51 protein-coding genes and 4 pseudogenes (2 of these 55 cut by a window edge) are annotated in these 56,535 nt (G+C 72.3%); 31 read left to right on the top strand and 24 right to left on the bottom strand.

Going from position 1 to position 56,535, the window contains the following annotated elements; genetic code table 11:
• Positions 1-777 carry the final stretch of a ThuA domain-containing protein gene (locus A4E84_RS34495; protein ID WP_174569484.1) on the top strand. It extends 1,704 nt beyond the left edge of the window, so 777 of the gene's 2,481 nt are visible here — the last part of the coding sequence; its start codon lies beyond the left edge, outside the window; the stop codon is at positions 775-777.
• 44 nt (positions 778-821) lie between these two features.
• Entirely contained in the window at positions 822-2,966 is a 2,145-nt protein-coding gene (locus A4E84_RS34490; RefSeq protein WP_062931729.1) for an OmpL47-type beta-barrel domain-containing protein, read from the top strand.
• On the opposite strand, the gene ligD is transcribed toward A4E84_RS34490, so the two are convergent.
• The gene (ligD, locus tag A4E84_RS34485) at positions 2,953-3,984 is read right to left on the bottom strand and encodes a non-homologous end-joining DNA ligase (protein WP_062930297.1); all 1,032 of its coding nucleotides are present in this window, start codon (positions 3,982-3,984) and stop codon (positions 2,953-2,955) included. The genes A4E84_RS34490 and ligD overlap by 14 nt on opposite strands.
• Before the next feature lie 73 nt (positions 3,985-4,057).
• Here ligD and A4E84_RS34480 point away from each other — a divergent pair, with 73 nt between their 5' ends.
• Positions 4,058-5,122 carry an ATP-dependent DNA ligase gene (locus tag A4E84_RS34480; protein WP_062930296.1) on the top strand — a complete coding sequence of 355 codons (1,065 nt, stop codon included), beginning with the start codon at positions 4,058-4,060 and terminating at the stop codon, positions 5,120-5,122.
• An 11-nt stretch (positions 5,123-5,133) separates the two neighbouring features.
• On the opposite strand, the gene A4E84_RS34475 is transcribed toward A4E84_RS34480, so the two are convergent.
• The gene (locus tag A4E84_RS34475; protein WP_062930295.1) at positions 5,134-6,324 is read right to left on the bottom strand and encodes a zinc-dependent alcohol dehydrogenase; all 1,191 of its coding nucleotides are present in this window, start codon (positions 6,322-6,324) and stop codon (positions 5,134-5,136) included.
• Positions 6,325-6,528: 204 nt separating this feature from the next.
• Here A4E84_RS34475 and A4E84_RS34470 point away from each other — a divergent pair, with 204 nt between their 5' ends.
• A complete protein-coding gene (locus tag A4E84_RS34470; RefSeq protein ID WP_062931728.1) occupies positions 6,529-7,509 on the top strand; it encodes a DUF3048 domain-containing protein in 981 nt (326 codons plus the stop codon).
• Positions 7,510-7,531: 22 nt separating this feature from the next.
• Here the strand turns inward: A4E84_RS34470 and A4E84_RS34465 are convergent, their stop codons facing one another.
• Positions 7,532-7,996, bottom strand: coding sequence for a MarR family winged helix-turn-helix transcriptional regulator (locus tag A4E84_RS34465; protein WP_062930294.1), 465 nt, complete (start codon positions 7,994-7,996; stop codon positions 7,532-7,534).
• Positions 7,997-8,202: 206 nt separating this feature from the next.
• Between A4E84_RS34465 and A4E84_RS34460 the strand changes: the two genes are divergently transcribed.
• The 8 genes from A4E84_RS34460 (at position 8,203) to A4E84_RS34425 (ending at position 15,661) form a co-directional block, all read left to right on the top strand.
• Positions 8,203-8,958, top strand: coding sequence for a CoA transferase subunit A (locus A4E84_RS34460; RefSeq protein WP_062930293.1), 756 nt, complete (start codon positions 8,203-8,205; stop codon positions 8,956-8,958).
• Positions 8,958-9,602 (top strand): CoA transferase subunit B, encoded by a 645-nt coding sequence (locus A4E84_RS34455; RefSeq protein ID WP_062930292.1) that lies wholly within the window; start codon positions 8,958-8,960, stop codon positions 9,600-9,602. The genes A4E84_RS34460 and A4E84_RS34455 overlap by 1 nt, the downstream gene beginning before the upstream one ends.
• Positions 9,599-10,801 (top strand): thiolase family protein, encoded by a 1,203-nt coding sequence (locus A4E84_RS34450; protein ID WP_062930291.1) that lies wholly within the window; start codon positions 9,599-9,601, stop codon positions 10,799-10,801. Before A4E84_RS34455 ends, A4E84_RS34450 begins: the two co-directional genes overlap by 4 nt.
• A gap of 132 nt (positions 10,802-10,933) precedes the next feature.
• A complete protein-coding gene (pcaH, locus tag A4E84_RS34445; RefSeq protein ID WP_062930290.1) occupies positions 10,934-11,707 on the top strand; it encodes a protocatechuate 3,4-dioxygenase subunit beta in 774 nt (257 codons plus the stop codon).
• A 6-nt stretch (positions 11,708-11,713) separates the two neighbouring features.
• Positions 11,714-12,319 carry a protocatechuate 3,4-dioxygenase subunit alpha gene (gene pcaG / locus A4E84_RS34440; RefSeq protein ID WP_062930289.1) on the top strand — a complete coding sequence of 202 codons (606 nt, stop codon included), beginning with the start codon at positions 11,714-11,716 and terminating at the stop codon, positions 12,317-12,319.
• Positions 12,316-13,608 carry a 3-carboxy-cis,cis-muconate cycloisomerase gene (pcaB, locus tag A4E84_RS34435; protein WP_062930288.1) on the top strand — a complete coding sequence of 431 codons (1,293 nt, stop codon included), beginning with the start codon at positions 12,316-12,318 and terminating at the stop codon, positions 13,606-13,608. Before pcaG ends, pcaB begins: the two co-directional genes overlap by 4 nt.
• Positions 13,605-14,723 (top strand): bifunctional 3-oxoadipate enol-lactonase/4-carboxymuconolactone decarboxylase PcaDC, encoded by a 1,119-nt coding sequence (gene pcaDC, locus A4E84_RS34430; protein WP_062930287.1) that lies wholly within the window; start codon positions 13,605-13,607, stop codon positions 14,721-14,723. Before pcaB ends, pcaDC begins: the two co-directional genes overlap by 4 nt.
• A gap of 146 nt (positions 14,724-14,869) precedes the next feature.
• Complete coding sequence (locus A4E84_RS34425) at positions 14,870-15,661, top strand: SDR family NAD(P)-dependent oxidoreductase (RefSeq protein WP_062930286.1); 792 nt, start codon at positions 14,870-14,872, stop codon at positions 15,659-15,661.
• Position 15,662: 1 nt separating this feature from the next.
• Here A4E84_RS34425 and A4E84_RS34420 read toward each other — a convergent pair whose 3' ends face one another.
• Positions 15,663-18,347 (bottom strand): ATP-binding protein, encoded by a 2,685-nt coding sequence (locus tag A4E84_RS34420; RefSeq protein ID WP_062930285.1) that lies wholly within the window; start codon positions 18,345-18,347, stop codon positions 15,663-15,665.
• A 331-nt stretch (positions 18,348-18,678) separates the two neighbouring features.
• Between A4E84_RS34420 and A4E84_RS45960 the strand changes: the two are divergent.
• Positions 18,679-18,759, top strand: a pseudogene (locus A4E84_RS45960) (DUF2510 domain-containing protein); the annotation flags it as partial.
• Between the two features lie 540 nt (positions 18,760-19,299).
• Complete coding sequence (locus tag A4E84_RS45885; RefSeq protein WP_418082275.1) at positions 19,300-20,073, top strand: hypothetical protein; 774 nt, start codon at positions 19,300-19,302, stop codon at positions 20,071-20,073.
• Between the two features lie 156 nt (positions 20,074-20,229).
• Here the strand turns inward: A4E84_RS45885 and A4E84_RS34410 are convergent, their stop codons facing one another.
• A complete protein-coding gene (locus tag A4E84_RS34410; protein WP_062930284.1) occupies positions 20,230-20,838 on the bottom strand; it encodes a TetR/AcrR family transcriptional regulator in 609 nt (202 codons plus the stop codon).
• Between the two features lie 166 nt (positions 20,839-21,004).
• Between A4E84_RS34410 and A4E84_RS45880 the strand changes: the two are divergent.
• Positions 21,005-21,103, top strand: a pseudogene (locus tag A4E84_RS45880) (inositol phosphorylceramide synthase); the annotation flags it as partial.
• Between the two features lie 197 nt (positions 21,104-21,300).
• Positions 21,301-22,251 (top strand): DMT family protein, encoded by a 951-nt coding sequence (locus A4E84_RS34400; RefSeq protein WP_062930282.1) that lies wholly within the window; start codon positions 21,301-21,303, stop codon positions 22,249-22,251.
• Here A4E84_RS34400 and A4E84_RS34395 read toward each other — a convergent pair.
• Entirely contained in the window at positions 22,241-24,292 is a 2,052-nt protein-coding gene (locus A4E84_RS34395; protein ID WP_062930281.1) for a phosphocholine-specific phospholipase C, read from the bottom strand. The genes A4E84_RS34400 and A4E84_RS34395 overlap by 11 nt on opposite strands.
• Before the next feature lie 125 nt (positions 24,293-24,417).
• On the opposite strand from A4E84_RS34395, the pseudogene A4E84_RS41540 reads away from it, so the two are divergent.
• Positions 24,418-25,135, top strand: a pseudogene (locus tag A4E84_RS41540) (MFS transporter); the annotation flags it as partial.
• Here A4E84_RS41540 and A4E84_RS34385 read toward each other — a convergent pair.
• From A4E84_RS34385 to A4E84_RS34370, 4 genes are all read right to left on the bottom strand, one after another.
• On the bottom strand, positions 25,114-26,334 hold the full coding sequence (locus A4E84_RS34385) for a hypothetical protein (protein WP_237305042.1): 1,221 nt from the start codon (positions 26,332-26,334) through the stop codon (positions 25,114-25,116). The pseudogene A4E84_RS41540 and the gene A4E84_RS34385 sit on opposite strands and share 22 nt — an antisense overlap.
• Positions 26,331-26,759, bottom strand: a complete 429-nt coding sequence (locus A4E84_RS45875; RefSeq protein ID WP_079129223.1) for a peptidoglycan-binding protein — start codon at positions 26,757-26,759, stop codon at positions 26,331-26,333. Before A4E84_RS45875 ends, A4E84_RS34385 begins: the two co-directional genes overlap by 4 nt.
• A 135-nt stretch (positions 26,760-26,894) precedes the next feature.
• Entirely contained in the window at positions 26,895-27,593 is a 699-nt protein-coding gene (locus A4E84_RS34375; protein ID WP_062930278.1) for a response regulator, read from the bottom strand.
• A complete protein-coding gene (locus tag A4E84_RS34370; protein WP_062930277.1) occupies positions 27,590-28,885 on the bottom strand; it encodes a sensor histidine kinase in 1,296 nt (431 codons plus the stop codon). The genes A4E84_RS34375 and A4E84_RS34370 overlap by 4 nt, the downstream gene beginning before the upstream one ends.
• 221 nt (positions 28,886-29,106) lie before the next feature.
• On the opposite strand from A4E84_RS34370, the gene A4E84_RS34365 reads away from it, so the two are divergent.
• Both A4E84_RS34365 and A4E84_RS34360 read left to right on the top strand, forming a co-directional pair.
• Entirely contained in the window at positions 29,107-29,799 is a 693-nt protein-coding gene (locus A4E84_RS34365) for an ABC transporter ATP-binding protein (RefSeq protein WP_062930276.1), read from the top strand.
• Entirely contained in the window at positions 29,796-32,219 is a 2,424-nt protein-coding gene (locus tag A4E84_RS34360) for an ABC transporter permease (protein ID WP_062930275.1), read from the top strand. Before A4E84_RS34365 ends, A4E84_RS34360 begins: the two co-directional genes overlap by 4 nt.
• 92 nt (positions 32,220-32,311) lie before the next feature.
• On the opposite strand, the gene A4E84_RS34355 is transcribed toward A4E84_RS34360, so the two are convergent.
• On the bottom strand, positions 32,312-32,929 hold the full coding sequence (locus tag A4E84_RS34355; protein ID WP_062930274.1) for an AMP-binding enzyme: 618 nt from the start codon (positions 32,927-32,929) through the stop codon (positions 32,312-32,314).
• Between the two features lie 108 nt (positions 32,930-33,037).
• Here A4E84_RS34355 and A4E84_RS34350 point away from each other — a divergent pair, with 108 nt between their 5' ends.
• From A4E84_RS34350 to A4E84_RS34320, 8 genes are all read left to right on the top strand, one after another.
• Positions 33,038-33,331 carry a hypothetical protein gene (locus tag A4E84_RS34350; RefSeq protein ID WP_062930273.1) on the top strand — a complete coding sequence of 98 codons (294 nt, stop codon included), beginning with the start codon at positions 33,038-33,040 and terminating at the stop codon, positions 33,329-33,331.
• A gap of 105 nt (positions 33,332-33,436) precedes the next feature.
• Positions 33,437-34,507, top strand: coding sequence for an aromatic ring-hydroxylating dioxygenase subunit alpha (locus tag A4E84_RS34345; RefSeq protein ID WP_174569483.1), 1,071 nt, complete (start codon positions 33,437-33,439; stop codon positions 34,505-34,507).
• Positions 34,504-34,680, top strand: a complete 177-nt coding sequence (locus A4E84_RS43595; protein ID WP_167455425.1) for a hypothetical protein — start codon at positions 34,504-34,506, stop codon at positions 34,678-34,680. The genes A4E84_RS34345 and A4E84_RS43595 overlap by 4 nt, the downstream gene beginning before the upstream one ends.
• Entirely contained in the window at positions 34,680-35,615 is a 936-nt protein-coding gene (locus tag A4E84_RS34340) for a PDR/VanB family oxidoreductase (RefSeq protein ID WP_062930271.1), read from the top strand. Before A4E84_RS43595 ends, A4E84_RS34340 begins: the two co-directional genes overlap by 1 nt.
• A gap of 142 nt (positions 35,616-35,757) precedes the next feature.
• Positions 35,758-36,726, top strand: a complete 969-nt coding sequence (locus tag A4E84_RS34335; protein ID WP_062930270.1) for an ABC transporter substrate-binding protein — start codon at positions 35,758-35,760, stop codon at positions 36,724-36,726.
• Positions 36,723-37,496 (top strand): ABC transporter permease, encoded by a 774-nt coding sequence (locus tag A4E84_RS34330; protein WP_062930269.1) that lies wholly within the window; start codon positions 36,723-36,725, stop codon positions 37,494-37,496. The genes A4E84_RS34335 and A4E84_RS34330 overlap by 4 nt, the downstream gene beginning before the upstream one ends.
• Positions 37,496-38,311, top strand: coding sequence for an ABC transporter permease (locus A4E84_RS34325; protein WP_062930268.1), 816 nt, complete (start codon positions 37,496-37,498; stop codon positions 38,309-38,311). The genes A4E84_RS34330 and A4E84_RS34325 overlap by 1 nt, the downstream gene beginning before the upstream one ends.
• Positions 38,312-38,331: 20 nt before the next feature.
• Positions 38,332-39,102, top strand: coding sequence for an ABC transporter ATP-binding protein (locus tag A4E84_RS34320; protein ID WP_062930267.1), 771 nt, complete (start codon positions 38,332-38,334; stop codon positions 39,100-39,102).
• A 19-nt stretch (positions 39,103-39,121) separates the two neighbouring features.
• On the opposite strand, the gene A4E84_RS34315 is transcribed toward A4E84_RS34320, so the two are convergent.
• The 7 genes and pseudogenes from A4E84_RS34315 to A4E84_RS34285 form a co-directional block, all read right to left on the bottom strand.
• On the bottom strand, positions 39,122-39,793 hold the full coding sequence (locus tag A4E84_RS34315) for a GntR family transcriptional regulator (RefSeq protein ID WP_062930266.1): 672 nt from the start codon (positions 39,791-39,793) through the stop codon (positions 39,122-39,124).
• A 38-nt stretch (positions 39,794-39,831) separates the two neighbouring features.
• Positions 39,832-40,833 (bottom strand): proline racemase family protein, encoded by a 1,002-nt coding sequence (locus A4E84_RS34310; protein ID WP_062930265.1) that lies wholly within the window; start codon positions 40,831-40,833, stop codon positions 39,832-39,834.
• A gap of 5 nt (positions 40,834-40,838) precedes the next feature.
• Positions 40,839-41,729: a dihydrodipicolinate synthase family protein gene (locus A4E84_RS34305; RefSeq protein WP_062930264.1), complete on the bottom strand. Its 891-nt coding sequence runs from the start codon at positions 41,727-41,729 to the stop codon at positions 40,839-40,841.
• Positions 41,726-43,090, bottom strand: a complete 1,365-nt coding sequence (locus A4E84_RS34300) for an FAD/NAD(P)-dependent oxidoreductase (protein WP_062930263.1) — start codon at positions 43,088-43,090, stop codon at positions 41,726-41,728. Before A4E84_RS34300 ends, A4E84_RS34305 begins: the two co-directional genes overlap by 4 nt.
• 154 nt (positions 43,091-43,244) lie before the next feature.
• Positions 43,245-43,535, bottom strand: a pseudogene (locus A4E84_RS34295) ((2Fe-2S)-binding protein); the annotation flags it as partial.
• Positions 43,532-44,686, bottom strand: a complete 1,155-nt coding sequence (locus A4E84_RS34290) for an NAD(P)/FAD-dependent oxidoreductase (protein WP_062930262.1) — start codon at positions 44,684-44,686, stop codon at positions 43,532-43,534. The gene A4E84_RS34290 and the pseudogene A4E84_RS34295, both read right to left, overlap by 4 nt.
• 71 nt (positions 44,687-44,757) lie before the next feature.
• Positions 44,758-45,417: an MmyB family transcriptional regulator gene (locus tag A4E84_RS34285; RefSeq protein ID WP_062930261.1), complete on the bottom strand. Its 660-nt coding sequence runs from the start codon at positions 45,415-45,417 to the stop codon at positions 44,758-44,760.
• Positions 45,418-45,656: 239 nt separating this feature from the next.
• Here A4E84_RS34285 and A4E84_RS34280 point away from each other — a divergent pair, with 239 nt between their 5' ends.
• The 3 genes from A4E84_RS34280 (at position 45,657) to A4E84_RS34270 (ending at position 47,261) form a co-directional block, all read left to right on the top strand.
• Positions 45,657-46,316, top strand: a complete 660-nt coding sequence (locus A4E84_RS34280) for a helix-turn-helix domain-containing protein (RefSeq protein ID WP_062930260.1) — start codon at positions 45,657-45,659, stop codon at positions 46,314-46,316.
• Positions 46,317-46,348: 32 nt separating this feature from the next.
• Positions 46,349-46,879, top strand: coding sequence for a hypothetical protein (locus A4E84_RS34275; RefSeq protein WP_062930259.1), 531 nt, complete (start codon positions 46,349-46,351; stop codon positions 46,877-46,879).
• Positions 46,880-47,036: 157 nt separating this feature from the next.
• On the top strand, positions 47,037-47,261 hold the full coding sequence (locus A4E84_RS34270) for a hypothetical protein (RefSeq protein WP_062930258.1): 225 nt from the start codon (positions 47,037-47,039) through the stop codon (positions 47,259-47,261).
• Positions 47,262-47,590: 329 nt separating this feature from the next.
• On the opposite strand, the gene A4E84_RS34265 is transcribed toward A4E84_RS34270, so the two are convergent.
• Positions 47,591-48,250, bottom strand: a complete 660-nt coding sequence (locus tag A4E84_RS34265; protein WP_062930257.1) for a 4'-phosphopantetheinyl transferase family protein — start codon at positions 48,248-48,250, stop codon at positions 47,591-47,593.
• Complete coding sequence (locus tag A4E84_RS34260) at positions 48,247-49,107, bottom strand: metallophosphoesterase family protein (RefSeq protein ID WP_062930256.1); 861 nt, start codon at positions 49,105-49,107, stop codon at positions 48,247-48,249. Before A4E84_RS34260 ends, A4E84_RS34265 begins: the two co-directional genes overlap by 4 nt.
• Positions 49,108-49,363: 256 nt before the next feature.
• On the opposite strand from A4E84_RS34260, the gene A4E84_RS34255 reads away from it, so the two are divergent.
• Positions 49,364-50,500 carry an ATP-grasp domain-containing protein gene (locus A4E84_RS34255; RefSeq protein ID WP_062930255.1) on the top strand — a complete coding sequence of 379 codons (1,137 nt, stop codon included), beginning with the start codon at positions 49,364-49,366 and terminating at the stop codon, positions 50,498-50,500.
• A 4-nt stretch (positions 50,501-50,504) separates the two neighbouring features.
• Here the strand turns inward: A4E84_RS34255 and A4E84_RS34250 are convergent, their stop codons facing one another.
• From A4E84_RS34250 to A4E84_RS34235, 4 genes are all read right to left on the bottom strand, one after another.
• Positions 50,505-51,023 (bottom strand): cupin domain-containing protein, encoded by a 519-nt coding sequence (locus A4E84_RS34250; protein WP_062930254.1) that lies wholly within the window; start codon positions 51,021-51,023, stop codon positions 50,505-50,507.
• Between the two features lie 103 nt (positions 51,024-51,126).
• Positions 51,127-52,377 carry an alpha-L-fucosidase gene (locus A4E84_RS34245; RefSeq protein ID WP_062930253.1) on the bottom strand — a complete coding sequence of 417 codons (1,251 nt, stop codon included), beginning with the start codon at positions 52,375-52,377 and terminating at the stop codon, positions 51,127-51,129.
• Between the two features lie 4 nt (positions 52,378-52,381).
• A complete protein-coding gene (locus A4E84_RS34240; protein WP_062930252.1) occupies positions 52,382-55,423 on the bottom strand; it encodes an alpha-mannosidase in 3,042 nt (1,013 codons plus the stop codon).
• Positions 55,424-55,494: 71 nt separating this feature from the next.
• Positions 55,495-56,535: the 3' portion of a 6-phospho-beta-glucosidase gene (locus tag A4E84_RS34235; protein WP_062930251.1), read on the bottom strand. 300 nt of this gene lie beyond the right edge of the window; only the last 1,041 of its 1,341 coding nucleotides appear in the window; its start codon lies beyond the right edge, outside the window; the stop codon is at positions 55,495-55,497.

The following is a 56,535-nucleotide window of genomic DNA, read 5'->3' as shown; positions in this document are numbered from 1 at the left end:
AAGTCGACCGACGTGCTCTACGCGGGCTGGGTCGGGCCGGACGCGAGTGCGCCCTCGACGACCTGGGGCCCGGCCAAGTACGACACGTTCGCCGCCATCACCGAGGCGGGCAACCGCGGCTGGCCGTACTGCATGGGCAACAAGCAGCCCTACCGGGACCGCAATCTGCCGGACCCGTCCAAACCGCTGGGCTGGTACGACTGCGACCACCCGAAGAACGAGTCGCCGAACAACGACGGCCTGGTGAACCTGCCGCCGGTGACCGGCAACAACATCTGGTACTCACCGTCGGGCGGTGCGCCGGACTACCCGAGGGACGCGAACGGTGTCCCGTCGTACAAGCCGGCGGAGGCCACGTACCTGCTGCCCTGGCTGAAGGGCGGCGGGCAGGCCGCGATGAACGGGCCGGTCTACCGGTACGGCACGGCCGCGGCCGACAGCACCGTCAAGTGGCCGGCCTACTGGGACGGCAAGTGGTTCGTCGGTGACTTCTACGACGCCGACCAGCCGCGCAACGCGGTGCTGATGGACCCGAAGACGCAAGGCGACGGCGGTCTGCCGGTGCACGCGGAGTCGCTGAAGAAGATCGTGCCGGTCGGCAACGACGGCATCAAGAACCTCATGGACTGGAAGTTCGGTCCGGACGGCGCGCTGTACGTCCTCGACTACGGGCGCGGCTTCTTCACCTCGGACTCCAAGTCGGCCCTGTGGCGGGTCACCTACAAGGGCGGCGGGCCCACCCCGGCCGCCGGTCGGCTGGCGAGGGGGAGCGAGTGATCCGGCACCGAAGAGTCTGGGCCGCCCTGCTGGCCGCCCTGCTGATGCTGCTCGGCATGCAGGCGCTGCCCGCCGCCGGGCAGCCCGGGAAGGAGGCCGCCGACCAGGTGCTCACCTGGACGGCCGGCAACGACATCGACAAGTACCTCTCCGCACCGAGGACCGCGGTCGCCGGGACGGCCACGATCGTGTTCGAGAACAGCACGGCCACCGGGAACACCACGGGCATGCCGCACACGCTGACGTTCGTGACCAGCGATCCCGAGTTCAACAGCGATGTGCAGCTCAACATCCTGGCCAACCCGAACGACGCCCAGGGCGGCAAGCACACCGCCCAGGTCACGCTCACGCCCGGCCGGTACTTCTACCACTGCACGATCCCCGGCCACGGCCAGATGCAGGGCATCCTGACGGTGACCGAGGGCACCGGCGAGGACACCACGGCGCCCGAGGCGTCGGCGCACGTGAGCGGCACGCAGAACACGCAGGGCGAGTACGTCGGTTCGGCGAGCGTGGCGCTGCACGCCACCGACGAGGGCGGCTCCGGCGTCGACCGGATCGAGTACGCGATCGGCGAGGCGGGTGCCTGGCAGCCGTACACCGCACCGGTCGTCGTCGACCAGGTCGGCAGCCATCAAGTCCGTTACCGGGCGTTCGACAAGGCGGGGAACGTCTCCGCCGAGAAGAGCGCCGCGTTCACGGTCGTGGCACCCCAGTCGGACGACACCACCGCGCCGGAGACCTCGGCGACGGTGAGCGGTGAGCGCGACGCCGACGGGGCGTACATCGACATGGCGACGGTCACCGTCTCGGCCTCCGACACGGGTTCCGGGGTCAACACCATCGAGTACGCGGTCGGTTCGGGTGCCTGGCAGCCGTACACCGCACCCGTGATGGTGCACCAGGTGGGCGAGCACACCGTCCGCTACCGCGCCACCGACAAGGCGGGCAACGTGGCGGCGGAGAAGAGCGTGCGGTTCACGGTGGTCGCCGCGCCGCCGCAGGACACCACTCCGCCGGTGACGGGGGTGACCCTGGAGGGCACGAGGAACTCCGCCGGGGCGTACGTCAACAGTGCCCGGGTGACCGTCACGGCGACCGACGCGCACGGCTCGGGCGTCGAGAGGATCGAGTACTCCCTGGACGGCGGGCCCTACCTCGCCTACTCGGCACCGGTGCTGGTCGACCGGGCGGGTGCGCACACCGTGGCCTACCGGGCGACGGACAAGGCCGGGAACACCGCGGCGGCCCGCACGGTGACCTTCACGGTCGTCTCCGGGCAGGTCCCGGCGCCCGACTGCCCCGAGTACGACGAGCGGCTGACGGTGATCGTCGGCACGGTCGACTCCGGGGTCCGCAACCGGGTGACCGACAACCGGTGCCGGATCGGCGAGCTGATCGAGGACGAGAAGGAGTGGACGTCCCAGGCACTGTTCCTCAAGCACGTGACGTCCGTTCTCGACGCGCTGCTGAAGGAAGGGGTCATCGACCAGCGGGAGTCCAGGGCGATCCGGAAGGCGGCCCGCGAGTCGGGCATCGGCAGGCCGGGGCAGACCGAGGGCTACCGGGCGCTGTTCGACGGCACGGCGGACTCCCTTGCCAAGTGGCAGCACGTGGGCGGCGGTTCGTTCGGGCTGAACCCGGACGGGACGATCACCTCCAGCACCACGACGCCCGGCATGGGCATGCTGTGGTTCCCGCAGCGCAAGTACGGAGACTTCTCGCTGAAGCTCCAGTGGCGTGACGACGCACCCGGCGCCGGCAACGCCAACTCGGGTGTCTTCGTGCGCTTCCCGTGGGTCCACGACCACCCCGAGGAGTCCCGCCCGGAGTGGGTCGCCATCAAGTACGGGCACGAGGTGCAGGTGCTCGACCGGCCCGACGGCGACATGTACAAGACGGGGTCGGTCTACGGCTTCGACCGTGTCGGGCTCGCCGGCGCGGGCGTGACGCAGAAGAGCACCTGGAACGACTACGAGATCCGGGTGGAGGGCCAGCACTACTCGGTGCTCCGCAACGGTGTGCTGATCAACGAGTTCGACAACACCGGCGGTCAGGAGTTCAGCCCGCCACGCTCGGACGACCCGGGCACGGACGGGCGGCGGTTCGCCTCCGGCTACATCGGGCTCCAGGTGCACGGCACGACGGATGTGGTCTCCTACCGGGACATCCGGATCAAGGAGCTGTAGGAGGCTCCTTCTCCTTGCGGGCCCTGCTCGGCTGTACCCGCCTGGGCTCCCCCGGCATCTTCGGATACTCGGGCGGGTACGGCAGATCGCCAAGACCGTGGTCGTGCTCGTCGCGGCGGGCGAGGTCGAGCAGGGCTTCCAGGGAGTAGCGCTTGTCGTCCATGTCCGCGTGCACGTCGCCGAGTTCGGCGAAGCGCGCGGGCATGGTCGCGAGGTCGAAGTCCTGGGGGTGCGCGATGCCGACCTCGTCCCAGCGCAGGGGTGCGGAGACGGGGGCGTGCGGGCGGGGGCGTACGGAGTAGGCGGAGGCGATCGTGCGGTCGCGTGCCGTCTGGTTGTAGTCGATGAAGATGCGTCTGCCCCGCTCCTCCTTCCACCACTTGATGGTCACGTGCTCGGGCATCCGCCGTTCCATCTCCCGGCCGACGGCGATGGCGGCGCGCCGGACCTGGGTGAAGGTCCAGCGCGGTTCGATGGGCACGAAGACGTGCAGACCCCGGCCGCCGGAGGTCTTGGGGAAGCCGCGCAGCCCGCCGAACTCGTCGAGGACCGCGCGCAGTTCGTGGGCGGCTCGGGCGGCGTCGTCGTAGTCGGTGCCGGGCTGCGGGTCGAGGTCGATGCGCAGTTCGTCCGGGTGGTCGACGTCGTCGCGGCGTACCGGCCAGGGGTGGAAGGTGAGGGTGCCGAACTGGGCGGCCCACACCACGGCACCGGCCTCGGTGGGGCACATCTCGTCGGCGCTGCGGCCGCTGGGGAAGGTGATGTGCGCGGTCGGGATCCAGTCGGGCATGTTCTTCGGCGCCCGCTTCTGGAAGAAGTTCTCGCCGTTCACGCCCTCGGGGTAGCGCTCCAGGGTGGTCGGCCGGTCGCGCAGGGCGCGCAGGATGCCGGGACCGACGGCGATGTAGTAGCGCGCCAGGTCCAGCTTGGTGAAACCGCGCTCGGGAAAGAACATCTTGTCCGGGCTGGACAGCCGTACGGTCCGGCCGTCCACCTCCAGTTCCACCGCGTCACCCATGCCGCCACGGTAGGCGTCGCCCGCATACCTCGCACATCGGGCAACCGGTGGGATATCGGCGCAGAATCGATCCATGGATCTGCCGGTGATGCCCCCCGTCCTGCCGATGCTCGCCAAGTCCGTGGCGGCGATCCCCGCGGGCATGCAGTACGAGGCGAAGTGGGACGGGTTCCGGGCGATCGTGTTCCGTGACGGGGACGAGGTCGAGCTGGGCAGCCGCACCGGGAAGCCTCTGACCAGGTACTTTCCCGAGCTGGTGACGGCTGTGCGGGAGCGGTTGCCGGAGCGGTGCGTGGTGGACGGGGAGATCGTGATCGCGCGGGAGGGGCATCTGGACTTCGACGCGCTGACAGAGCGGATCCACCCGGCGGACTCGCGGGTGCGGACGCTGGCCGAGCGGACACCGGCTTCGCTCGTCGTGTTCGATCTGCTGGCGCTGGGCGACGAGTCGCTGATGGACGTCCCGCTGACGGAGCGGCGGGAGCGGCTGACCGGGGCGCTGTCCGGGGAGCGGGCGCCGGTGCACCTGGCGCCGGCGACCACCGACATCGAGGTGGCGCGGCGGTGGTTCGAGGAGTACGAGGGGGCCGGGCTCGACGGGGTCATCGCCAAGCCGCTGACGGTGCGCTACCGGCCGGACGAACGCGCCATGTTCAAGATCAAGCACGAGCGGACGGCGGATGTCGTGGTCGCCGGGTACCGCCTGCACAAGAGCGGCCCCGTGGTGGGTTCGCTGCTGCTCGGCCTGTACGACGACCGGGGCGCCCTCCAGCACGTGGGTGTGTCCGCCGCCTTCACGATGAAGCGGCGTGCCGAGCTGGTCGAGGAGCTGGAGCCGCTGCGCCTGGACGACGTGACGGGGCATCCGTGGGCGGCCTGGTCCGAGGAGGCCGCGCACGAGACGGCCCGGCTGCCGGGGGCGCCGAGCCGCTGGTCGGGCCGGAAGGACCTGTCGTGGGTACCGCTGCGGCCGGACCGGGTGGCCGAGGTGGCGTACGACCACATGGAGAACGGGCAGCGTTTCCGGCACACCGCCCGTTTCCGCCGCTGGCGCCCGGACCGGACCCCTGAGAGCTGTACGTACGCGCAGCTGGAGGAGCCGGTCCGTTACGACCTGGCGGAGATCCTCGGCGTCTAGCCGGGACCCGGTCAGGGCTGCATCAGGACCTTGACCGCGCCGTCCTGCTTGCGCTGGAACATCTCGTACGCGTGCGGCGCCTCGGACAGCGGCACCCGGTGGGTGGCGAAGTCGTCCACACCGAGGGGGTCCTCGTCGGTCAGGTACGGGATGATGTCGTCGCTCCAGCGTCGGACGTTGGCCTGGCCCATCCGCATCTGGATCTGCTTGTCGAACAGGGTGAGCAGCGGCAGCGGGTCCGCCATGCCGCCGTAGACACCGGACAGCGAGATGGTGCCGCCGCGGCGCACGAGGTCGATGGCGGTGTAGAGCGCGGCGAGGCGGTCGATGCTGAAGCGCTCGGCGATCGGACCGCCGATCTTGCGCGGCAGGATCGCCGCGGCGTTCTGCACCATGCGCGCGGCAGCGCTGCCGTGGGCCTCGGTGCCGACGGCGTCGATCACGGCGTCGGGGCCGCGTCCGTCGGTCTGGTCGCGGATCGCTTCGACGAGTTCCTTCTCGTCGTCGAAGGACCTCAGGTCGAAGGTCTCCACGCCCCGTGCCTTCGCCCGGCGCAGCCGCTCCGGGACCAGGTCGACGCCGAACACCCGTCCGGCGCCCTGCACCTGGGCGACACGGCAGGCCATGTCGCCGATGGGGCCGAGGCCGAGCACGGCGACGCTGCCGCCCTGCGGGACGCCGGCGTAGGCGACCGCCTGCCAGGCGGTGGGCAGGACGTCGGAGAGGTAGACGAAACGGTCGTCGGGCGGGCCCTCGGGGACCTTGATCGGGCCGAACTGGGCCTGCGGTACGCGCAGGTACTCGGCCTGGGCGCCCGGCACGGCGCCGTACAGGCGGGTGTAGCCGAACAGGGCGGCGCCCATGCCCTCGCCCTGCACCTGGGTGGTCTCGCACTGCGTGGGCAGGCCGGTCAGGCACATCCAGCAGTTGCCGCAGGCGATCTGGAACGGCACCACGACCCGGTCCCCCACCTGGAGGTCCGGGACACCGGCGCCGACCTCCTCGACGATGCCCATGGGTTCGTGGCCGAGGATGTCACCCGGGGTCATGAACGGGGTGAGCACTTCGTACAAGTGCAGGTCGGAGCCGCACAGCCCGGTGGAGGTGATGCGGATGACCGCGTCCGTCGGCTCCTGGATCGTCGGATCGGGCACGTTCTCCACCCGCACGTCCCGCTTGCCCTGCCAGGTCACTGCCCTCATCGCCTCGCGCTCCCTCCGTCAGCGTGCGCGTCGGTCGTACGGCCGGGTCCGGGTACCCGCACGCCCCGCGCTGAATCTTGAGCCGATCGACGGACGCCGCCGAGACACTTCCCTGCCAAGAACGATCAACTATGGCCATCGATGTTCAGATAAGCGCACAATCAAGGCAGATCGATGACATAAGGCGCGGTGGCGACGGTGGGCATGAGACGAGGGACGCGCGGACGACGCACCGCGACGGCGGCAGCACTGCTGGCCGCCACGGTGACGGCCGCCCTGGCGGCGGGCTGCACGAGCGAGGGCGGACCGGGCGACGACGGACGGGGCGCACCCAAGGAGTCGGAACAGGGGGCGTCCCCCTCGGCGACCGGCCCCTCCGCCCTCGCCGTCAAGATCGACAACGCCGCCGCGGCCCGTCCGCACACGGGTGTGGACGCCGCGGACGTGGTCTACGCCGAGCAGGTCGAGGGCGGACTGAGCCGGCTGATGGCGGTGTACGCGACCCGGCTGCCGGAGACGGTCGGGCCGGTGCGCAGCGCACGCGAGTCGGATCTGGAACTCCTGCGCCAGTTCGACCGTCCCACGCTGGCCTTCTCCGGCGCGCAGAAGAAGCTCCTGCCGCTGATCGACAAGGCGCCGCTGCGGCCGGAGACGCCCGGCAACGCCGCCGACGCCTTCTTCCGCGGCTCCGGCAAGCCCGCCCCGCACAACCTCTACCTGCGGCCCGGGCGGATCGTGCCCGAGACCCCCGGCCGGGCCGCCCTGACCACCGGTTTCCGCTACGGCCCGGCACCCGAGGGCGGCACGGCGACGGATTCCCGGGCGGTGCGCTACCCGGCGGCCCGTTTCACCTTCACCTGGTCGGACTCCCGCGACCGGTGGCTGGTCGGCATGGACGGCACGCCCGCGACGACGGCCGACGGGAAACGGATGACGGCCGCGACGGTCGTCGTGCAGTACGTGAACGTGCGCGAGTCCGCCTTCCGGGACTTCCTCGGCAACAACACGCCGTACACCGAGACGGTCGGCTCGGGCAAGGCGACGGTGCTGCGCGACGGGCGGGCCTGGGACGTGGACTGGAAGCGGGAGAAGGCCACGGACGGCACCTCGTTCACCACCGGCGACGGCACTCCGGTGAACTTCGCCAAGGGCCAGGTCTGGGTGGTGTACTCCAAGACGCCCTGACGGCCTGCTCGGGCCGCGTCCGTCAGCGGGGCGCCACCAGGGGCTCCCCGGGATTGCGGAGCCCCTCGGCCGCGTCCGCGACCCGCCGGATGAGATCGAAGAACACCGTCCGCTCGTCGGCCGTCAGCGGGGCGAGGAACACCTGGTTCATCCGGGCGGTGCGCACGGTCAGCCTGCGGTGCGTGCGCTCCCCCTCGTCCGTGAGGTGCAGCAGGGAGCGGCGGCCGTCCTGGGGGTCGCGGACCTTGTCGAGCAGTCCGCGCCGGCTGAGCCGGCTGATCACCTCGGCGATGGTGGACCGGTCGAGCCCCACCCGCTCCCCCACCGTGCGCTGGTCCAGGCCGGGCTCGGCGACGAGCGTGTTGAGGACCGCGAACTGGGGCGAGGTGATCTCCTCGGAGACCATCGCGTTCCACAACAGGTAGTGGGCCTGCTGGAGCCTGCGGGCCAGGTGCCCGGGGTGGGTGGTGAGGTCTGCGGCCGCCATGTGCACCCCTCGGTCGTTTTCGTCGGTGCACTGAACAATACTCACAGCACGAGGCGCTGTCTGCCGCGTGCACAAAGGACCGTAGACGTACTTGTTGAGGTCTTGACGCCCCTCGGTCCCGATGGCAGCGTGAGGGACAGCTCGCAGAAATACTCAGTGCCCTGATTAATTTGGTCGGGTCGCTCGGAAGAGATGGGGCTCCTCGGATGGACAAGGTGGTCGCCACAGCCCTGGAGGCGGTGGCCGACGTGCTGGACGGCGCGTCGCTCGCTGTGGGTGGATTCGGGCTGAGCGGTGTGCCGAACGTGTTGATCGGGGCGTTGTACGAGCGCGGCGTGGCCGGGCTGTCGGTGGTCTCCAACAACTGCGGGGCGATGGAGTCGGGCCTGGCGGTGCTGCTGGCCGCCGGCCGGATCGCCCGGGTCACGGGTTCCTACATCGGCGCCAACAAGGAGTTCGCCCGGCAGTACCTGGCCGGGGAGCTGGAGGTCGAGCTGATCCCGCAGGGCACGCTCGCCGAGCGGCTGCGGGCCGGCGGCGCCGGGATCCCCGCCTTCTACACCCCGGCCGGCGTCGGCACGCAGGTCGCCGACGGCGGGCTGCCCTGGCGCTACGACGGTGAGGGCAGGGTCGCGCTCGCCTCGCCGCCGAAGGAGGTCAGGGAGTTCGACGGCTCGGAGTACGTGCTGGAGCGGGGCATCCGCACGGACTTCGCCCTGGTGCGGGCCTGGAAGGGTGACCGGCACGGCAACCTGGTCTTCAACAAGTCCTCCCGGAACTTCAACCCGCTGGCCGCGATGGCCGGGCGGGTCACCATCGCCGAGGTCGAGGAGCTGGTGGAGCCCGGGGAGATCGACCCGGACGCGGTGCACCTGCCGGGCGTCTTCGTGCAGCGGGTGCTCGCGCTCTCCCCGGAGCAGGCGGCGGACAAGAAGATCGAGCAGCGGACGGTGAGGTCCTGATGGCCTGGACGCGCGAGGAGATGGCCGCGCGGGCGGCGCGGGAGCTGCGGGACGGCCAGTACGTCAATCTCGGCATCGGCCTGCCGACGCTGATCCCGAACCACCTTCCCGAGGGCGTCGAGGTCGTCCTGGAGTCCGAGAACGGCATCCTGGGCACCGGCCCCTACCCCACCGAGGACGCCGTCGACCCCGACCTGATCAACGCCGGCAAGGAGACGGTGACGGTCCTGCCGGGCGCCTCCTTCTTCGACTCGGCGCTGTCGTTCTCGATGATCCGGGGCGGGCACATCGACGTCGCCGTGCTCGGGGCCATGCAGGTGTCCGAGCGGGGCGACCTGGCCAACTGGGCCGTCCCCGGCAAGCTGATCACCGGCATCGGCGGGGCGATGGACCTGGTGCACGGCGCCCGCACGGTCATCGTGGTCATGACGCACACCGCCAAGGACGGCTCCCCCAAGATCCTCACCGAGTGCGCCCTGCCGCTGACCGGCAAGGGGTGCGTGAACCGGATCATCACCGACCTGGGCGTCCTCGACGTCACCGACGGCGGGCTCGTCCTGGCCGAGACCGCGCCGGGCGTGACCGCCGAGGAGATCGTCACCAGGACCGGTGCCGAACTGACCGTGCCGGAGGGCCTGAAGTGAAGGACGTCTACATCGTCGACGCGGTCCGCACGCCGATCGGCCGCTACAACGGGAGCCTGGCGAGCGTGCGTCCGGACGACCTGGCCGCGCACGCCGTCCGCGAACTCCTCGGTCGCACACCGGAGCTGGACCCGGCCCGGGTCGAGGACGTGTACTTCGGCAACGCCAACGGGGCCGGCGAGGAGAACCGCAACGTCGGCCGGATGGCCGCGCTGCTCGCCGGTCTGCCCACCTCCGTGCCGGGCGTGACGGTCAACCGGCTGTGCGCGTCCGGCCTGGAGGCCGTGATCCAGGCTGCCCGGGCCATCGCGCTCGGCGACGCGTCCATCGCGCTGGCCGGCGGTGTCGAGTCCATGACCCGGGCGCCGTACGTCCTGCCGAAGAGCGACAAGGCCTTCCCGGCCGGGCACACCGAGATGTACTCCACGACGCTCGGCTGGCGGATGGTCAACCCGCGCATGGAGCCGCAGTGGACGATCCCGCTGGGCGAGTCGGCCGAACTCATCGCGGACCAGCACAAGATCGGCCGGGAGCAGCAGGACGAGTTCGCCCTGCGCAGCCACGAGAAGGCGGCGCGAGCGCAGGCCGAGGGCCTGTTCGACAGTGAGCTGGCGCCCGTGGCGATTCCACAGCGCAAGGGCGAGCCGGTCCTTCTCTCCGCCGACGAATGCGTCCGGCCGGATGTCTCCCTGGCGGCCATGGCCAAGCTGAAACCGTCATTCCGCAGGGACGGCGGCACAGTGACGGCGGGCAACGCCTCGCCGCTGAACGACGGCGCGGCGGCGCTGCTGCTCGTCGACGACGAGGGGCTGAGGGCGACAGGCCGCGAACCGCTGGCCCGCGTCCGTGCCACGGGCGTCTCCGCGACCGACCCGCACTACTTCGGGCTGGCACCCGTGGCGGCGGTCCACCGGGCGCTGGCCAAGGCGGGCAGGGGGTTCGACGACCTGTCCGTGCTGGAGCTGAACGAGGCGTTCGCCGCGCAGGTCCTCGGGTGTGTGGCCGAGTGGCCCGAGTTCGATCCCGCGATCCTCAATCCGCAGGGCGGCGCGATCGCCCTGGGGCATCCGCTGGGGGCGTCCGGGGCCCGGCTCGCCGGCACGGTCGCCCATCAACTGGCCCGGCGCGGCGGTGGCGTGGGTGTGGCAACGCTGTGCATCGGGGTGGGGCAAGGACTCGCCCTCGTCCTGGAACGTTAGGCATTCGGCTGCGGGCCGTCCGTGGCTGGTCGCGCCCGCGCGGCGGAGCCGCATATCGATCCAGCGCCGCGCCCCTTCGGGACACGCCCTCCCCCTGTCGACGACAACCGGCCAAACCTTTCAGGGACCCCCATGACTCTCACGCAGTACGACATCGACCAGGAGATCGCGGCCAAGCACGCCGCGTACGACAAGCGCCTCGCCGACGGCGGGCCCGTCGAGCACCAGCCCCGGCGCGACTACGCGCCGTACCGCTCCTCGGTGCTCCGGCACCCCAAGCAGCCGCCGGTCACGATCGACGCCGGCAAGGACCCGGAGCTGGTGGAGCTGTTCTCCCCCGCCTTCGGGGAGCGGGACATCACCGACATCGACAACGACCTCACCCGGCAGCACGCCGGGGAGCCGATCGGTGAGCGCATCACCGTCTCCGGGCGGCTCCTGGACCGCGACGGCCGCCCCGTGCGCGGTCAGCTCGTGGAGATCTGGCAGGCCAACTCGGCGGGCCGCTACGCCCACCAGCGCGAGCAGCACGACGCCCCGCTGGACCCCAACTTCACCGGTGTGGGGCGCACGCTCACCGACGACGACGGCCGGTACCGCTTCACCACCGTCCAGCCGGGCCCGTACCCGTGGCGCCAGCACGTCAACGCCTGGCGGCCGGCGCACATCCACTTCTCGCTGTTCGGCACGGCGTTCACCCAGCGGCTCGTGACGCAGATGTACTTCCCGAGCGACCCGCTGTTCCCCTACGACCCGATCATCCAGTCCGTGACGGACGACGCGGCCCGGCAGCGGCTGGTCGCGACGTACGACCACAGCCTGTCGGTGCCGGAGTTCTCGATGGGCTACCACTGGGACATCGTGCTGGACGGCCCGCGGGCCACCTGGATCGAGGAAGGGCGCTGACCAGCCATGACGAGGATCGACACCAGCCGGCCGGACAGCGTGCTGCCCACTCCCTCGCACACCGTCGGCCCGTTCTACGGCCACGCCCTGCCGTTCTGCGGGGGCGAGGACATCGCGCCCCTCGGACACCCGGACGCCGTCACCTTGCACGGCTACGTCACCGACGGCGAGGGCAACCCGTTGCCGGACGCCCTGATCGAGCTGTGGGGCCCGGACCCCGACGGCAACCTGCCGACGGCCGACGGCTCGATGCGGCGTGACCCGGCCTCGGGCGGCTTCCTCGGGCGCAACGGCGTGGAGTTCACCGGCTGGGGGCGGATCCAGACCGACGCGAACGGCCACTGGTACGCGCGGACGCTGCGGCCCGGCGCCCGCGGGCGGAACGCCCCGTACCTCAGCGTGTGCGTGTTCGCGCGGGGGCTGCTCGTGCACCTGTACACCCGGATCTACCTGCCCGGCGACGCGGCGGTGCTCGGCGCCGATCCGCTGCTGTCCGGGCTGGAGGACGCTCGCCGCGACACGCTGATCGCCGCGGAGGAGAGGGACGGCACGTACCGTTTCGACATCCGCCTTCAGGGCGAAGGCGAGACGGTCTTCCTGGAGTTCCAGTGACATCTCCCTCTGGTGACACCGGCCTGCTCGCCCCCGGGTGGTCCGGTTCGGCGGCAGCGGCGGCCACCGGCGACCCCGCGTATCTGCGGGCGCTGCTGGACGCGGAGGCCGCGCTGACCCGCGCGCAGGCCGCCCTGGGGCTCGCCCCGGCCGAGGCGGCGACTGCGGTGACCGAGGCGGCCGGCGGCGCCTTCGACGCGGAATCCCTCGCCGGGCGGGCCCGGGCGGGCGGCAATCCCGTCATCCCGCTGGTCGCGGATCTCACGAAGGCCGTCGGCGACCCGTACGGCCCCTACGTGCACCGGGGCGCGACCAGCCAGGACATCCTGGACACGGCGACGATGCTGGTCGCCTCCCGGGCCCTCGGCCCGGTCCTCGCCGACCTCGGCCGTACCGAACAGGCCCTCGCCCGGCTGGCCGCCGAGCACCGCGACACCGCGATGCCGGGGCGGACCCTCACCCAGCACGCCGTACCGACCACGTTCGGTCTGAAGGCGGCCGGGTGGCGGTCGCTGGTGCTGGACGCGCGGGACCGGGTGCGGGCCGTCCGGGAGTCATTGCCCGCCCAACTCGGCGGTGCGGCAGGGACGCTGGCGGCCTTCGGGGCGTACGGCGGGAGCGATCCGGCCGCGCTGCCGGAGGCGTACGCCGGGGAACTGGGGCTGCGGGCGCCCGATCTGCCCTGGCACACCCTGCGGACGCCGATCGGCGATCTCGCCGGGTGCCTGGCCTTCGCCGCCGGTGCGCTCGGCAAGGTCGCCGTGGACGTCCTGACCCTGTCGCGCACCGAGATCGCCGAGGTCGCGGAGGGCAGCGGCGGGGGCTCGTCCGCCATGCCGCACAAATCCAATCCCGTACGGTCCACCCTGATCGCCTCCGCCGCGCGGCGGGCACCGCAGCTCGCGGCCACGCTGTACGGGTCCATGGCCGCCGAGGACGAGCGTCCGGCCGGGGCCTGGCACGCCGAGTGGGAGCCGCTGCGAGATCTCCTGCGGCTGGTCGGCGGGGCCGCCCGGGACGCCGCCGAACTGGCGGAGGGACTGCGGGTCAGGCCCGAGGCCATGCGGGAACACCTGGACCTCACCCACGGGTTGGTCGTCTCCGAGCGGCTGTCCGCCGAGCTGGCCCCGCTGCTGGGCCGCGCCCGCGCCAGGGAACTCCTCACGCGGCTGGCCGCGGAGGGGCGCCCGCTCGCGGAGGCGCCGGAGCTGGCGGACGTCGACCTCGACCCGACCCACTACACGGGCTCCGCCGGGGCCCTCACCGACCGTGCCCTGGAGCGACGTTGACCCTCCTGAACCACCGTGCCGAAGGCCCCTCCTCCGCTCCCCCGCTGCTGCTCGGCCCCTCGCTCGGCACGTCGTACGCCCTGTGGGACGAGGTGGCGCCCGAGCTGTCGATCAGCCATCGGGTGGTCTGCTGGGACCTGCCGGGGCACGGCGGTTCGGCGGCCGGCCTCATCACGGCGGGCGCGACGGTCGGCGACCTGGCCGGGCTGGTACTGGCGCTCGCCGACTCGCTCGGCATCGAGCGGTTCGCGTACGCGGGCGTGTCGCTGGGCGGGGCCGTGGGGCTGCATCTCGCGGTGCACCATCCACGGCGGCTGTCGTCCCTGGCCGTGATCTGCTCGTCGGCGCACTTCAACGGTTCCAGGCCGTGGGAGGAGCGGGCCGCGCTGGTACGACGGGAGGGGCTCGCCGGGCTGGCGGAGAACGCCGACGCGCGCTGGTTCGCCGGTGACTTCACCGTGCCGCGCCTGGTCCGGGACCACCGGGACGCCGACCCCGAGGCGTACGCCGCCTGCTGTGACGCGCTCGCCGCCTTCGACCTGCGGGACCGGCTCGCGGAGATCGCCGTGCCGGCCCTGCTGATCGCCGGCCGCGATGATCCCGCGACGCCGCCCGCGCATCTGCGGGAGATCGCCGACGCCGTGCCGGGCGCCACGCTCGTCGAGCTGCCGGGCGCCTCGCACCTGGCGCCCGCGCAGTGCCCGGAGGCGGTGCTGACGGCCCTGCGCGCCCACTTCGGCCAGGGCGCCTCCCGGGGCATGGCGGTACGGCGCGAGGTACTCGGCGACGCCCACGTCGACCGGGCGCAGGACCGGCAGACACCGTTCACGGCCCGCTTCCAGGACTTCATCTCGCGCTACGCCTGGGGTGAGATCTGGACCGACCCGACCCTCTCGCGCCGCGAGCGCAGCATGATCACGCTCACCGCCCTGGTCGCGCATGGCCACTACGACGAGCTGGCCATGCACGTCCGCGCGGCCCGCCGCAACGGTCTCACCCCGGAGGAGATCGGGGCGGTGCTGCTCCAGACGGCGGTGTACTGCGGGGTGCCGGCGGCGAACTCGGCGTTCGCGACGGCCCAGCGGGTGCTGGCCGAGGAGGACGGCACCTCTTAGGTGTCCTTTCACCATGGGCGTCCGATCAGGCCGCGCGACCCGGACGGGCACGGTGAAAGGACCCCTCAGGGCCGCAGGGTGACTCTGCCGGTCCTAGGCACGGCCAGGTCTCGCACCCGTCTGTGTCCCGTGCCTACCGTGGGGGCATGTCCACCATGCTGCTCACCGGCGCCACCTCGGGCCTCGGCCGCCACCTCGCCTTCGAGCTGGTCCGCGCCGGGCACACCGTCCTCGTCCACGGCAGGGACGGGGACCGGACGCGGCGGCTCGTCGAGGAGCTGCGGGCCGAGGGCGACGCCGAGGGGTTCGTCGCCGATCTCGCGTCTCTGGCGCAGGTGCGGGAGCTGGCGGCGCATGTCGGCGGCGCGCATGCCGAACTGGACGTGCTGATCAACAACGCGGGCCTGGGCGCCGGGCCGCCCGGCTCCGGGCGCGAGGCGAGCGCCGACGGCCACGAACTGCGGCTGGCGGTCAACTATCTGGCGCCGGTGGCGCTGACCGGCGCCCTGTTGCCGGTCCTGCGAGCCGGCGCCCCCGCCCGGATCGTCGACGTCGGCTCGGCCGGACAGGAGCCGATCGACTTCACGGACCCGGAACTCACCCGCCGCTACAGCGGCCTGTCGGCCTACTGCCGCAGCAAGTTCGCGCTCGCCGCCCACAGCTTCACCCTCGCCGAGGAGCTCGCCGGCAGCGGCGTCGCCGTGAACGTGCTGCACCCCGCGACCCACATGGACACCGCGATGGTCCGCGAGGGCGGCTTCACGCCCCGGCACACGGTCGCCGACGGCGCACCGGGCGTGATCGCGCTGGCCACCCGGGACCTGGGCTCGGGCCGCTACTTCGACGGCACCCGTCCCGCTCGGGCGCACGAGGCGGCGTACGACCGCGGGGTGCGCGAACGCCTCGCCGCGGTGACCGACCAGTTGCTCCGCGCCTGACCTACGCCGGTCCGACACCGGCGTTGAGGGCGGCGCGCGCCCGGTCGGCCAGCCCGTCGGCCCCGCAGGAGACCGCCAGGTCCAGGCCGCGGTGCAGGTCGGCCGCCGAGCGGGCGGCGATGCCGAACTCGATGCGGGCCGCCGCGTGTTCGTACTGGCAGGGCGAGGCCTCCAGGTACGTGACCGCCTGGGCGTAGAGCCGGACCGCTCGCTGGCCGGTCTCCAGGTCGGCGGCGCAGCGCAGGGCTTCCCCTATCGCCGTGTCCGTGCCGAAGCGCTCCGCCTGGCGGCGGACGTCGACGGCGAGCCGGGCGGCGCGGGCCGGATCCTCGGTGCTGAGGGCGCGGGCGAGGTCGGCCGCCCAGGGGACGAGCACCGGGTTGTGGTGGCCGCGGGCCGCCGCCGCCTTCTCCGCGGCCTCCAGTTCGTTGATGCCTTCCTTGGTGCGGCCGACGGCCAGCAGCAGCCGGCCGCGCACCGAACGGGGATCGGGCAGGACGATGGTGGACGGGTAGGGCGGGGCGAAGCCGTGCTCCTCGGCGACCTCCCAGGCCTGCTCGACATGGCCGCGGGCGAGCAGGGTGTCGACGAGGCTGCAGGTCGCGGACCAGTACAGGGGCAGGCCGCGGCCGACGCGCTCGGCGAGGCGCAGCGACTCGCGCAGGGACGCCTCCGCCTCCTTCAGACGGCCCCGCCTGCGGTGGCCGATCCCGACGTAGGCGTGGGCCAGGGCGAGGTGGCCGCCGCTCCAGCCGGCCGTCTCGTAGGCGCGCAGCGCTTCGTTGTAGAGGGTCTCGGCGCGGTCGAGGCGGTCGGTGAAGCCGTAAGCGTTGGCCAGCATCAGCAGCAGTTCGATGCCCCACTCGGTGTCGGTCCAGCCGAGTCCGGGGGCGAGGCGGCCGTTGACGAGGGCGCGGTCGCACAGCTCGGCGACCTCCTCGGCGTTCTCGCCGTGCATGAGGGCGTCGAAGCCGCGCAGGATGAGCAGGGCCCGTTCGGAGTTGTCCCGGCCGGTGCAGGGGCGGGCGAGGTCGGCGAGCCGCTGGGAGCGGCCGGGTGAGGCGGCCTCGCCGGCGTGCAGCCCCTCCCACATGAACTGCGCGGCCTGCAGCCGCATCCGGTCGGGGCCCGGCCGGAGCCGGGCGGCCTCCGCCTCGACCGTGCGGACGGCCTCCTCCAGCTGGTCGTTGTGGAGCAGCGCCTGGGAGAGGCGGAAGACGGCGTCGACCCGCTGGCCGCCGCGGAGGCCGGGCATGCCGAGCGCGGTCCGCAGATGGCCGATGGTGCGGGCGGGCGCGGTGAGGAAGGTGGCCTCGGCCAGTTCGTACAGCACCTGCGGGTGCGACTCGGGCCGGGGCGGTTCCTTCAGGGCGCGCTCCAGGCAGCGGCGGGCCGCGTCGGGGGCGCCGACGGCGAGGTGCTCGCGGGCGGCCTCGCGCAGTTGCCCGACGAGTTCCTCGTCGTCGTCCGGGTGGACCTCCAGGAGGTGGCGGGCGGCGGCCGCGGCGCCGTGTCCCTCGTCGGCGACGATCCGGGCGGCTATGCCGTGCATGGCGGTGCGCAGGGCGTCGGGGATGGAGTTGTAGACGGCGGACGCGATCAGCGGGTGGACGAACTCCAGGTCGCCGTCGGCGCTGCGGCCGGTCGCGGGGTCGGGCGCGGTGAGGATGCGGGCGGTGCGCAGCAGTTCGGCGCAGCGGCGGGCGTCGTCCGGGCGCAGCGTGGCGAGCTTGGCGACCAGGTCGGTGGAGATGTCGGTGCCGAGGATGGCGGCGGCCCAGGCGAACCGGGTGGCGTCGATGCCGAGTTCCTCCAGGCGGGCGACGAGGCCGCCGCCGCGGGCGGAGCGGTTCAGCTCGCGCAGTTCGCCGGCCCGGGCCTCGACCGGTTCGAGTTCGGTGTCCTGCACCTTGGCGAGGAGTTCGACGGTCTCGTAGGGGTTGCCGGCGGTGACGGCCCAGACCTCGCGGCAGAACGCGGCGTCGGCGTGTTCCCCCAGGGAGGCGCGGGTGAGCCCGGCCGTGGCGTCCGGGGTGAGGGCGCTCAGCGTCGTCACGGGGGCGTCCGCGGCTGCGGCTACGGTGTCGAGGTGGCGGGCGCTCGCGCCGGAGACCTCCTCGGGGCGGCGGGTGACGACGACCAGGACGGAGATCTCGTCGATGCGCTCGGCGAACCCCGCGAGCCAGTGCAGGGTCTCCTGGTCCGCCCAGTGGGCGTCGTCGATCAGCAGCACCAGCGGCCAGTCCCGGCGGGCGAGCCGGCGCACGGCCGCGACCAGGCCGTCGCACACGCCCTGCGGGTCGGCCTGCCGGTCGCCGGGTTCCGCGATGCCGAGGGCGGGGCCGGCGATGTCGTACCAGTCGCCGAGGTACTCGCGGGCCTCCTCCGGCAGCATCGACACCAGGGCCGGCTGCAGGAGTTGCCGTACCACGTTGAAGGGGACCGACCTGAGGGTCTCGCCGCCGCGCGCCGACCAGACCGTGCAGCCGCGGGCCTCGGCGATGCGGCGGGTTTCGGCCAGCAGGGCGGTCTTGCCGAGGCCGGCCTCGGCGCGGAAGACCAGCAGTCCGCCGGGCGAGGAACGGTCCGTGCACAGGGTCTCGACCGCCCGTGTGACGGCGGCGATCTCCTCGTCGCGCTCCCACAGGGAAGCCGAGGCGGCGGCCGTGGGCCGTACCTCCGTCATCCCGCTACCTCCCCAAGTCGCCCGAACGACGTACAGACATCGAGCGTAGCCGTCCGATTGCCCAAGTGGAGGGTGGTCGGGGCACCTCTTGCCGTGACGGGTGACACCGGGTGCGGCCGGGCGACGCGCCTGGCCCGTCACCAGCCGCATTCCGGTCAACGGCGGGCGAAGTCACGGGATATGACGTTCATTCAGCCATAGCCGGACGGCGTCTGCGGCGTCTGCGCCCATCGCCGTCGTGCTGTGGCGCGGCCCCGGCACGGCTGCCCCTGGAACAGCCGGTTCCGGGTCCTCTCATGCCTCTTTCACCGACGCCTCATACGGTGGGGGCATGACGCAGGAGACTCCTCCCGGGTGGTACCCCGACCCCGGACAGACAAGTGACGGGCCCGCCACCGAGCGCTGGTGGGACGGCAAGGCCTGGACGGACCGCGTCCGTCCGGTACAGCCGCTCGCGGCCTGGGGTCCCCCGGCCGGTCCGGCGGGCCGTCCGGCCGCTCCCGCCAGGACACCGTCCGGGGCCGGGACACCGGAGGCCGGGCAGCCGGCCGGGAGCGACAACCCGGCAACCGGGCAGCCGGCCCCGAGCGATGCGCAGGGAGCCGGGCAGCCGGCCGGACCCGAGGCGCCGACTGCCGCCGACGCGCCGGCAACCGGGCAGCCGACCGGCACCTCAGGCCCGGACGCCGCCGGGTACTCAGGTGCCACCGGGCAACCGGGGAGCGGCGCGTATCCAGGTACTGCCGGGCAACCGGGGAGCGGGACGCACCCCTGTCCAGGTGCCGCCGGGCAACCGGGAACTCACGGGCACCCCGGGAGCGGCGCCTATCCCGGGAGCGGCGCCTATCCGGGGGCTGCCGGGTATCCCGCCTACCCTGCCCGTCCCACCGCGCCTCCGGGCGGCCGCGGGCGGCGGCTGCGGATAGGCGCGGCCGTCGCGGCGGCCGTGGTCGTGCTCACCAGCATCGGTGTGGGCGTGTACGCCCTGACGGACGACGGCGGGGGCGGCTCGCCCACGTCGCAGGGGCAGCCCGGTGGGCCGGGTGCGCCCGGGGGCCAGGGCGGGCCGTTCGGCGAGCCGGGCGGCTCCGGGGGCTCCGGCGGCGACGGCGGGTCCGGGGGCGACGGCGGGTCCGGGGGCGACGGCGGGTCCGGTGGGCAGAGCCCGGGGCCCGAGCAGTCCGAGCCTCCGAAGATCAGAAGTGGGTCGGTGACCGACGCGGTGAGCGGGATCAGCCTGCCGATACCGAAGGGCTGGTACGGCCAGCAGGCACGGGCCGGCGCGCAGGTGACGTCCGACGACTCCTACAAGTGCCCCGGCGACACCTCCTCGACCTGCACCAAGGGCGGCGCCTACTCCGCACCGGCCCTGGCCCTCGGCACCAAGGGCGCCACCGCCGAGGAGATCGCCAAGGCGGACATCGGGAGGAACGCCGAGGAGTCCTACGGCGGCAAGTCCTACGGCGGGATCACCTCGCACGACGTGCTGGAGTCCAAGGCCGTGACGGTGGCCGGGCAGAAGGGGTACCTGGTCCGCTGGAAGGCCGTCACGAGCAAGGGCGCCGACGGCATCGTGGAGTCGCTCGCGTTCCCCTCCCCCGCGAACGCGAAGCAGATGGTCGTCATCCGGTTCGGTGTCGACGCGGGAGAGCAGGAGAGCGTGCTCGACGACATCACCGAGGGCATCAAGGCGGCGACGGGCAGCGGCAACGGTCAGGACGTCTGACCGGGAGCGGACACCCGCACACCGGTCGGCCGGGTGGGGCGCCCCCGCCGCTCACAGGGGAACCCCACCCGGCCGGGGGGTGCGCGCCGCCCCCGTCCCCACGGGTCGGCGCGGTCGGGTCACCGTCCGGTCATCCGGCGGACGGCGGCCCGGGTCTCAGGTGAGGCCCAGTGCCGGCAGTACGGCGGCCTCCACGAACCGGACCAGGTAGTCCGGGTCCGCGTACTCGCCCTCCAGGACGGGCCGGATGCGCAGAACACCGAACATCTGCGCCGGGATGTACTCCAGCGCCGGGTGGTCGGCCGGCACTTCTCCCCGCTCGACCCCGCGCCGGATGATCTCCTTCAACGCGGCGATCTCCGGCTCGACCAGCGCCTCGCGCAGGGCGCGCTGCAACTCCGGGTCCTGAGGGGCCGCGTGCGCGAGCGCCTGGAGGAGCTTGGTGTCCCGGCCCGACAGCTCTCCCGCAGCGCGGGCCGCCTCACGCAGGTCGTCCGCGAGCGAGCCGGTGTCGATGCAGCGCGTCCGCCGGTGGGAGCGCAGCGCCGCCGCCACGAACTGGGGCTTGGTCTTCCACTGGCGGTAGAGCGTGGACTTGCTGCACCGGGTGCTGGCGGCGATCCCCTCCATGGTGACGGAGTCGTAGCCGCACTCCCGGAGCTGCTCCAGCACGGCGTCGTAGAACTCCTGCTCACGCTCGGGCGTGATCTTGGAGCGGCGCGTGACACCGGACGGCTCGGGCCGGTCCGCAGCCTGCGACGTCATGGGCGGTGCTCCTGGCTTTCGTCGGGCGGCCGGAAATTCCCGGCCGGCGGTGTGTCGTACGTCTATCGATACGGCAGTGTACCGGTACGCGGCCGTATCGGTACACTGCCGTATCGGTACGCTCTCGTACCGATAACAGCGCCACCGTCACCGAAGGGGCCGGGGGATGAATGCCCGCACCGAGCCTGCGCAGGCGGGGTCCGACGCGATAGCGCGACCGCCGCTCGTCCGGGAGCTCCTGCTCGTCGCCTACTGGCTGCTCGTCGCCTACTGGCTGCTCGACGCCATCGTGGCGACGGCCCTGCTCGGTCTCGCGCTCGCGGTGTTCCTCCCCAGGACTCCGTCCGGGGGGACCCTCGTCTCGCTTCGCTCGGCGCACCGCACGTCCAGCACGGCCGGGCGCGCCCAGGGCGGCCTCGTACCGGCCCAGCGGGACGAGCACGCACTCGTGGGAGCAGGCCGGTGAACGCCGTCCTGGTCGCCGTCGCCCTGTCCCTCGTCTCCGCCGTCGCCTACGCGGCCGCCGCGGTCGCCCAGGAGCGGCTCGCGTCCCGCTCCCCCGGTGCGGGCACGCTGCGGCTGCTCGGCAGCGGCGCCTGGTGGTGGTCGGTCGGGCTGAACGCGTCGGCCGCGCTGCTGCACGTCGTCGCCCTCCGGTACGGTCCGCTGACCGTCGTCCAGCCGCTCGGCGCGCTCACCCTGGTCGCGGCGGTGCCCCTGGGGGCGCGGATGGCGGGACGGCGGGTGAGCGCGGTCGAGTGGAAGGGCACCGCGCTGACGCTGCTGGGCCTGGGCGCGGTCCTGGTCACGGCATCCGGTCCGGCGCCGGACGATGTGCTGAGCGTTCCCGAGGCACTCGCGGTGGCAGGTGCCACCGCGGCGTTGATCGGGCTGCTGTCCCGGCCGGGCGCCCGCCCCGGACTGCGGCACGCGACCGCGTCCGGGCTGGCCTCCGGTGTCGCCTCGGCCCTCACCCAGACCGTGACCGTGGCCGCCACGGACCGGACCGGACCGGTGCTGAGCGTCCAGGTGGCCGGCGTGGCGCTGCTCGTGGCGGCCTTCGCGGCCGGCGGACTGCTGCTGTCGCAGACGGCGTACCGGGGCGGTCTGGGCGGGCCGCTCGCGACGGTGACGCTGGCCAACCCGCTGGCCGCCGCGGTGATCGGCCTGTCGCTGCTGGGCGAACGCCTCCGGGGCGGCCCGGCGGGCGTCCTGCTCGCGCTCGCCGGGGCTGGCCTGGCGTCCTGGGGCGTGGTGCTGCTCAGCCGGGCGGCACCTGCGGCGGCCGGCCCGGTCGACGACGACCATCCGGTGGCCGCGGTCCTGGCCCTGGAGCCCGCCTCGGCCACGGCCGAACCGGCGCTGGTGCCCCGGCCGCACGATCCGGGGCACCTCACTCCCGCTACGCGGTGATGATCGCCGGGTCGCTCACCCCCGGCCGCCCGTTCTCGACGTGCCCGGCGAACCGCCGCAGGAACGCCGCGTCGCCCTCGGCGGTGACGGTCAGGTCGTACCAGCGGCGGCTGCCGGCCAGATCAACGGTCCGGCACACCCTGGCGCCCGGGCGGACGGTGACGGTCGAGGGCCGGCCGCCGTAGGCACTCGCGAGCTTCAGGCGGGCCGTGCCGGAGCCCTTGTTGGTGAAGGTCAGCTCGATGTCGTCGCCGGTGTGGCGCGCGGTGACCTCGCAGCCGGCCGCCTTGTTCGAGCCCTTGAAGACCCGCACGAAACCGTTCGGGCCGTGCACGGTCAGGTCGTAGGAGCCCCCGGAGTAGGCCGAGTTCCAGGTGTCGGAGAGCGCCTTGCCGGCCTCGGTGGTGTACATCCAGGGACCGTCGGTGCGGTTGCCGGAGGTGATGTGGAAGGCGCCGCCCGCCTTCGCCCCCGAGGCGAAGGTGAGGGTGAGCCTGCCGGCCGCGGCGTCGACCGAGGCGTCCACGTGCGGGGCGTACTTCAGCGGCCGGGAGCGGCGCAGGCCGCGTTCCTGGCGGGGCATGCGCGGGTCCGCGGGCGGGGTCGGCCTGTAGTCGGGGTGGCGCTCGCGGTCCTGCGGCTCGTACTCGTCGGTCCCGGGCAGCGGCGCGGGGCGGGCGTCCTTGCGGGAGAAGTCGAACGCGGACGTCAGGTCGCCGCAGACGGCCCGGCGCCACGGCGAGATGTTGGTCTCGCGCACGCCGAAGCGGCGCTCCATGAACCGCAGGATCGAGGTGTGGTCGAGGGTCTCGGAGCAGACGTAGCCGCCCTTGCTCCAGGGCGAGACGACCAGCATCGGCACTCGGGGGCCGAGGCCGTAGGGGCCGGCCGTCCTGCCGCCGTCGCCCGGGAAGAGGTCGAGGGAGACGTCGACGGTGGACAGGCCCCGGGAGGCGTCCTTCGGCGGCAGCGGCGGCACCACGTGGTCGAAGAAGCCGTCGTTCTCGTCGTAGGTGATGAACAGGGCGGTCTTCGACCAGACCTCCGGGTTGGAGGTGAGGGCGTCCAGGACCTGGGCGATGTACCAGGCGCCGTAGTTCGACGGCCAGTTGGAGTGCTCGGAGAAGGCCTCGGGGGCGGCGATCCAGGAGATCTGCGGCAGTTTGCCGGCCTTGACGTCGGCGCGCAGCAGGTCGAAGTAGCCGTCGCCGGCCTTGGCGTTCGTGCCGGTGCGGGCCTTGTCGTACCAGGGGTCGCCGGGCTTGGCGGCCCGGTACTTGTTGAAGTACAGCAGGGAGTTGTCGCCGTAGTTGCCGCGGTAGGCGTCCTGGATCCAGCCCCAGGAGCCCTTCGCGTCGAGGCCGTCGCCGATGTCCTGGTAGATCTTCCAGGAGATGCCGGCCTGCTCCAGGCGCTCGGGGTAGGTCGTCCAGCCGTAGCCGAGCTCGGCGTTGTCCAGGACCGGGCCGCCGCCGCTGCCGTCGTTGCCGGTGTACCCGGACCACATGTAGTAGCGGTTGGGGTCGGTGGAGCCGATGAACGAGCAGTGGTAGGCGTCGCAGACGGTGAAGGAGTCGGCGAGGGCGTAGTGGAACGGGATGTCCTCGCGGGTCAGGTACGCCATGGTCGTGGTGCCCTTGGCGGGCACCCACCGGTCGTACCTGCCGCCGTTGTAGGCCTGGTGGCCGTCGGGCCAGGAGTGCGGCAGGCCCTCCAGGAACTGCATGCCGAGGTCGTCGGCGTCCGGGTGGAACGGCAGGATCTCCTTGCCGTCCTTCTCCTGGTGCCAGACCGGCTTGCCGTTGCCGAGGGTGACCGGGCGGGGGTCGCCGAAGCCGCGCACGCCTCTCAGGGTGCCGAAGTAGTGGTCGAAGGAACGGTTCTCCTGCATCAGGACGACGATGTGCTCGACGTCCTCGATCGACCCCGTGCGGTGGTTCGCCGGAAGCGCGGCCGCACGCTGGATGCTGGCGGACAGCGCGCTGAAGGCCGAGGTGGCGCCCGCGAGTTGAAGGAAACGGCGTCGATTGACTTCGGACATGAAGGACAGACCTCTCATCCTGCTGTGCTGGATGGCCGGAACGTGACGGAATCTGCGCGGAAGGAGTGTTTCAGGGACACCAAACGACAAGGAAGGGGCCGATGACACTCATGTGAAAGTCGCCGGTACGCCAGGTGTGCCCGGGCGTTCGCAGGGGAGGGAACTACCAGTACGTGTCGACGACCGTGGGGCAGCTGGTCGCCTCCGGCATCGCGACCCTGCTGGTGGGCACGCTGGACGACGGGCGGATGAACGGCTGAGGCTGGCGGGTGCCGTTCGTGCTCGGGGCCGTGCTGAGCCTGGTCTGCTTCTGGATCCGGCAGGGCGCGCAGGAGACCCGCAGCGCCGAGCAGCGGCAGGGGCCGCGCCCGGGCCTGTCCGAGGCGCTGCGCCGGCATCCGCGCGAGTCGGTCCTCATCGGCGGCATCACGGCGGGCGGCACCATCGCGTACTGCATGTGGACGTCGTACCTGCCGACGTAGGCCTCACTCAACCCCGGGACCGAGAAGTCGGACGCGCTGCTCGCGGGCACGATCTCCCTGGCCTTCTTCGCCCTGCCGCAACCGCTCGGCGGCCTGCTCTCGGACTTCCCCCACGCTCGAATCGAGCTCCCGCGGGGGACCCCCATCGGCCGCCGCCCCCTGCTGCTCTTCTTCGGCCCGGGCTTCGCGCTGCTCGCGGTGCCCCGCTGCACGCCCTGCGCGACTCGTTCGCCGTGCTGCTGCTCGTGCAGTGCGCCGGCACGGTGCGTTGTTCCCCTGGTACGTCGCGGTGATCCGCCTGGTGTCGTCGGTGGTGTCCCTGCGGCTGCCGGAGACGGCTCACGCACCGCTGCGGCGGTGAGGTGATCCGCCGTCGGGGACCGGTTCGCCGTCTCCGCCGGGCCCGTGCGGCTCGTCGTGCGGTCCCGCGCCGTTGGGCGACCCGGCGGCGGACGCCGGCGGCCCTTCCTTGGCAGCGACTCTCTCGGGGTCGATCACGGCATCGGTGGGGTTGCGGACCTCCGACAGCGTCATCTGGGCACGGTCGTCCACGAGTCGCGTCACCAGGTGCTGTGCGGCGCCGAAGGCCGCGGCCCAGGCGAGGACCTGCGCCCTGCTGTCGAGGTCGCTGAGTCCGGGGACGAAGGCGCCCCGGATCAGCAGCAGTCCGAGGAAGGCCGACAGGGCGCCCGTGGGCAGCTTCAGCACCGCCGATGCCAGGGGCAGCATGTAGGGGGAGTCGGTGCCCCGGATGCGGCGCAGCGATGCGATGACGGTGAGGGCGGCACCGGCCAGTCCGGCGATCTCCACGGTGAGGATGTCCGTCGCGCCGGCCAGCCTGCTCGGGTCGGTGTCAGCCGGCTGGTTGTGATACTCAGCGGTGGGACACACGACGGTGACCGTGTCTCCGGAGCCGCCCTGGGGTGAGAAGCACAAGCTCAGCGAACTGGGCGAGAACCACCCGTAGAGGGCCAGGTTCACCACCCCGATCAGCACGAGGACGGTCGCGACCCAGAGGATGTTGCGCAGGCTGCGCACCCGGGCCAGTTCGTCGTCCAGGCTGCTGTACGCGGCGTCGAGCGCCCGGGCCATGAGATCCCGGTCGCTCGTGGTGATGTCGCCGGAGATGATGGGACGCAGTCGCAGGGCGAGCCGGACCCGGCGTGGGTCGTCCGCGTCCAGATGATCCTTGACCAGGGCCATGACCTCACTGGCGCGGCCCGCGATTTCCTCACCGGAAACCAGTTGAATCAGCAACACCTCGGCGCTGCGGATATTCGAGCACACGCCCTCGCGGGCAGCCGATCCCGACCACAACTTCCGCCATCCGAAATCCTCGTCCGCGGCCGCGCGGGCCTTCTCCAGATGACTTCGCATTCCCTCGATGAGCGCTGTCCGGTCGCCCGGATCCCGTCTGGCGCTCTCGTGTTCCAGCTCCGCCTCCAGATAGGCGATTCGGGCCCTGGCCCGTGCGCGCCACGCGGTCCGGGGCGCACCGGCACGCGGGCCCCTGGTGATCCGGCGGCGCGTACGGGCGGTGTCGGTCTCGGTCCCGGTCACTCGTACACAGCGGGTACGTGCAGCCGGTCCCACGACCTGCGGCCCGGGGTGCCGTCAGCGTCGTGGCCCGAGAAGCCGAGTTTGTGCTGCCACTTCGAGTACGACTTCCGGTCCGCCTCGCTCCACTGCGAGTCGGGTCCGCCGGCGTACGCCGAGCAGCCCTCCTCGATGAGGCGGTACCCCATGGCCTCGATGACCGGACTGGTCACGGACGACTGGAAGAAGTCGGCACCCGGGAACGGCTCGTACTCGCCGTGCATGTCCGGTGCGGAAACGCGAATCTTCTGGCCGGGGAAAAGGATGTCCGGATTCTCGATCTGAGGATTCCACTCCAGAATCCGGTCGAGCGTCACATGGAACATGGACGCGATCTTGGTGAGATTGTCACCGCGCTTCACCGTATAGAACTCCACTGTTCTTTCCATATGTCCACGATAAATGCATCACCCGTATGAGAGAAGTCGAGAATTCCGTTTCACTTTCACTTTTTGATGCGGAAACCAGAACGGACGCCTGCACGAGGCCGAAGCCCGTCAGACGTCGTCAGTTTCCTTTGCGCGTCACGGCACAGCGTCGGTTGCACCACCCGGGGCGATCAGACCCGTCTCGTAGGCGAAGACGACGGCCTGGACGCGATCGCGCAAATCCAGCTTCGACAGGATGCGGCCGACATGGCTCTTGACGGTGGTGGGGCTCAGGAACAGCCGGGAGGCCAACTCGGCGTTGCTGAGACCCGTGGCCAGCAGGCGGAGCACCTCCAGTTCACGCGGGGTCAGACCGGACAGGTCGCGGTGCGGTGCGACGGTCTGGGGTTCGTCGGGCACGGCGAAGCGCTCGATCAGCCGACGGGTGATCGTCGGCGCGAGGAGAGCGTCACCGGACTGCACCATGCGCAAGGCGGACACCAGGCGTTCAGGGGTGACGTCCTTGAGCAGGAAGCCGCTGGCGCCGGCCGTCAGCGCGGCATAGACGTACTGGTCGAGGTCGTAGGTGGTGAGGATGATGACCCGGGTCTCCGCCGGACCGTCACCGCCGAGGATGCGCCGGGTGGCCTCGATGCCGTCCATCACCGGCATCCGGATGTCCATGAGGACGACGTCGGGCCGCGTGCGGCGCACCGCTGCGACGGCCTCGGCCCCGTCGGCCGCCTCGGCCGCCACCTCGATGCCGTCCGCGGCCAGAATCATCCGGAAACCGGTGCGCACGAGGGCCTGGTCGTCGGCGATGACGGCGCGCAGCGGCGACTGGTCCCCGCTCATGCCGCGCTCCGCGGGATGCGGGCGGCGACCCGGTAGCCCCCGTTCGGCGTCGGACCGGCCGTCAGTTCGCCGTCGTACACGGCCAGCCGCTCCCGCAGTCCCATGTGGCCGCGGCCGTTGCTCTCCAGCGGCGGGGTGTCCTTCACGCCTCCGGTGTCCGTGACCTCGATCTCCAGGCAGTCGTCGGTGTATCCGATGGCGACGGACGCCTCCGCGCCGCGTGCGTGCTTGATCGTGTTGGTCAGCGCCTCCTGCACGACCCGGTACGCCGCGAGGTCCACCCCCGACGGCAGCGGTTCCGACGGCAGCGACACCCCGACGCTCACGGGCGTCCCGGCGGCCCGTACCCGGGCGACCAGCGCGTGGAGCTGCGCCAGCCCCGGCTGTGGCTCCAGGCCGTCGGGTCTGTCGTGGTCCGGAGCCGCCAACAGCCCCATCACGTGCCGCAGTTCGGCCATGGCGGCCCTGCCGCCCGCCTCGACGGCCAACAACGCCTCCTTGGACTGCTCGGGCACCACGTCCATCACTTTGCGGGCCGCGCCTGCCTGGATCACCATCACGCTGACATTGTGGGTCACGACGTCGTGCAGTTCGGCGGCAATGCGCGCACGCTCCTCCGCGACGGCCCGGCGCATGGCCTCCTCCTGCGCCTGCTGCAGTGCGGTGACCCGGTCCCGGCTGGACGCCAGCCGCAGTTGCAGGAACCGGACGAGGCTGGCCAGCATCCCGGCCACCAGCAGCACAAATCCCGGACTGGACCAGCCCGGGAGCAGGGGATCAGCGTTGCGGAACGCGTAGCCGGACAGCGCGGCGGCCATCACCAGCACGGCGATGGCCAGTATCCGGTAACGGCTGTACACGACGGCGCTGTAGGCGCCGACGACACAGGCCAGGACGGTGATCCAGGAGGCGGAGCCGCCGATGGCCAGCGCCGCGACCAGCACCGTCACGAACGTGGCCAGCGGGTACCGGCGCCTCAGTCCGAGCGGCAGTGTCGACAGGATGACCATCGCCCAGGGGACGGGCGGAGCGTCTTCCTCCGCGGGCGCCTGATCAGGGCCCGGCAAAGGCGGCGCCGGCACCCCGGTTCCCACGTCGATCTTGGGGGGGGTCACATCCACCGGCCCGTTACCCGGGTACCGCACCGCCACGTACAGTGCGACGGCGCTCAGCACGACCGCCAGCACCACGTCCACGCGCACCGCCCGCTTCGACTGCGGGGCGGACCTCGCCTCGGGGCGCAGCGCTTCGATGAGCTGGCGAAGCCGGCGGCGCCGGTCCTGCGTCTCCATCCGCCCATTGTGAGGCGCACGCCAACCGGTCCGCGTCCACCTGTCTGATCAAGGCGGTGTCTCCGAGGCCTACTCCTCAGGTAGGAGTCCCCGCCCGAATCATCCGCTGGGAGGGGGCAATGTTGGTTCCGCGGCCGACGCGCCGCGCGGGCGGCGGCCTCTACGTTCACAGGGTCGGCAGCGGCATGTGTCTCTCGCGATCGTAAGGACGGACAACCCGCATGAATCAAGTGATCGAGCTGGAAGGTGTGGCGAAGCGCTACGACACCGCCGGTGCGCCGGCGCTCGGACCGCTCACGCTCAGTGTCGCCAAGGGCGAGGCCCTTGCTGTGACGGGCCCTTCCGGCAGCGGCAAGTCCACGCTGCTGAACCTCATCGCCGGGCTGGACAAGCCGACCGACGGCTCCGTGCTCGTCGCGGGGCGGCGGATCGACCAGTTGAGCGAGCACGCCCTGGCCAAATTCCGTCGCGAGCACATCGGCATCGCCTTCCAGTTCTTCAATCTCCTCGACGACCTCACCGTCACCGACAACATCCAGCTTCCGGCCCAGCTGACCGGGGCGAGCCGGCGCGCGGCCGCCGCCCGCGCGGGTGAGCTCATGGAGATGCTCGGCATCCAGAAGCACGCACGGGCCTACCCGGGCCGACTGTCCGGAGGTGAGCGCCAACGGGTCGGTGTCGCCCGGGCGTTGATCAATCGCCCCGAGCTGTTGCTGGCCGACGAGCCCACGGGTGCCCTCGACTCCGCCTCGGGCGCGGAGGTCCGCAAGCTGCTGATCGATCTGCACCGCGGTGGCCAGACCGTCGTGCTGGTGACGCATGACCTGGCGCTGGCGGAGGCGTGCGCGAGCCGCACGATCCACCTGGTGGACGGTCACCTCGCCCTCGACACGTATGCGCAGGCCGTCCGATGAGCCTTTTCGGCAAGGGCGCGCTGGGCCGGGTCGTACGCTCCGGGGTCGGCCGGCGGCGGGTGCAGACTCTGGTGATCGCCGTGGCCACGATGATGGCCGTGGCCTCGGCCGTGGTGGCCGGGGCCCTGATGGTCGCCGCGGCCGCTCCCTTCGACAACGCCTTCAAGAAGCAGCAGGGCGCGCACATCACCGCGCAGTTCGATCCGGCCAAGGCGAGTGCGGCGCAGCTGGAGCGCACCAAGAAGCTGGCCGGTGTCACGGCGAGCGCGGGGCCGTACGCGTCCACGGCGTTGCGTCCGGTGGACCGGTCGGGCTTCCGGATGCCGACGCTGACCGTGGTCGGGCGGACCGGCGCGGACGCCGACGTCGACCGCTTGGAACTGAAGTCCGGCCGGTGGGCGCAGAAGCCCGGTGAGATCGTGATCGACGCGTCCTTCCAAGGGCCCTCCGCCGACATCGGATCCACCCTCAAGACGTCGGACACCCCGAACGCCCCGACCCTGTCGGTCGTCGGGTTCGCCGTGTCGGTCGGCGAATCCGCCGACGCGTGGGCGACCGCGGCGCAGGTCGACGCCCTGGCGGCGCTGGGCAACCCCCTCACGACCCAGATGCTCTACCGCTTCGACTCCGCGAGCACGAAGCAGCAGATCCTCGCCGACCGGGCGAAGCTCGCCTCCTCCGTGGACTCCGGGGCACTCCTGGGTACGCAGTCCTGGCTGGACACCAAGCGCGCCGCGGATCAGGGCGCGGCGGCGACCGTCCCGTTCGTGATGGCCTTCGGCGTGCTCGGCATCGTCATGTCGGTGATCATCGTCAGCAGTGTGATCAGCGGCGCGGTCGGCACCGGTCTGCGCAGGATCGGCGTCCTCAAGGCCATCGGCTTCACGCCCCGCGAGGTCGTCCGCGCGTATGTGGCCCAGGCGCTGATCCCGGCCACGGTCGGCATCGCCCTCGGTGTCGTGCTGGGCAACCTGTTGGCGGTGCCGCTGCTGGCGGACACGGAGTCGGTGTACGGCAACGTCTCGCTGTCGGTGGCCTGGTGGGTGGACGTCGCGGTACCGGCCGTCGCACTGCTCGTGGTGGGGCTCGCGGCGCTGATTCCCGCACGGCGTGCCGGACGGCTGAACACGGTCGAGGCCATCGCGGTCGGCCGGGCGCCTCGCCCGGGGCGCGGGCAGTGGGCGCACCGGGCCATGGGACGGCTGCCGCTGCCCCGGCCGGTGACGTACGGGCTCGCCACTCCCTTCACGCATCCGGTGCGTGCCCTCGCGATGCTGCTCGCGGTGGCGTTCGGCACCGTGGCGGCGACGTTCGCGGTGGGACTGACCTCGTCCCTCAACGAGGTCGGCACGTCGCAGGATCCCGAGAGCCGTGCCGCGGTCACGGTCACGACGGTCAAGCTGAACGACATCGCTCCCCCGCCGCCACCGCCGCCCGTGGCGAGCGGTGCTCCGGCGAGCCCGTCTCCCGTCGCCCCCAACCCGGCCGGCACGTCCAAGCCCGAGGTGGCCGACCCGGCGAAGGTGCGGGCCGCCGTCAAGTCCGAGGCGGGGCTGGAGTCGTACTACGGCAAGCTCCAGACGGAGGTCGCCGTGGCCGGGGTCTCCGGCGCGGTGGAGGCCGGCCTCTACGAGGGCGACTCGCGCTCCGGCAGCCACGAGATGCTCTCGGGGCACTGGATCACCGGGAAGGGCCAGGTCGTCGTGCCCACCCGCTTCCTGGAGCGGACCAGCACCAAGGTCGGGGACACGGTGCGGATGACGTTCGAGAAGGAGAGCGCCGACCTGCGGATCGTGGGGGAGTCCTTCGACACCTCGGGCAATGAGCTGGAGGTCCACGCGGACATGGCCAACTTCCCGTCGGCCCAGCCCGATACGTTCCTCGTCGACGTGAAGTCCGGTGTGGCGGCCGATGAGTTCGCCCGGAAGCTCGCGGCGGTGGTGCAGCCGATGGGCGGTGACGCCACGACCGCAGTGGAATCGGAACAGAGCGGCGTCATCCTCATCATGGACGCGATGGCGGTGCTGCTCACCCTCATGCTCATCGCCGTGGCCGGTCTCGGCGTGCTCAACTCCGTCGTCCTGGACACCCGCGAACGCGTCCACGACCTGGGCGTCTGCAAGGCGATCGGCATGTCGCCGCGGCAGACGGTGAGCCTCGTGCTCGCCTCGGTGTCCGCGATCGGCGTGGTCGGCGGGCTGCTGGGCGTGCCGGCGGGGTACCTGCTGCACGGCGTCGTCATGCCGGTGATGGGGCGCGCCGTGGGCACCGGTATGCCGTCCTCGGTCCTTGATGTGTACGGACCGGTCGAACTGCTCCTGCCGGGTCTGGGCGGCATTGCGCTGGCGATACTGGGCGCGATGATCCCGGCCGGGTGGGCGGCCAGGACCCGCACGGCCACGTCCCTGCGCACCGAGTGACGCCGGGCCCGGCGGAGACGGCATGAAAGGACGGCCCGGCCCGGGAAGGGCCGGGCCGTCCTCGTGCGTACCACCCGGACCGGCACGCAGAGTCATTCGGATGCGCCGCCGGACGGGCCTGGCCTCCGGCCGCTGGCCGCCCTGGCCGGCGAGCCGGCCCGCGAGTGCGGCCGGCGTGGGCGAGGTGAAGACCGAACGTTCGGCGGCTCCCCGCCCAGCACCGTACGCACTCGGCTGACCGGGCGCGTGGCCGGCAGCGCATGACCGCCGAGGGCGAAGAAGTCGTCGTCCACACCGACCGTCGGCAGGCCCAGCACCCGCGCGAACGCCTCGCAGAGGATCCGCTCCTGTTCCGTGGCCGGTTCCCGGCCGGCCCCCGCCGACGCCGCGACATCCGGTTCCGGCAGCGCCGCGCCGTCCAGCTTGCCGTTGACCGTCAACGGAAGCGCGTCAAGGACCACGACCGCCGACGGCACCGTGTACTGCGGCAGAGCCTGCGCGGCGTGATCGCGCACCGTCCGGCCGAGCGCGCCGTCATCGGCATCCGGCCGGTCGCCCGCCGGCACGACGCAGGCCACCAGAGGCCCCTCGCCCGAGGCATCCGCGCGCACGGTCACCGCGGCGCGAGCCGGCGCGGGGTGTCCGGTCAGTTCGCCCGCCACCCCGACCGGCACGGGGGCGAGCCATTCGTCCAGGACGAATGCCCGCACACCGCTGATCGGACCGCCGATGCGACCCGAGGCCGCTGGGCACCGATCTCATCCACCGGGCGACGGGGCCCGCAGGACGTCCTCGACCGCTTCAGCCGGTCGTGCGGCTTGTCGCGGCCCCCCACCGTGATGCTGCTCGACCTGGCCGTCGAGGACGCCCTGGCACGGGCCGGGGACCGGCGCGGCGGGAGCGAGTTGCACGAGACGGCGGGCCCGCTGTCGCTGGTCCGGCAGCATGACGAGACCGCTCTGGCCTGGCCGGCGCGAACCCGGCCGGAGGTCGCCGTCCACCGTGTCGACCGCCGCGGCCGCACTGCGGCCGAAGTGGCCGAGGCGGTCCGCGACGCGGTGGGCTCGACCGCGGCGAGTACCCGGACCCGCGGTGGACCCGACCGGTGCTGAGCAGGCGTTTCCGATCGGTCCTTCCACGGGGCGGAAGTGGTGTTGCGCCCCTGTGAAGCCTTCCCGACGATGGTCGCCACGACACAGAGACGGGAGCCGGAGCCCATGCCTCACATGACCGCGTTCGCCAGGAACCAGTGGTACGTCGCCGCCTACAGCCAGGAGGTGGGGCGGGAGTTGCTCGGCCGGACGATCCTCGGTGAGACGCTCGTGCTCTACCGGACGGAGGAGGACGGCACCCCGGTCGTCCTGCACGACCGCTGTGTGCACCGCCGGTACCCGCTGTCCCAGGCGCCGACGCGCCTGGACGGGGACCGGATCGTGTGCGGCTACCACGGCTTCACGTACGACACGACCGGCGCGTGCGTGTACGTGCCGGGGCAGAAACGGGTGCCGCGCACGGCCCGGGTCGCCTCCTACCCGGTCGTCGAGCAGGACTCGCTGATCTGGGTGTGGATCGGCGACCCGGCGCTCGCCGACCCGCAGACCATCCCCCGGGCCCGGCACCTGGACTCCCCCGGCTGGGTCACCGTGCGCGGCATGGAGCCCATCGACTGCGACTACGGTCTGCTCGTCGACAACCTCCTCGACCTGTCCCACGAGACGTATCTGCACGGCGGGTACATCGGCACCCCGGAGGTCGCCGAGACGCCGATCACCACGGAGGTCGACGAGGGCGCCGGGATCGTCCGGGTCAGCCGGCACATGGACGACGCCGCGTGCCCGCCCTTCTACGCCAAGTCCACCGGCATCGAGGGCCGGATCACCCGCTGGCAGGACATCGAATACCACGCACCCTGCCTGTATCTGCTGCACAGCAGGATCGCCCCGGTCGGGGTGCTTCCCGAGGCGGACGGCAGCGACCCGAACGGCTTCCACACCGAGATCACGTACGCCATCACCCCCTCGGGCGACGGCACGGTGTACGACTTCTGGGCCGTCTCCCGCGACTGGGCGACGGACGACGCCGAGGTCACCGAGTTCCTGCGGGGCAACAACCACACGGTCGTCATGCAGGACGTCACCGCGCTCAACCTGCTGCAGAAGACGCTCGGCACCGAACGCACCGGCTACCAGGAGCTGAGCATCAACATCGACACCGGTGGTCTGGCCGCCCGCCGTATCCTCGCCCGGCTGGTGGAGCAGGGCGCGAAGCCCGAGGAGAAGGTCCGGTGACCGCTCCGACCGGCGAGATCTACCGCATCGCCTGGCTGCCCGGCACCGACACCCTGCACGGCACGTGCCACTGCGGCCGTGAGCACACCGCGCAGGACCCGGTCGAGATGTGGGAGTGGATGCTCGCCCATCCGCAGGGGCACTTGGTCGACGAGCCACGAGGGACCAGTTGATGAAGGTGTACGAGACCGAACTCGTCGTGGAGCGGCGGGAGTTCGCCGCCGACGGAGTGCTCGCCCTCACCCTGCGCCATCCGCTGGGCGAGCCGCTTCCGGAGTGGGAGCCGGGCGCCCATGTCGACGTCGTGCTGGAGCCCGGTCTGGAGCGGCAGTACTCGCTGTGCGGTGATCCGGCGGACCGGTCGGCCTGGCGGATCGCGGTGCTGCGCGAGCCCGCCGGGCGGGGCGGGTCCGCCCATGTGCACGAGCAGCTCCGCGAGGACGCCAAGGTGCGGGTGCGCGGGCCCCGCAACAACTTCCGCCTGGAACCCTCCCCCCGCTACCGCTTCGTCGCCGGTGGCATCGGCATCACGCCGCTCCTGCCGATGCTGGCGGCGGCGGAGGCGGCGGGCGCCGAGTGGACGCTGCTGTACGGCGGGCGCACCCGCGCGTCCATGGCGTTCGGCGAGGAACTCGGCCGCTACGGGGACCGCGTGACCTTCGCACCGGAGGACGAGACGGGCCTGCTGGACCTGCCCTCGGTGCTGGACGACGTGCCCGAGGGCACGCTCGTCTACTGCTGCGGCCCGGGGCCGCTGCTGGACGCCGTCGAGGCCCGCTGCCCGTCCGGGGTCCTGCGCGTCGAGCGGTTCCAGCCGAAGGAGCAGGAGAGCAGTGGCAACACCGCGTTCGAGGTGGAGCTGGCGCGGAGCGGCAGGACGCTCACCGTCGCGCCGGACGTGTCCGTGCTCGACGCCGTGCGCGCCGCCGGGGTCGAGGTGCTGTACTCCTGCACCGAGGGCACCTGCGGCACGTGCGAGACGGACGTCCTGGACGGCGATCCGGACCACCGGGACTCGGTGCTGACCGACGACGAGCGCGCGGCGGGCGAGACGATGCTCATCTGTGTGTCCCGCTGCCGCGGCGGGCGGCTCGTGCTGGACCTCTGACCCGAAGGTGCCGGTTTCAACAAGCCTTCACCGCACGTGCATTGACCTTGGCTCCGGGTGGGCTCTAGGTTCCCGCTGAGCACTTCCGTACTGCCTGCGCACAGCCTGTCGGAGCACCTCAGCCGGTCCCACAGGGGGAGCCATGCGTCGCCTGCTCGTCGGTCTCATGGCCGGGTCCGTCCTGGCCGCCGTCACCGCCTGCGGCTCGTCCGACCCCGGCGGGAAGGACACGGCCGGCTCGTCCGGCGGAACCACCACCGTCAAGGTCGGCGTCGTCCCCGTGCTGGACGTCGCGCCCATCTACCTGGGCGAGAAGCAGGGCTTCTACGCCGATCGCGGCCTCGAACTGGAGCTGGTACCGGCCCAGGGCGGGGCCGCGATCGTGCCCGGAGTCATGTCCGGCCAGTTCCAGTTCGGCTTCAGCAACACCACCTCGCTGCTGGTCGCCCGGTCCAAGAACGTGCCCGTCAAGGCCGTGGCGAACGGTGCCGCGTCCACGGGCAAGGGCGGTGCGGACTTCGCCGCCATCACCGTGGGGAAGGGCTCCCCCCTCACCTCCGCCAAGCAGCTCGAAGGCAAGAAGGCGGCGGTCAACACGCTCAACAACATCTGCGACACCTCGATCAGGGAGTCCGTCCGCAAGGACGGCGGCGACCCTTCGAAGGTCGAGTTCGTCGAGATGCCCTTCGACAGGATGCCGGCCGCGCTGGACGGCGGGCAGGTCGACGCGGCCTGCACCCCGGAGCCCGCCCTGGCCACCGTGAAGGCCGCGGGCGGCAAGGAGATCGCGTCGAACTTCCACGACGTGTCGCCGGACCTCACCGTCGCCATGTACTTCACCTCCCAGCAGTTCGCCGGCGAGAACCCCGAACTGGTGAAGAAGTTCAAGGAGGCGACCGCCGAGTCGCTGAAGTACGCCGACAGTCACCCCGAGGAGGTCCGGCAGATCCTCACCACCTACACGAAGATCCCCACCACCCTGCTGGAGAAGCTGACCCTGCCGCGCTATCCGGCCGAGCCGGACCGCGCGTCGATCGAGCGGCTGGCCGAACTCGGCGAGCGGGACGGGCTGTTCGAGAAGGCGCCGGACCTGGACGAGCTGCTGCCGTGAAGGGCTCCGACGCGGCCCTCGGCGCGGCCGGGTGCGCGGTGTTCGTCCTCCTCGGCGAGGCGGTGCCGCGGCTCGGCCTGGTCGACGAGGACCATTTTCCGCCGGCCGACCGCATCGCCGGCGCGCTCGGCCGTGAACTCTCCGACACCGCCTTCTGGTCGGCGCTCGGCGACACCCTCACCGGCTGGGCGCTGGGCCTGGCGATCGCGGTGGGCGCGGGTGTCGTCGCGGGGGTGGTGATCTCCGTGGTGCCGTATCTGCGCGAGGTGACGGCCTCGACGATCGAGTTCCTGCGTCCCATCCCGTCGGTCGCCCTGATCCCGCTGGCCGTACTGCTGTACGGCACGGAACTGCGCTCGGTCCTGCTCCTGGTCGTGTACGCCGCGTTCTGGCAGGTGCTGATCCAGGTCCTGTACGGCGTGCGGGACGTCGACCCGGTCGCGGAGGAGGCGGCCCGCTCGTACGGCCTGGGCGCCTGGGCGCGGGTCCGGCACGTGCTGTGGCCGACGGCGCTGCCGTACGTCATGACCGGGGTGCGGCTGGCCGCTGCCGTGGCGCTCATCCTCGCCGTCACCGCCGAACTGGTCATCGGCGCTCCGGGGCTGGGGGCCCGGATCGCGGTGGCGCAGACCTCGCAGGCGGTGCCGGAGATGTACGCGCTGATCGTGGTGACCGGGATGCTCGGGCTGCTGATCAACGTGGGGGCGAGGGCGGTGGAGCGGCGGGCGCTGGCCTGGCACCAGTCGGTGCGCGGGGAGGTGGCGGTGTGATGGGGGTCCCCCCTGGTCGAGTGACGTCGGGAGCCTGGGGGAGGGCCCTGCTGCGGCTGGTCTTCGTGCTCGCCCTGCCCGCGGTGCTGGTGGCCGTCTGGTGGGCGGCGTCGGCCGGCAGCACGAACGTGTACTGGCCGCCGCTGCGGACCGTCTTCGGCGTCTTCCCGGACGTGTGGACGGGCGCGCGGCTGCGTGGGGACGTGCTGCCCAGCGTGCTGCGGCTCGCGGCGGGTTACACCACGGCGGCCGTCGCCGGGGTGGCACTCGGCACCGTCATCGGCTCCTGGCGGCGAGTGCGGGCGCTGTGCGAGCCGGTGCTGGAGTTCCTGCGGGCGGTACCGCCGCCGGTGCTGGTGCCGGTCATCATGCTCTTCGCCGGGATCGGCGACACGATGAAGATCGCGGTGATCGCGAGCGGCTGTGTCTGGCCGGTGCTGCTCAACACGGTCGAGGGCATCCGTGCGGTCGATCCGGTGCTGGCCGAGACGGCCCGCTCGTACGGCATCACGGGCGTGGCCCGGCTGCGGGACGTGGTGCTGCGCTCGGCGAGCCCGCAGATCTTCGCGGGTCTGCGACAGGCGCTGTCGATCGGGATCATCCTCATGGTGATCAGCGAGATGTTCGCGGCCAGCAACGGCCTGGGTTTCACCGTCGTGCAGTTCCAGCGCGGCTTCGCCATCCCCGACATGTGGACCGGGATCCTGCTCCTCGGTCTGCTCGGCTTCCTCCTCTCGGTCCTCTTCGGGCTGGCCGAGCGGCGGGTGCTCGGCTGGTACCACGGCCTGCGCGAGTCCGGCCGGCGGTCCCCGTGAGCCTCGCGAAAGGGCGGTCCATGCTCGACGTACGGGGCCTGCACAAGGTCTACGAGGGTGCGGGGCGGCGGACCGAGGCGGTGCGCGATCTGACCTTCAGCGTGGCGGTGGGGGAACTGGTCTGTCTCGTCGGGCCGTCGGGCTGCGGCAAGACGACCCTGCTGAAGTGCGTCGGCGGTCTGCTCGCCCCCACGGCCGGTGAGGTGCGGCTCGCGGGCCGCCGGGTGGACGGGCCGCCGCCCGGCATGGCGTTCGTGTTCCAGGAGTACGGCCGCAGCCTGTTCCCGTGGATGCGGGTCGGGCAGAACGTCGAACTGCCCCTGAAGCAGAAGAGGCTGAGCAGAGAGCGGCGCCGCGCGCTGGTCGCGGACGCGCTGGAGTCGGTGGGGCTCGCGGACGCCGCCGGGGCGTACCCGTGGCAGCTGTCGGGCGGCATGCAGCAGCGGGTGGCCATCGCACGGGCGCTGGCGTACGAGCCCGAGGTGCTGCTGATGGACGAGCCGTTCGCAGCGGTGGACGCCCAGACCCGGGCCGACCTTGAGGACCTCGTCCGGCGGTTGTGGCGGGAGCGCGGGATCACGATCCTGTTCGTCACCCATGACATCGACGAGGCCGTGTACCTCGGCGAGCGGGTACTCGTGCTGTCGGCCTCCCCCACCGTCGTCCAGGAGCAGTTGAAGGTCGATCTGGCGGCCGAGCGGGACCAGCTGCACACGCGCGTGGACCCGCGCTTCGCCGAGCTGCGGACCCGGGTGTACGAGCAGATCCAGGCGGCGAAGCGCGGCCGTTGAGCCGGTGGCGTCCTGCTGTTCAGGGTGCCGCCCACAGGCCCCGCACGTGCCCCAGGTGCCGGGTCATGACGGCCCGTACGGCCTCCTCGTCGCGGGAGAGCAGCGCGTCCAGGATCTCCAGGTGCTCCTCGGCCGACGCCTCCAGCCGCCCCTGTTCCGCGAGGGCCGTCAGACCGTAGAGCCGGGAGCGGCGTCTGAGGTCGCGTACGACGTCGACGAGGTGGCCGTTGCCGGCGAGGGCCAGCAGGCCCAGGTGGAAGCGCAGGTCGGCCTCGACGTAGGCGATGAGGTCGCCGGCCGCGGCGGAGGTGACGATCTCCCGGGCGACCGGGCGGAGCGCCTCCAGGGCCACCGGGTCGGCCGTGCGGGCCAGCTCCGCCGTGGTGGGGATCTCGATCAGCGCCCGGATGCGGGTGTACTCGTCGAGCTGCTGCTCGGAGACGGCGGTGACCCGGAAGCCCTTGTTGGGCACGGTGTCGACCAGTCCCTCCTTGGCCAGGTCGAGCATGGCCTCGCGCACGGGTGTGGCGGACACGCCGAAGCGGCCGGCGAGGCCGGGTGCCGAGTAGACCTCTCCGGGCCGCAGTTCTCCGGCGATCAGGGCGGCGCGCAGCGCGTCCGCGACCCGCTCCCGGTGGCTGGGCTTCCTGCTGCCGAGCACGGGCAGGGCGGGGGTGTGCTGCGCGGCCATGACGGTCGGGGTTCCTCTCTCGTGCCTCACGTGCGTGTCTACAGGACGAATCCCGCCGGGAACGGGTCCTCGGGGTCCAGCAGGTACTGGGCGGTGCCGGTGATCCAGGCTCGGCCGGTGAAGCTGGGCAGCACGGCCGGGTGGCCGGCGACCTCGGTCGTGCCGAGCAGTCTGCCGGTGAAGCGGGTTCCGATGAAGGACTCGTTCAGGAACTCGGTGTGCAGCGGGAGTTCGCCGCGTGCGTGCAGCTGTGCCATGCGGGCACTGGTGCCGGTGCCGCAGGGCGAGCGGTCGAACCAGCCGGGGTGGATGGCCATGGCGTGCCGGGAGTGGCGGGCGGTCGAGCCGGGGGCGGCCAGGTAGACGTGGTGGAGGCCGTGGATGGAGGGGTCCTCCGGGTGGATGGGCGGGTCCTCGGCGTTGACGGCGGCCATGAGGGACAGGCCGGCCGCGAGGATCTCGTCCTTGCGGGACCGGTCGAACGGCAGGCCGAACTGCTCCAGCGGCAGGATGGCGTAGAAGTTGCCGCCGAAGGCCAGGTCGTACGTCACCGTCCGGCCGTCGGCGAGGGTGGCCTCGCGGTCGAGGCCGGCGGCGAAGGAGGGCACGTTCCGCAGGGTGACCGAGGTGGCCGCTCCGTCCTCGACGGCCACCTCGGCGACGACCGGGCCCGCCGGGGTGTCCAGCCTGATGGTGGTGACCGGCTCGACGACCTCGACCATGCCGGTCTCTACGAGGACGGTCGCCACGCCGATGGTGCCGTGCCCGCACATGGGCAGATAGCCGGAGACCTCGATGTAGACGACGCCCCAGTCGCAGTCGGGCCGGGTCGGGGGCTGGAGGATCGCGCCGCTCATTGCGGAGTGGCCGCGTGGCTCGTTCATCAGCAACTGCTTGATGTCGTCGCGGTGTTCGCGGAACCACAGCCGACGTTCGTTCATGGTGGCGCCGGGGACGGTGCCGATGCCGCCGGTGATCACGCGGGTCGGCATGCCCTCGGTGTGCGAGTCGACGGCGTGCAGGGCGAGTTTGCTGCGCATGGTCCTCAGCCCAGTCCGGCCGCGAGGGCCTTCTCCGTGGCGGTGCGGACCGCCGCTTCCTGCCCGGGCAGCAGCGCGGCGCGGGGCGGGCGGCAGGGCCCGCCGCGGCGGCCTGCGATGTCCATGGACAGCTTGATGGCCTGGACGAACTCCACCTGGGAGTCCCAGCGCAGCAGCGGATGCAGTTGCCGGTACAGGGGCAGCGCCGTGCCGATGTCACCGCCGGTGGCGGCCCGGTACAGCTCGACGCAGGCGCGGGGCAGCGCGTTCGGGTAGCCCGCCACCCAGCCCTTGGCGCCGGCGACGGCCAGCTCCAGCAGGACGTCGTCCGCGCCGATCAGGAGGTCCAGTCCGGGGGCGAGTTCGGCGATCCGGTAAGCGCGACGGACATCGCCCGAGAACTCCTTGACGCCGCGGATGTACCCCTCGCCGTGCAGCCGGGCGAGCAGCTCGGGCACGAGGTCGACCTTGGTGTCGATGGGGTTGTTGTACGCGACGACCGGCAGGCCCGACCGGGCGACCTCGGCGTAGTGGGCGAGGACGGAGCGCTCATCGGCGCGGTAGGCGTTCGGCGGCAGCAGCATCACCGCGCGGCAGCCGGCCTCCCCGGCCTGTTCGGCCCAGCGCCGGGCCTCGGCGGACCCGTACGCGGCGACGCCGGGCATCACGCGCTCCCCGCCGATGGCGGCGACGGCCGTCTCGACGACCCGGGCCCGTTCCTCGGGGGTGAGTACCTGGTACTCGCCGAGGGAGCCGTTGGGCACGACGCCGTCGCAGCCGTTCTCGACGAGCCAGGCGCAGTGCTCGGCGTACTTGTCGTGGTCGACGGACAGGTCGTCGTTCAGGGGGAGCGCGGTGGCGACGAGGACGCCGCGCCAGGGGTGGTGGTCGGTCATGACAATCCCTCCTGGGTGTGTTGCCGGGCGAGGACGCCGAGCGGCACGGGACGGGCGAACGGGCGCTTGGCCGGGGTGGGTGCGCAGCCGGCGAGACCGGCGACGGCGGTGCCGCACATCCGGCCCTGGCACCAGCCCATCCCGGCCCGGGTGAGCAGCTTCACGGTGCGTTCGTCGCCCGCCCCGAGGTCCAGGGCCTCGCGCACGGACCCGGCGGTGACCTCCTCGCAGCGGCAGACCACGGTGTCGTCGGTGAGTTGCTCGGGCCAGTGCGGGGGCGGCGCGCAGGCGGAGCCGAGGGCGGCTGCGGACCGCTGGAGCGCCGTACGGGCCTTGAGGGCGGCGGGGGCCGGGCCGGGGGCGGTGCCGTGCAGGTGGGCGGCGGCGGAGCAGCCGGCGATGTGTCCTTCTGCGAGGGAAAGGGCGGCGCCGCCGATGCCGGTGGCCTCGCCGGCCGCCCACACGCCGGGCACGTCCGTGCGCTGTTCGGTGTCGACGGCCACAGCGAGCCCGTCGAGGCGGCAGCCGAGGCTCTCGGCGAGGTCGGTGTGCGGCAGCATGCCGTGGCCGGCGGCGAGGGTGTCGCAGGGCAGGTGCCGTCCGGTGCCGGGCCGGACGTGCCCGTCGGCGTCGAGGGCGGCGACGGTGACACCGGTCAGCCGGTCGTCGCCGTGGGCGCGGACGACGGTGTGCCGGGTGAGGACCGGGACGCGGTGGCGCAGCAGCCCGGCGGCGTGTCCGACGCCCTCGGGGAGCTTGCCCGCCAGGGCGGGGGCATGCCGGGCGAGGCGCTTGGGGTCGGTGGACTCGACGAGCGCGGCGACCTCGACGCCTGCCGCCGCGAGCCCGGTCGCCACGGGCAGCAGCAGCGGCCCGGTCCCGGCCACCACCGCTCGGTGCCCCGGCACCACGAGCCCGCCCTTGAGCATGGCCTGGGCTCCCCCGGCCGTGACGACGCCCGGGAGCGTCCAGCCGGGGAAGGGCAGCACCTGCTCGTAGCCGCCGGTGGCCAGGAGCACGGCGCGGGCGTGCACCTCGACGGACTCCTCCTGCTCCGGTCCGAGCAGGGCGTGCACGGTGAAGCCGTCCGGCGTGCGCTCCACGCACCACACGTGGTGGTCCGTCAGGACGCGCACCGCACTGGCGGCGAGCCCGTCCCGCAGCCGCTCCCAGGTCCGCCACCCGTGGTGCAGCGCCTCGGGCCTCCTGGCGCCGAGTTCTGCGGCGGGCTGCCGGTAGAACTGCCCGCCGGGTTGCGTCGCGGCGTCGAGGACCGTGACCCGTACGCCGCGCGCGGAGGCCGCCAGGGCGGCGGCGAGCCCGGCCGGTCCGGCGCCGATCACGGCGAGGTCAGTCCCCATGGCGCGCCTCCTCGGTCTCCCCGTGGCCGGTACCGTCCTGAGCACCGTTCCCCCCGTGGCCGGTACCGTCCTGAGCACCGTTCCCCCCGTGGCCGGTACCGTCCTGAGCGCCGTTCCCCTCGTGGCCGGTACCGTCCTGGATACCGGTCTCCCCATACCCCGTGCCGTCCTGCGTGCCGATCTCGTCCCCCGGCCGCACCGGCACCAGGCAAGCCCGTTGGTTGGGGCGGCCGTTGACGGTCACCAGGCAGTCGAAGCAGACGCCGATCCCGCAGAACACCCCGCGTGGACGGCCCGTGCCCCGGGTGGAACGCCACGCGGTCGCCCCTGCCGCCCACAGCACGGCGGCGACCGTCTGCCCGGGCAGCGCCTCGACCGGCCGCCCGTCGAACGTGACCGTGAACGCGGGGCCGGGCCTGGCCCCGGCCAGCTCCAACGGGTTCACTCGGGCTCCTCGGTGAAGCGGTCGGGCCGGAACGGGCCGAGGTCCAGATCGGGCGTGCGCCCGGTCAGCACCTGGGCGATCAGATGCCCGGTGCCGGTGGCGAGCCCGATGCCCGCGCCCTCGTGCCCACAGGCGTGGAAGAGCCCGGGCGCCCGCGGGTCGGGGCCGATCGCGGGCAGGTGGTCCGGCAGATACGGCCGGAAGCCGGCGTACGTCCGCATCACACGGACTCCGGCGAGGAACGGGAACAGCTCGGTCGCCCCGGCCGCCAGCGCGCGCACCGCCGGGAGCGACAGCGACCGTTCGAAGCCGACCCGTTCGCGGCTGGCGCCGATGAGGACCGGCCCGGCCGGGGTGCCCTCCACGACCGGGGAGGTCTGCAGCGCCGCGGAGTCGCTCGCGACGTCGGCCACGTAGTCGGCGGCGTACACCTTGTGCCGGATGCGGGGCGGCAGCGGTTCGGTGACCAGGACGAAACCCCTCCGGGGCAGCACCGGAAGGGACACTCCGGCGCGGGCCGCGACCTCACCGCCCCAGGTGCCGGCCGCGTTGACGACCGCGGGGGCGTGGAGGTCGCCCCGGCCGGTACGCACACCGCGCACCGCACCGCCCGGGCCGCGCAGGACCCCGGTCACCTCCCGGCCGGTGAGCACCCGGGCCTTCGAGGCGCGCAGCAGGTGCGCCGCCGCGAGGGCGGGCATCACCTGGGCGTCCTGCGGGTAGTGCATGCCGCCCGCGAGGCCGGGGGCCAGATACGGCTCCAGGTCGGTGAGCCGGTCGGGCGGCACCGGGACCGCCTCGGCCCCGGCCGCGCGCTGCTCGGCGGCGAGCTTCTCCAGCCCGGCCAGGGCCCGGTCCGTGCCGGCGACGACGACACCGCCCTTGGCCTCGTACTCGACGGCCTCGCGCAGGCCCTCCCGGGCCAGTGCGGCCCACAGCCGGGCGGACAGCAGGGCCAGTTCGAGCTCCGGCCCGGGTTCCTTGTCGGAGACGAGGAGGTTCCCCTCCCCCGCTCCGGTCGTACCGCCGGCCACCGGTCCCCGGTCCACCACGACGGTGTCCAGGCCCGCGCGGGCCGCGTACAGGGCGGTGGCGGCGCCGACGACACCGGCTCCCACCACCACGACATCGCAGGTCAGCGACTCGCTCACGTCAGTACTATGTCACACACCACAGACTCTGGGAATGGCGCGGCACGGGTCGGCCGACCGCGCGGGAGCGGTCAGTCGGTCACGGGGACGACCCTCAGGTGGGAGGCGGTGCGGCGTGTGCGGCGCTCCCTGGTCGCGGAGCGGCGCGTCTCGCGCAGGACGAACGTGACGCGGGCGCAGCCCAGTTCTTCCAGCGTCCTGGACGTCTCGATGACGATCCGGCACTCGGTGGGGCCCCGGCGCGGGTCCGGGTGGAGCAGCGGCCGTACGGCGCCGTCCTGTTCGACGGCGTCCTCGCCGACCGCGCGGATCCAGTGCGGCAGGCCGTGCCGGTAGGCGGCCTCCATGATCGGGTCCTGGGCGATGTCGCGACGGATGGCCTGCAGGGCGTGGTCCGGGCCGTGGCTCTCCACCGTCCGTGCGAAGTGCGCGAGCATCGGCAGGCACCAGCTCGCCTCGTGGTCGCCGAGCACCGCGGGGGCGTCGGGGTGGAACAGCACGAAACGGAGGAAGTTGTCGCCCGGCATGGCCGTCGGGTGCGGGCCCGCCTCACGGAAAAGTGACCGGAAGGCGCTGTTGGTCAGCACCACGTCCCAGCAGTGGTCGACGACGAGCGAGGGGAAGGAGACACCTTCCAGGAGCCCGGCGTAGTCCTCCAGGTAGGCCTGGGCCTCGGGAGTCTCGGGGGCGGGCCGCGGTGCCGGCCGCCGCCCTCCTGCCTGATATGCCATCGGGAGGTCACCCCTCTTGCCTGTGCGGCCTTGACGCGGCGCCCCGATCCTGCTGCCCCGGGCTGAGGCGTGTCAACTATCGTGGCATTCCATGCCTGTTGACGGCTGAAATTGGCCACAGTTGTGGCGAGACCTGGATGTGAGTTCGAAGCACCGGCTACGCTCCGGGAAGTTCACGCCGGGGGTAGGTCACGGCATCCACTTGTGAGAAGCCTGTGAGACACGTAGGAGATCTGTCGGTGACGGGTGGCTTCGTCGAGGGTCCGGGCGCCACGCCGACGGCCGTGCTACCGGCCGTCGTCTCCCGTGTCGTCGCGCTCGCCGACCGGCTCGGCGTGCCGCAGGCCGAGGTCTTCGACATCGGCCGGCTCTCCGTCGCCTCCGGGGTCCCGGACCCGGTCGTCAAGGCCCTGCTCAGTGGCCGGCCGGCGGGCGAGCCCGACGTTCAGGCCCGGTTCCTGCAACGCCTGGACCTGCTGCGCCGGACCCGGCTCAAGCCCAACGGCCGCAAGTACACCCAGCAGGAGATCGCCGACGGTGCGGGCATGTCCCGCCAGCAGGCCGGCGCCCTCATCAACGGCGACCGGCGGCCGACCATGGAGCACTGCGACGCCCTCCAGCGGTTCTTCCGGGTGCACGCCGGCTTCCTGACGGCCGAGGACCCCGAGGCGCTGGTGAGCGCCCTCCAGCACACCGAGCAGGAGCTGCTGCAGAAGCTCGCCGACCGCGAGCGGGAGGCGGCCGCGGCGGCGGACGACCCGCTGGAGCGGCTGCTGCAGGACCACGGCGTGCGCGGCATCGCCTGGCGGGCCGCGCAACTGCCCACCGACCAGCACCGCGACAAGGTCGCGGAGTGGCTGGACATGCTCCTGGAGAGCGTCAAGCGGCCCGAGTCGTGACCGTGGGGAGAACTGTGGGCATCGGTAAGGAAATGCGCCGTCTGTGCGGCGAGCTGGTCGCGGAGCTGACCCTCCCCGCGCCGGCTCGGCCCGAGGAGCTGTACGCCGCCCTGTGCGACGGCATGAGCAGACGCCGCGGCCGCCCCGTCCGCTTCCGAACGGCCGCGTTCCCGCCCGGGACCGCCAGCGGGCTCTGGCTGGACATGGCCGAGCAGGACCTCGTCGTGATCGAGGAACGCACCGCTCCCGATCATCAGTTGGTGATCCTGGGTCACGAGCTGTGGCACATGAAGGCCGGGCACTGCTCCCACCACGTCGAGGGTGCCGCCGTCGCGGCCCGGCTGCTCGACGACGGTGCCGACCTGGAGGCGACCGTGCTGAAGGTCGCCGCGCGCACCCGCTTCGACCTCGACGACGAGAAGGAGGCCGAGAGCTTCGGCCTGCTGCTCGCCAGCAAGTGCCGGGCCTGGCTCGCCGGTTCGTCGTCGCGGGGGCCGGTGCAGCGGGATCATCTGGCGGGGCGGATCGAGGCGTCGCTGGGGTATCGCGGACCGCAGGGCTGACGGGGCGCGGTGCGCCTCCGCCGAGCGGGCGAACCGGAGGGCTGCGGGGCCGGATTGTCAGTGGTGGGCGGCAAGCTGGAGGGGCGCCACCGCTGTGCGGGGCGTGCGCGCCGCGAGGGCGCGGGACCGACGACGCCGACACGGGGAGAGCCGACCGATGCCCACCGCCGTCCTGACCGATCGTGAACGCACCGCCGTCCAGGCCTATCTGCGGCTGCTGCACACCGTCCGGGCCGCCTTCGACGTGGAGGGCGGCCCGCCGCTGGTCCCGCCCACGGTCCTCGCCGAGGCGGAACAGGCCCTGGAACGCGCCGGACTGACCGGCAACGAGGAGGCGTTCTTCCGCCTCCTGGAAAACTGGTGCCCGGAGCCGAGCCCCTGACCTGCTGCGGCGACAGCGGGCTCCGTTGCCGGACGGATGAGCCGGGCCGCGGGCTCGAACCCGGGCCCGCGCTCCGGCGCAGGGCCCGGGCCACGCCGGCGGGGACCGACCCGCAGGCCTGCCGAGCCGCCCGACCGCGACTTGGAAGCCGGCCCCAAGCCCGGCGGACAGCCCGGGCACGGGCAGAAGCTGAACCGCGCCCCCAGCGGACAGCTCTGGCCATATGGCGGAAACAGGCCCGGCCCCGGCGCACGGCCGTGTCCGTCCGCCGGGGTTCCCTGGGCCGAAGGTCCGGGCCCCCGCGCTGGAGTTGAAGAGAGTCCCGAAGGTCAGGCGTGTGGTACCGCTATCGCCGTCGCGATCAGACCCCGCCCTGCCGTCCAGCGGCCGTCGAAGCGGCCGACGCGTCGGTTGCCCACCCGTGGGCCGGGGACGAGCAACGTCGCGCGGAAGGTGCCGTCGGCGGTGAGTTCGATGTCGGCCTCCATGAAGTCCAGCCACTTCCCGGTGAGGGGGAACCACGCCTTGTAGACGGACTCCTTGGCGCTGAACAGCAGCCGGTCCCAGTGGATGTCGGGGCGTACGGCCGCGAGCCTGCGCAGCCGGTCCGCCTCGGCCGGCAGGGACACGGACGGCAGGACGCCCTCGGGCAGCGGGCCGTGGACCTCGGCGTCGATACCGAGGGACGCGAGGTCGGTGGCGCGGACCAGGGCGGCGGCGCAGTAGCCGTCGCAGTGGGTCATGCTGCCGGTCAGCCCGGCCGGCCAGCGGGGGGCGCCGCGTTCCCCGGGCAGAACCGGCTGCGGCGGCACGCCGAGCTTGTCCATGGCGCGGCGGGCGCAGGAGCGCACGGCGGCGAACTCCCTGCGCCGCTTGGCGACCGCCCGGGTCAGGAGCGCCGCCTCCTCGGGGAACAGCGGAGTGTCCGCGTCCTCGTGGCCGTAGGCCTCCACGGCGACCACGGTCTCCGGCAGCAGTTCCTCGATCACAGCTCCTCGCCCTCTCTCGGCAGGACGCGCCGCAGCCGCCCCGGCGGTCCGGACCGCTTGCTCCACTCACGCGGATAGCCCACCGACACCTCCTCGAAGCGCACGCCCTCGTGCCAGGTGGTACGAGGGATGTGCAGATGGCCGTAGACCATCGTGTGCACGCGGAACCTGCGGTGCCAGTCGGCGGTCAGGTCCGTGCCGCACCACATGGCGAACTCGGGGTGCCACAGCACGTCCATCGGATGCCGGTGCAGCGGGTAGTGGTTGACGGGGATCACCGGCAGGCCGTCCGGCAGTGCGGCGAGTCTGCGTTCGGTCTCGGCGACCCGGGCCCGGCACCAGGCCTCCCTGCTCGGGTACGGATCGGGGTGCAGCAGGTACTCGTCGGTGCACACGATCCCGGTGCCCTGCGCGTACTCCAGGCCCTGCTCCTTGGTCGTGCAGCCGGCCGGCAGGAACGAGTAGTCGTACAGCAGGAACAGCGGCGCGACGGCGACCGGCCCGCCGGGGCCCTCCCAGACCGGGTAGGAGTCCTCGGGTGTCGTCACGCCCAGTTCGCGGCACATCTCGACCAGATACTCGTACCGGGCGACACCGCGCAGGGTGACGGCGTCGCTCGGATGGGTCCACAGCTCGTGGTTGCCGGGCACCCACACGACCTTGCGGAAGCGGGCCGCGAGCGTCTTCAGGGTCCAGCGGATGTCCGCCACGGTCTCCGCGACGTCACCGGCCACGAGCAGCCAGTCGTCGTCCGTCCCGGGCCGCATGTCCTCGACGAGGGCGCGGTTCTCCGGGTATCCGATGTGCAGATCGCTGATGGCCAGCAGTTGTGCGGCGCCACCGGCCGTCGATGTCACCTCTCGCCCCCTCCGCGCGCACCCGGACGTCACCAAGAGATCACATCCGCGCGACGGGGAGCAAGAGCGGCCCGGAGCGGTGGCCGGAGAATTCCTTCACACGCGCGTTGCACGACGAGGCCCGCCGAAGCCGTATGATCGGGCCCAACACCACCGCTACGACTTCCCTTTCACAGGGGCGGTTTGGTGTCCCTCCCTTTTCCTGCCCGGGCACGGGCTGCTCAGCCCTGCCCGCGAACCGTGAAAGGCGGCCTGCATGGTCTCTCGCGTACGCGTCTGGCTCAACCGCACGTACGCGGAGAACGTGTTCTTCATGGATCAGCTGCGGAGAAATCCCAGCGACCGGGCCGTCGAGATCCACGCCACCCACGGCGACCCCGACTCGCCGGTGCTGGCCGCGGCCGACACCGCCGAGCTGGAGCCGGAGAACCTGTCTCCCGCCGGGTACGTCGAATACGCGCTCGACCAGTGTGCGCGGCGTGGCATCGACGTGTTCGTGCCCCGGCTGCACCAGTCGGCGATCGTCGCGCACCGAGCCGAGTTCGAGGCGGCCGGCACCGCGGTGCTGGCGCCACCGCCCGAGGCCGTGGCCGTCTTCCACGACAAGGTGATCGCCTACGAGGCGGTCCAGGCGATCGGCGTGCCGGTGCCGCCGTGGTACCGGGTCCGCTCGGAGGACGAACTCGTGGCTGCTGTCGAGGAGTTGGAGGCCGGCGGGCACAAGGCGTGCTTCAAGCCGGCGTCCGGGGCCGGCGGGGTGGGCTTCCGGGTGATCACGCGTACGCCCTTCTCGCTGATGCAGCTGAGCGGGTTCCCGAGCCCGTACGTGCCGCTGGACCTGGTTCTGGAGGCGCTGCGGCAGGCCGAGGAGCCGGTCGACTGGCTGGTGATGCCGCGTCTGGAGCAGCCCGAGGTGTCGGTGGACTGCCTGACCGGGCCGGACAACCGGGTCAGGCTGGCCGTGGGCCGCACCAAGAACGGCCGCCGCCGGGGCTTCACCCTGCACGAGCAGTGGCTGGACCCGGCCCGGCGGATCGCTGAGGGCTTCGGTCTGCACTACCTGTCGAACATCCAGTTCCGGATGTTCGGCGACCGTCCGGTCCTCATGGACGTCAACACCCGCCCGGCCGGCGGGCTGCACCAGCTGTCGCTGTGCGGGGTCAACGCCCCCTGGGCCGCCGTGCAGCTGGCCCTCGGCGAGGATCCGGGCGAGGTGGTTCCGCCGTTCCTGGGCCAGGACTACACGGTGGTGTCGGGGCTGCGTCCGCTGCGGCCGGTGACACTGCCGCAGCAGCGGCCGGAGGCGGCGGATCCGCTGCCGGCGGTACCCGCGCCCACGGCGGCCGAACCGGTCGGCTCGGTCGGGGCGGCGGCCCAGGCGCTGCCCCTCTGAGGTCTCAGGTCCTGGCCGCGAGCGCCGCGCGCCAGGCGGGGCTGTCGACGTAGTGGTTGTCGAAGCGTTCGGAGGAGTCCTTGATCTCCTGCGGGTCGGCCTCGCCGCGCATCACCCGGCCCAGCAGCCGCAGGTAGTCGAAGCGCCCCGCGCCCGGGGTGAAGACGAACAGCACGTCGGCCGTCGCGCCGGGCGCGGCGGCGAAGGCGTGCGGGGTGTGCGGCGGTACGAGAAGGAAGTCGCCGGCTCGCAGCACGGTGATCTCCTCGCCGACCAGTACCTGGAGCGCGCCGTCGATCACGTAGAACATCTCGGACGCCTCGGTGTGCAGGTGGGCGGGCGCGCCGACCGCGCCCTCCGCGAATGTCGACCGGTAGCTGGTGAGCCGCCCGCCGGTGTTCACGGAGTCGGCGAGCAGGGTCATCACGCTGCTGGGGTCGCGCGTCGTCTCGGCCTCGGCGGCGCGCGTGAGGACCGGTGCGAAGCCGCTGCTGTTCCCCGCTTCGTTCCGTGCCGTCGTCATGACATCTTCGTTCTGTGTCGTCGTCATGACGTCGACTTTAGGGAGCCGGGCGACCTACGGCAGGGGGCATTCCAACGCCGTGATCGTGGGTCAATTCGACGGGTCAGAAGCGGCCCCCGCCCCGGTACAACTCCAGTTCGCCGTCCAGTTCGACGGCCAGCACCGTGGCGTGCGGGTCGAGGTCGGCCGCGGGCGGCGGGGCGATCCAGAGGATGCCCGGTGTCTCGTGGAGGCCGCCGGTGACCTGGTGGGGCAGTTCGGTGCCGCTGCCCAGGACCGAGATCCGGCGGACCTTGTTCAGCAGGCCCCGGACGTTGATCTCGGCGCGCGGGGCGTCGAAGAGGGTCAGGTAGAGGGTGCGGCGGTCCTTGGAGAGGGTGCTCGGGCCGTAGTGGTGACCGGGCGGGAGTCCTCGTACCGTTCCGTAGACGGCTTCGGCGTGCCGGGCGATCCAGTCGCCGAGCCCTTCCAGCCGCCGCGCCTGCTCGTCCGTGATCGTGCCGTCCTCCCGCGGACCGACGCTGAGGAGCAGGTTGCCTCCGCCGCCGATGGTCTCGGTGAAGTAGCGGATGAGCTGGTCGACGGACTTGTGGTGGTGGTCGTGGTGCTGGTGGCCCCAGGAGTCGTTGATCGTGAGGCACAGCTCCCAGGGGCCCTCCGGCGGGAGGACGGGGGCGCCCTGCTCGGGGGTGGCGTAGTCGCCCTCGCTCAGCATGCGGGCGTTGAAGACGACGTCCGGTACCTCGGAGCGGATGAGGGCGGCCAGTTCGGGGATGCGCCACTGCTCCTCGCTGCGGTCCCATTCGCCGTCGAACCACATCAGGTCGGGCCGGTAGCGGCGGGTCAGCTCGCGGATCTGGCCGTCGCGGTAGGCGAGGAACCTCTCCCAGGCCTCCAGGTCCTCGAACTCGGCGGCGACCTCGGAGTAGCGGTTGTCCTCCAGCTCCGGCGGGCGGCCGGGCTTGCGGGTGGAGGCGTAGTCGGGGTGGTTCCAGTCGGAGTGGGAGTAGTAGAGGCCGACCTTCAGGCCCTGCTCGCGCAGGGCCTCGGCGTAACCGGAGATCAGGTCACGGCCCACGTTCAGCTCGCCGTGCGCGGTGTCCCACAGAGCGACCCCGTCGTGGTGGCGGCTGGTCAGGACGGCGTACCGGGCGCCGGCCCGCGCGAAGAGCCTCGCCCACTCGCGCGGGTCGTAGCGGGCAGCCGTGAACCGGTCGAGCTGGGACATGTACTGCTCGTGCGGGACGACGTCGTCGTAGAACGACCAGGACTCCTGGACGCCGTCGACGGCGTAGATGCCCCAGTGCACGAAGATGCCGAGCTTGGCGTCCCCGAACCACGGCTGCATGGGCATGAGGTCAGCCCCTCCGCAGCCGGAGGGTGAGGATCTGGAAGGGCCGCAGCGTGACGGCGACGGCGCCTTCGGTGATCTCCGCTTCCTCCAGCGGTCGCTCCAGCAGGTCGGTGATCTGGGCGCCGGCCAGCGGGAACCCGGTGCGCAGGGTGCCGGTGGCCCGGCCGCCGCGGGACTCGTAGAGCCGTACGACGACGTCGCCGGAGGCGTCGTCGGCGAGCTTCACCGCCTCCACGGTCACACCCTCGCCCTCCGCGGAGACGACCGGTTCGGGGGCGCCTGCCGCATCGGCCACCCGGAGCGGCAGGTTGAGGGAGTAGCCCTCGGCGACGGCGTCCTCGATGGTCGCGCCGGGCAGCAGGGCGTAGGTGAAGCGGTGGCGGCCCTGGTCGGCCTCGGGGTCCGGGATGCGCGGAGCGCGGACCAGGCTGAGACGGACGGTGGTGGTGGTGCCGCCGTCCTCGCGGACCGTGCGGGAGACGTCGTGGCCGTACGTCGAGTCGTTGATGACCGCTACGCCGTAGCCGGGTTCGCCGAGGTGCACCCACCGGTGGCCGGAGACCTCGAAGCGGGCCGCCTCCCAGCTGGTGTTGGTGTGCGTGGGGCGCTGGATGTGGCCGAACTGGATCTCGGCGGAGGAGTGCGGGGCGCGGATGTCGACCGGGAAGGCCGCCTTGAGGATCTTCTCGGTCTCGTGCCAGTCGATGTCCGTCTCGATGTCGATCCGGGGACTGCCGGCGCGGACGGTGATCGTCTGGGTGATCGTGGAGCCCTTGCCGAAGGCCCGCTCGACGCGGATGGCGCCGATCAGCGGGTCCTGTTCGACGACCGTGACGGACGAAACGTCCAGGAGGTCCGTGTAGCGGTTCTTGTAGTGCTTGTCGATGTCCCAGGCGTCCCAGTAGTTGGGCAGGTCCGTGTGCAGGCGGAGCAGGTTGCCCGGCTCGGCGAGCACCTCGCGGCCGGCGCGCAGGTCGCGGACGGACGACAGGGTGCCGTCCTCGGCGACCTCCACGCGGACCAGTCCGTTGTCGAGGACCAGGCCGTCCACCGTCACGGCCTGTGGGGGCGCGGTGTCGGCGAGGGGCGCGGAGCCGCTCGCGGGCACCTCCACGTACACCGGTGCGCCGTCTGCGGTGCGGACCACTTCGGCCCGGTCGTAGGGGCCGGCGTTGAAGACGCGGGGCGTCCCGGCGCCCAGCGCGGCCACCGCCTCGGCCGTCAGCGCGTGCAGCTCCCGCGCGACACGGGCGTACTCGGCCTCGGCCTCGCGGTGCACCCAGGCGATGGAGGAGCCGGGCAGGATGTCGTGGAACTGGTGCAGCAGCACCGTCTTCCAGAGCCGGTCCAGCTTCTCGTGCGGGTAGCTGTAGCCCGGCGCGTGCAGCGCGGCCGTGGTCGCCCACAGTTCCGCCTCGCGCAGGAGGTGCTCGGAGCGGCGGTTGCCCTGCTTGGTGCGGGCCTGGGAGGTGTAGGTGGCGCGGTGCAGCTCCAGGTAGAGCTCGCCGACCCATACCGGCGCGTCCGGGTACTCCTCGCGGGCCTTGGCGAAGAACTCGTCGGGGTGTTCGACGACGACCTTCGCGGAGCCCTCCAGGTCGGCCAGCCGGCGGGCCCGTTCCATGATCTCGCGGGTGGGGCCACCGCCGCCGTCGCCCCAGCCGAAGGGGGCCAGGGAGCGGGAGGCGCCGCCCTTCTCCTGGTAGTTGCGGACCGCGCGGGACATCTCCTCGCCGCTGAAACGGGCGTTGTAGGTGTCGACCGGCGGGAAGTGCGTGAAGATGCGGGTGCCGTCGATGCCCTCCCACCAGAAGGTGTGGTGGGGGAACCGGTTGGTCTGGTTCCAGGAGATCTTCTGGGTGAGGAACCACTCGTTCCCGGCGAGCTTGGCGATCTGCGGATAGGCCGCGTTGTAGCCGAAGGAGTCCGGCAGCCACACGCCCTTGGTCTCGATGCCGAAGTGGTCCATGAAGAACCGCTTGCCGTGGATGAACTGGCGGGCGACGGCCTCGCCACCGGGCAGGTTGCCGTCGGACTCGACCCACATGCCGCCGACGGGCGCCCACTGGCCGTTCTTGACGGACTCCTGGATGCGGGCCCAGACCTTGGGGTAGTTGTCGCGCACCCATGCGTACTGCTGGGCCTGGGAGCAGGCGAAGATGAAGTCGTCGTACTCGTCGGCGAGCGAGGTGACGTTGGAGAAGGTGCGGGACGTCTTGCGCTTCGTCTCGCGGATGGGCCAGAGCCAGGCGGAGTCGATGTGCGCGTGGCCGACGCCGGAGATCGTGTGCGCGCTGGCGTGCGCGGGCTTGGAGAGCACCGGCTTGAGCGCCTCCCGGACCGCGGCAGCCGAGCCGGAGACGTCGTCCAGGTCGAGCAGGTCCATGGCCCGGTCGAGGGCGTGCGCGATCTCGTGCCGGCGCGGGTCGTGCTCGCCGAGCTCCAGCATCAGCTCGCGCAGCACCTGCACGTCGAGGTCGAGGTGCCAGACCTCCTCGTCGAGGATCGCGATGTCGGCGGCGCGGAAGGTGTAGAGCGGCTTGTCGCCCGCGGTCAGCTTGTCGCCGAGGGGCGTGGTCTTCGAGAAGTTGTCCGCGAGGATGTCCGGGTTGGAGGCGGCCTCGACCAGGTAGTCGACCGTCTCGCCGCCGCGGGCGGGGTTGGCGATCGCCACGTACTGGTTGAGCGGGTTGACGGCCTTCAGCGGGGTGCCGTCCGTGAGGTGCACGAGGGCCTCGGCCTGGTTGCCGGGCCAGTCGCCGACGAAGCCGAGGTCGATGACGGCCTCGACGCGCTTCCCGGCCCACTCCGCGGGCACCTGTCCGCGCATGCGGAACCAGGTGGTGCCCCAGGGCGGGCCCCACGGGGTGCCCATCGCGAAGGGCTCGTAGGAGGCTGCGGCCGCCTCCTCGAACGGGACCGGCTCCCCGGGAGCCTGCCAGGCCTCCACCTCGAAGGGGACGGTGGCCGCGTAGACCGCGGTCTTGATGCGCTGGTCGTGAAGGCGCTGCACGCGCTCCTCGATGCGGCGGCTTTCGTCGTGCATGAGATGTCTCCAGGAAACGGGAAGAGCGAGCAGGCTGGAAGCGGTGAGGGAAAGCGCTTACCGAGCGGCGTTCACCTAAGGTACGCCAACCCGGGGTGGACCTCGGCGTAGCCCTCGACCAGCCTGCGGGCCACATGGACGGAGTCGACGAGCGGGTGCAGGGCGAAGGCCTTGACGGCGGTCGCGAGGGAGCCGGAGCCGGCTGCGGCCAGCACCTCGCGCTCGACCGCCTTGACCGCGCAGACCAGGCCGGTGGCGTGGTCGGGCAGCGGGTCGACGGTCACAGGGTGGGCGCCGTTGGCGTCGACGAGGCAGGGGACCTCGATGACGGCCTCGGCGTCCAGGACCGACAGTGTGCGCCGGTTGCGGACGTTGAGGATCAGGGTGGTGCGCTCGTCCCGGGCGATCGCCCGCATCAGGGCGAGGGCCACCCTCTCGTAGCCGCCCGACAGGTCGTCCTCGTCGCGTTCGCCGGCGCCCGCGGTCTCGCGGTTCTCGGCCATGTACGTGGCCTCGCGCTCGGCGCGGGTGCGGTCCCAGACCTTCAGGGCGGGGGCGTGCGGGTTCTTCATCTCGGCGTAGAAGCGGGCCTGCTGGTCGTGCAGGAACGCGCCGCGGGTCTTCTCGGCCTGCTGGTAGGCGCGTACGGCCTCGCGGTTGAAGTAGTAGTAGTGCAGGTACTCGTTGGGGATCGCGCCCAGGGAGCGCAGCCAGTCGGCACCGAAGAGCTTGCCCTCCTCGAAGGAGCCGAGCAGGTCGGGGTCGGCGAGCAGCCGCGGCAGCTCGTCGCGGCCGGCGACACGCAGAGCGCGCACCCAGCCGAGGTGGTTGAGGCCGACGTAGTCGATCCACGCCTCCCCCGGGTTCTCCACGCCGAGCACCCGGGCGATACGGCGGCCGAGGCCGACCGGGGAGTCGCAGATGCCGATGACCCGGTCGCCGAGGTGGCGGGACATGGCCTCGGTGACCAGGCCGGCCGGGTTGGTGAAGTTGATGACCCAGGCGTCGGGGGCGAGCCGGGCCACCCGCTGGGCGATGTCGACGGCGACCGGGACCGTGCGCAGGCCGTAGGCGATGCCGCCCGCACCCACCGTCTCCTGGCCCAGCACGCC

Origin of the sequence: Streptomyces qaidamensis (genome assembly GCF_001611795.1) — a bacterium.
Lineage (GTDB): Bacteria > Actinomycetota > Actinomycetes > Streptomycetales > Streptomycetaceae > Streptomyces > Streptomyces qaidamensis.
The sequence above is the reverse complement of the archived record's forward strand: the minus strand, read 5'-3'. Positions and strand labels throughout refer to the sequence as shown.

Coding starts and splice junctions, on each gene's coding strand:
- A4E84_RS34490 (WP_062931729.1), top strand. CDS start 822: ATGCTGCTCGGCATGCAGGCGCTGCCCGCCGCCGGGCAGCCCGGGAAG.
- ligD (WP_062930297.1), bottom strand. CDS start 3,984: ATGGGTGACGCGGTGGAACTGGAGGTGGACGGCCGGACCGTACGGCTG.
- A4E84_RS34480 (WP_062930296.1), top strand. CDS start 4,058: ATGGATCTGCCGGTGATGCCCCCCGTCCTGCCGATGCTCGCCAAGTCC.
- A4E84_RS34475 (WP_062930295.1), bottom strand. CDS start 6,324: ATGAGGGCAGTGACCTGGCAGGGCAAGCGGGACGTGCGGGTGGAGAAC.
- A4E84_RS34470 (WP_062931728.1), top strand. CDS start 6,529: ATGAGACGAGGGACGCGCGGACGACGCACCGCGACGGCGGCAGCACTG.
- A4E84_RS34465 (WP_062930294.1), bottom strand. CDS start 7,996: ATGGCGGCCGCAGACCTCACCACCCACCCCGGGCACCTGGCCCGCAGG.
- A4E84_RS34460 (WP_062930293.1), top strand. CDS start 8,203: ATGGACAAGGTGGTCGCCACAGCCCTGGAGGCGGTGGCCGACGTGCTG.
- A4E84_RS34455 (WP_062930292.1), top strand. CDS start 8,958: ATGGCCTGGACGCGCGAGGAGATGGCCGCGCGGGCGGCGCGGGAGCTG.
- pcaH (WP_062930290.1), top strand. CDS start 10,934: ATGACTCTCACGCAGTACGACATCGACCAGGAGATCGCGGCCAAGCAC.
- pcaG (WP_062930289.1), top strand. CDS start 11,714: ATGACGAGGATCGACACCAGCCGGCCGGACAGCGTGCTGCCCACTCCC.
- A4E84_RS34425 (WP_062930286.1), top strand. CDS start 14,870: ATGTCCACCATGCTGCTCACCGGCGCCACCTCGGGCCTCGGCCGCCAC.
- A4E84_RS34420 (WP_062930285.1), bottom strand. CDS start 18,347: ATGACGGAGGTACGGCCCACGGCCGCCGCCTCGGCTTCCCTGTGGGAG.
- A4E84_RS34410 (WP_062930284.1), bottom strand. CDS start 20,838: ATGACGTCGCAGGCTGCGGACCGGCCCGAGCCGTCCGGTGTCACGCGC.
- A4E84_RS34395 (WP_062930281.1), bottom strand. CDS start 24,292: ATGTCCGAAGTCAATCGACGCCGTTTCCTTCAACTCGCGGGCGCCACC.
- A4E84_RS45875 (WP_079129223.1), bottom strand. CDS start 26,759: ATGGAAAGAACAGTGGAGTTCTATACGGTGAAGCGCGGTGACAATCTC.
- A4E84_RS34375 (WP_062930278.1), bottom strand. CDS start 27,593: ATGAGCGGGGACCAGTCGCCGCTGCGCGCCGTCATCGCCGACGACCAG.
- A4E84_RS34370 (WP_062930277.1), bottom strand. CDS start 28,885: ATGGAGACGCAGGACCGGCGCCGCCGGCTTCGCCAGCTCATCGAAGCG.
- A4E84_RS34365 (WP_062930276.1), top strand. CDS start 29,107: ATGAATCAAGTGATCGAGCTGGAAGGTGTGGCGAAGCGCTACGACACC.
- A4E84_RS34360 (WP_062930275.1), top strand. CDS start 29,796: ATGAGCCTTTTCGGCAAGGGCGCGCTGGGCCGGGTCGTACGCTCCGGG.
- A4E84_RS34345 (WP_174569483.1), top strand. CDS start 33,437: ATGCCTCACATGACCGCGTTCGCCAGGAACCAGTGGTACGTCGCCGCC.
- A4E84_RS34340 (WP_062930271.1), top strand. CDS start 34,680: ATGAAGGTGTACGAGACCGAACTCGTCGTGGAGCGGCGGGAGTTCGCC.
- A4E84_RS34335 (WP_062930270.1), top strand. CDS start 35,758: ATGCGTCGCCTGCTCGTCGGTCTCATGGCCGGGTCCGTCCTGGCCGCC.
- A4E84_RS34325 (WP_062930268.1), top strand. CDS start 37,496: ATGGGGGTCCCCCCTGGTCGAGTGACGTCGGGAGCCTGGGGGAGGGCC.
- A4E84_RS34320 (WP_062930267.1), top strand. CDS start 38,332: ATGCTCGACGTACGGGGCCTGCACAAGGTCTACGAGGGTGCGGGGCGG.
- A4E84_RS34315 (WP_062930266.1), bottom strand. CDS start 39,793: ATGGCCGCGCAGCACACCCCCGCCCTGCCCGTGCTCGGCAGCAGGAAG.
- A4E84_RS34310 (WP_062930265.1), bottom strand. CDS start 40,833: ATGCGCAGCAAACTCGCCCTGCACGCCGTCGACTCGCACACCGAGGGC.
- A4E84_RS34305 (WP_062930264.1), bottom strand. CDS start 41,729: ATGACCGACCACCACCCCTGGCGCGGCGTCCTCGTCGCCACCGCGCTC.
- A4E84_RS34300 (WP_062930263.1), bottom strand. CDS start 43,090: ATGGGGACTGACCTCGCCGTGATCGGCGCCGGACCGGCCGGGCTCGCC.
- A4E84_RS34285 (WP_062930261.1), bottom strand. CDS start 45,417: ATGGCATATCAGGCAGGAGGGCGGCGGCCGGCACCGCGGCCCGCCCCC.
- A4E84_RS34275 (WP_062930259.1), top strand. CDS start 46,349: ATGCGCCGTCTGTGCGGCGAGCTGGTCGCGGAGCTGACCCTCCCCGCG.
- A4E84_RS34270 (WP_062930258.1), top strand. CDS start 47,037: ATGCCCACCGCCGTCCTGACCGATCGTGAACGCACCGCCGTCCAGGCC.
- A4E84_RS34255 (WP_062930255.1), top strand. CDS start 49,364: ATGGTCTCTCGCGTACGCGTCTGGCTCAACCGCACGTACGCGGAGAAC.
- A4E84_RS34250 (WP_062930254.1), bottom strand. CDS start 51,023: ATGACGACGGCACGGAACGAAGCGGGGAACAGCAGCGGCTTCGCACCG.
- A4E84_RS34245 (WP_062930253.1), bottom strand. CDS start 52,377: ATGCCCATGCAGCCGTGGTTCGGGGACGCCAAGCTCGGCATCTTCGTG.
- A4E84_RS34240 (WP_062930252.1), bottom strand. CDS start 55,423: ATGCACGACGAAAGCCGCCGCATCGAGGAGCGCGTGCAGCGCCTTCAC.